At 45.1% G+C, this 55,784-nt stretch carries 60 protein-coding genes, 1 tRNA gene, 1 pseudogene and 1 riboswitch (1 of these 63 only partly in view); of the genes and pseudogenes, 29 read left to right on the forward strand and 33 right to left on the reverse strand.

The window, feature by feature from the left end; translation table 11 throughout:
• The first annotated feature begins 89 nt into the window (after window positions 1–89).
• Window positions 90–1,238 (forward strand): tRNA pseudouridine(54/55) synthase Pus10, encoded by a 1,149-nt coding sequence (locus ACIM339_RS01880; RefSeq protein ID WP_015282904.1) that lies wholly within the window; start codon window positions 90–92, stop codon window positions 1,236–1,238.
• Here ACIM339_RS01880 and ACIM339_RS01885 read toward each other — a convergent pair.
• Window positions 1,230–1,574 (reverse strand): FlaD/FlaE family flagellar protein, encoded by a 345-nt coding sequence (locus ACIM339_RS01885; protein ID WP_015282905.1) that lies wholly within the window; start codon window positions 1,572–1,574, stop codon window positions 1,230–1,232. The two genes, ACIM339_RS01880 and ACIM339_RS01885, sit on opposite strands and share 9 nt — an antisense overlap.
• Before the next feature lie 11 nt (window positions 1,575–1,585).
• The gene (locus ACIM339_RS01890; RefSeq protein WP_015282906.1) at window positions 1,586–2,455 is read right to left on the reverse strand and encodes an archaellin/type IV pilin N-terminal domain-containing protein; all 870 of its coding nucleotides are present in this window, start codon (window positions 2,453–2,455) and stop codon (window positions 1,586–1,588) included.
• 172 nt (window positions 2,456–2,627) lie between these two features.
• Here ACIM339_RS01890 and ACIM339_RS01895 point away from each other — a divergent pair, with 172 nt between their 5' ends.
• Complete coding sequence (locus ACIM339_RS01895) at window positions 2,628–3,737, forward strand: CPBP family intramembrane glutamic endopeptidase (protein ID WP_015282907.1); 1,110 nt, start codon at window positions 2,628–2,630, stop codon at window positions 3,735–3,737.
• Here ACIM339_RS01895 and ACIM339_RS01900 read toward each other — a convergent pair.
• Genes ACIM339_RS01900 through ACIM339_RS01915 form a run of 4 tightly spaced genes read right to left on the reverse strand, consistent with a single transcriptional unit; the run spans window position 3,730 to window position 7,311 of the window.
• Window positions 3,730–4,110, reverse strand: coding sequence for an RNA-binding domain-containing protein (locus ACIM339_RS01900; protein ID WP_015282908.1), 381 nt, complete (start codon window positions 4,108–4,110; stop codon window positions 3,730–3,732). The two genes, ACIM339_RS01895 and ACIM339_RS01900, sit on opposite strands and share 8 nt — an antisense overlap.
• Window positions 4,101–4,637 carry an SIS domain-containing protein gene (locus ACIM339_RS01905; protein WP_048103964.1) on the reverse strand — a complete coding sequence of 179 codons (537 nt, stop codon included), beginning with the start codon at window positions 4,635–4,637 and terminating at the stop codon, window positions 4,101–4,103. Before ACIM339_RS01905 ends, ACIM339_RS01900 begins: the two co-directional genes overlap by 10 nt.
• A gap of 5 nt (window positions 4,638–4,642) precedes the next feature.
• A complete protein-coding gene (locus ACIM339_RS01910; RefSeq protein ID WP_015282910.1) occupies window positions 4,643–5,647 on the reverse strand; it encodes a TIM barrel protein in 1,005 nt (334 codons plus the stop codon).
• Between the two features lie 53 nt (window positions 5,648–5,700).
• Window positions 5,701–7,311 carry a formate--tetrahydrofolate ligase gene (locus tag ACIM339_RS01915; RefSeq protein WP_015282911.1) on the reverse strand — a complete coding sequence of 537 codons (1,611 nt, stop codon included), beginning with the start codon at window positions 7,309–7,311 and terminating at the stop codon, window positions 5,701–5,703.
• Window positions 7,312–7,405: 94 nt separating this feature from the next.
• Between ACIM339_RS01915 and ACIM339_RS01920 the strand changes: the two genes are divergently transcribed.
• Window positions 7,406–8,137: an isopentenyl phosphate kinase gene (locus ACIM339_RS01920; RefSeq protein WP_015282912.1), complete on the forward strand. Its 732-nt coding sequence runs from the start codon at window positions 7,406–7,408 to the stop codon at window positions 8,135–8,137.
• On the opposite strand, the gene ACIM339_RS01925 is transcribed toward ACIM339_RS01920, so the two are convergent.
• From ACIM339_RS01925 to ACIM339_RS01935, 3 genes are read right to left on the reverse strand one after another with little or no spacing between them, the layout of a single operon-like run.
• Window positions 8,124–9,314 (reverse strand): glycine/serine hydroxymethyltransferase, encoded by a 1,191-nt coding sequence (locus ACIM339_RS01925; protein WP_015282913.1) that lies wholly within the window; start codon window positions 9,312–9,314, stop codon window positions 8,124–8,126. The two genes, ACIM339_RS01920 and ACIM339_RS01925, sit on opposite strands and share 14 nt — an antisense overlap.
• Window positions 9,304–10,479 carry a threonine synthase gene (locus ACIM339_RS01930; RefSeq protein WP_015282914.1) on the reverse strand — a complete coding sequence of 392 codons (1,176 nt, stop codon included), beginning with the start codon at window positions 10,477–10,479 and terminating at the stop codon, window positions 9,304–9,306. The genes ACIM339_RS01925 and ACIM339_RS01930 overlap by 11 nt, the downstream gene beginning before the upstream one ends.
• A 12-nt stretch (window positions 10,480–10,491) precedes the next feature.
• Window positions 10,492–11,100, reverse strand: coding sequence for a hypothetical protein (locus tag ACIM339_RS01935; RefSeq protein WP_015282915.1), 609 nt, complete (start codon window positions 11,098–11,100; stop codon window positions 10,492–10,494).
• Window positions 11,101–11,185: 85 nt separating this feature from the next.
• Here ACIM339_RS01935 and ACIM339_RS01940 point away from each other — a divergent pair, with 85 nt between their 5' ends.
• Window positions 11,186–11,887, forward strand: a complete 702-nt coding sequence (locus tag ACIM339_RS01940) for a 30S ribosomal protein S3ae (protein WP_015282916.1) — start codon at window positions 11,186–11,188, stop codon at window positions 11,885–11,887.
• 2 nt (window positions 11,888–11,889) lie between these two features.
• Window positions 11,890–11,995, forward strand: a tRNA-Met gene (locus ACIM339_RS01945).
• Window position 11,996: 1 nt separating this feature from the next.
• Here ACIM339_RS01945 and ACIM339_RS01950 read toward each other — a convergent pair.
• From ACIM339_RS01950 to ACIM339_RS01970, 5 genes are read right to left on the reverse strand one after another with little or no spacing between them, the layout of a single operon-like run.
• Complete coding sequence (locus tag ACIM339_RS01950; RefSeq protein WP_015282917.1) at window positions 11,997–12,332, reverse strand: hypothetical protein; 336 nt, start codon at window positions 12,330–12,332, stop codon at window positions 11,997–11,999.
• Between the two features lie 47 nt (window positions 12,333–12,379).
• Window positions 12,380–13,528, reverse strand: a complete 1,149-nt coding sequence (locus ACIM339_RS01955) for a cation diffusion facilitator family transporter (protein ID WP_015282918.1) — start codon at window positions 13,526–13,528, stop codon at window positions 12,380–12,382.
• 47 nt (window positions 13,529–13,575) lie between these two features.
• A complete protein-coding gene (locus ACIM339_RS01960) occupies window positions 13,576–14,808 on the reverse strand; it encodes an MFS transporter (protein WP_052309850.1) in 1,233 nt (410 codons plus the stop codon).
• Between the two features lie 37 nt (window positions 14,809–14,845).
• Complete coding sequence (locus ACIM339_RS01965; RefSeq protein ID WP_015282920.1) at window positions 14,846–15,244, reverse strand: hypothetical protein; 399 nt, start codon at window positions 15,242–15,244, stop codon at window positions 14,846–14,848.
• Window positions 15,192–15,542 (reverse strand): hypothetical protein, encoded by a 351-nt coding sequence (locus ACIM339_RS01970; RefSeq protein ID WP_015282921.1) that lies wholly within the window; start codon window positions 15,540–15,542, stop codon window positions 15,192–15,194. The genes ACIM339_RS01965 and ACIM339_RS01970 overlap by 53 nt, the downstream gene beginning before the upstream one ends.
• Before the next feature lie 9 nt (window positions 15,543–15,551).
• Window positions 15,552–15,613, reverse strand: a riboswitch (Fluoride riboswitch).
• A 70-nt stretch (window positions 15,614–15,683) separates the two neighbouring features.
• On the opposite strand from ACIM339_RS01970, the gene ppa reads away from it, so the two are divergent.
• From ppa to ACIM339_RS01990, 4 genes are read left to right on the forward strand one after another with little or no spacing between them, the layout of a single operon-like run.
• Window positions 15,684–16,196: an inorganic diphosphatase gene (ppa, locus tag ACIM339_RS01975; RefSeq protein WP_015282922.1), complete on the forward strand. Its 513-nt coding sequence runs from the start codon at window positions 15,684–15,686 to the stop codon at window positions 16,194–16,196.
• A 24-nt stretch (window positions 16,197–16,220) separates the two neighbouring features.
• Entirely contained in the window at window positions 16,221–16,418 is a 198-nt protein-coding gene (locus ACIM339_RS01980; RefSeq protein ID WP_015282923.1) for a hypothetical protein, read from the forward strand.
• The gene (gene cyaB, locus ACIM339_RS01985) at window positions 16,390–16,896 is read left to right on the forward strand and encodes a class IV adenylate cyclase (RefSeq protein ID WP_048103699.1); all 507 of its coding nucleotides are present in this window, start codon (window positions 16,390–16,392) and stop codon (window positions 16,894–16,896) included. The genes ACIM339_RS01980 and cyaB overlap by 29 nt, the downstream gene beginning before the upstream one ends.
• Before the next feature lie 10 nt (window positions 16,897–16,906).
• On the forward strand, window positions 16,907–18,019 hold the full coding sequence (locus tag ACIM339_RS01990; protein WP_015282925.1) for a hypothetical protein: 1,113 nt from the start codon (window positions 16,907–16,909) through the stop codon (window positions 18,017–18,019).
• Here the strand turns inward: ACIM339_RS01990 and ACIM339_RS01995 are convergent.
• Window positions 18,001–19,794 (reverse strand): PINc/VapC family ATPase, encoded by a 1,794-nt coding sequence (locus tag ACIM339_RS01995; RefSeq protein ID WP_015282926.1) that lies wholly within the window; start codon window positions 19,792–19,794, stop codon window positions 18,001–18,003. The two genes, ACIM339_RS01990 and ACIM339_RS01995, sit on opposite strands and share 19 nt — an antisense overlap.
• A gap of 76 nt (window positions 19,795–19,870) precedes the next feature.
• On the opposite strand from ACIM339_RS01995, the gene ACIM339_RS02000 reads away from it, so the two are divergent.
• From ACIM339_RS02000 to lysS, 3 genes are read left to right on the forward strand one after another with little or no spacing between them, the layout of a single operon-like run.
• Entirely contained in the window at window positions 19,871–21,454 is a 1,584-nt protein-coding gene (locus tag ACIM339_RS02000; RefSeq protein WP_015282927.1) for an ABC transporter permease, read from the forward strand.
• On the forward strand, window positions 21,451–23,307 hold the full coding sequence (locus ACIM339_RS02005; protein WP_015282928.1) for an ABC transporter permease: 1,857 nt from the start codon (window positions 21,451–21,453) through the stop codon (window positions 23,305–23,307). The genes ACIM339_RS02000 and ACIM339_RS02005 overlap by 4 nt, the downstream gene beginning before the upstream one ends.
• 33 nt (window positions 23,308–23,340) lie before the next feature.
• Complete coding sequence (lysS, locus tag ACIM339_RS02010) at window positions 23,341–24,786, forward strand: lysine--tRNA ligase (protein ID WP_015282929.1); 1,446 nt, start codon at window positions 23,341–23,343, stop codon at window positions 24,784–24,786.
• On the opposite strand, the gene ACIM339_RS02015 is transcribed toward lysS, so the two are convergent.
• Together ACIM339_RS02015 and ACIM339_RS02020 are read right to left on the reverse strand one after the other, a co-directional pair.
• Complete coding sequence (locus tag ACIM339_RS02015; RefSeq protein WP_015282930.1) at window positions 24,783–25,625, reverse strand: alpha/beta hydrolase; 843 nt, start codon at window positions 25,623–25,625, stop codon at window positions 24,783–24,785. The two genes, lysS and ACIM339_RS02015, sit on opposite strands and share 4 nt — an antisense overlap.
• A gap of 3 nt (window positions 25,626–25,628) precedes the next feature.
• Entirely contained in the window at window positions 25,629–26,960 is a 1,332-nt protein-coding gene (locus ACIM339_RS02020) for an MFS transporter (RefSeq protein WP_015282931.1), read from the reverse strand.
• Between the two features lie 81 nt (window positions 26,961–27,041).
• Here ACIM339_RS02020 and ACIM339_RS02025 point away from each other — a divergent pair, with 81 nt between their 5' ends.
• From ACIM339_RS02025 to ACIM339_RS02040, 4 genes are all read left to right on the forward strand, one after another.
• Window positions 27,042–27,533: a hypothetical protein gene (locus tag ACIM339_RS02025; protein ID WP_015282932.1), complete on the forward strand. Its 492-nt coding sequence runs from the start codon at window positions 27,042–27,044 to the stop codon at window positions 27,531–27,533.
• Window positions 27,534–27,568: 35 nt separating this feature from the next.
• Window positions 27,569–28,738: a bifunctional phosphopantothenoylcysteine decarboxylase/phosphopantothenate--cysteine ligase CoaBC gene (gene coaBC / locus ACIM339_RS02030; RefSeq protein ID WP_048103968.1), complete on the forward strand. Its 1,170-nt coding sequence runs from the start codon at window positions 27,569–27,571 to the stop codon at window positions 28,736–28,738.
• Entirely contained in the window at window positions 28,735–29,574 is an 840-nt protein-coding gene (locus tag ACIM339_RS02035; RefSeq protein WP_015282934.1) for a kinase sugar kinase superfamily, read from the forward strand. The genes coaBC and ACIM339_RS02035 overlap by 4 nt, the downstream gene beginning before the upstream one ends.
• Window positions 29,575–29,679: 105 nt before the next feature.
• A complete protein-coding gene (locus ACIM339_RS02040) occupies window positions 29,680–31,116 on the forward strand; it encodes a DNA-directed DNA polymerase II small subunit (protein WP_015282935.1) in 1,437 nt (478 codons plus the stop codon).
• Here the strand turns inward: ACIM339_RS02040 and ACIM339_RS02045 are convergent.
• The 3 genes from ACIM339_RS02045 to ACIM339_RS02055 are packed head-to-tail and all read right to left on the reverse strand — an operon-like array spanning window position 31,097 to window position 34,196.
• Window positions 31,097–32,077 carry an amidohydrolase family protein gene (locus tag ACIM339_RS02045; RefSeq protein ID WP_048103707.1) on the reverse strand — a complete coding sequence of 327 codons (981 nt, stop codon included), beginning with the start codon at window positions 32,075–32,077 and terminating at the stop codon, window positions 31,097–31,099. The genes ACIM339_RS02040 and ACIM339_RS02045 overlap by 20 nt on opposite strands.
• Before the next feature lie 35 nt (window positions 32,078–32,112).
• Window positions 32,113–33,384, reverse strand: a complete 1,272-nt coding sequence (locus tag ACIM339_RS02050) for an SLC13 family permease (protein WP_015282937.1) — start codon at window positions 33,382–33,384, stop codon at window positions 32,113–32,115.
• Window positions 33,384–34,196: a universal stress protein gene (locus ACIM339_RS02055; RefSeq protein ID WP_083872023.1), complete on the reverse strand. Its 813-nt coding sequence runs from the start codon at window positions 34,194–34,196 to the stop codon at window positions 33,384–33,386. Before ACIM339_RS02055 ends, ACIM339_RS02050 begins: the two co-directional genes overlap by 1 nt.
• A 77-nt stretch (window positions 34,197–34,273) precedes the next feature.
• Here ACIM339_RS02055 and ACIM339_RS02060 point away from each other — a divergent pair, with 77 nt between their 5' ends.
• Window positions 34,274–35,500 carry a phosphoglycerate kinase gene (locus ACIM339_RS02060; protein WP_015282939.1) on the forward strand — a complete coding sequence of 409 codons (1,227 nt, stop codon included), beginning with the start codon at window positions 34,274–34,276 and terminating at the stop codon, window positions 35,498–35,500.
• Here the strand turns inward: ACIM339_RS02060 and ACIM339_RS02065 are convergent.
• The 6 genes from ACIM339_RS02065 to ACIM339_RS02090 form a co-directional block, all read right to left on the reverse strand.
• Window positions 35,492–36,235 (reverse strand): CorA family divalent cation transporter, encoded by a 744-nt coding sequence (locus tag ACIM339_RS02065; RefSeq protein WP_015282940.1) that lies wholly within the window; start codon window positions 36,233–36,235, stop codon window positions 35,492–35,494. The two genes, ACIM339_RS02060 and ACIM339_RS02065, sit on opposite strands and share 9 nt — an antisense overlap.
• 31 nt (window positions 36,236–36,266) lie before the next feature.
• Complete coding sequence (locus tag ACIM339_RS02070; protein WP_015282941.1) at window positions 36,267–36,833, reverse strand: GMP synthase subunit A; 567 nt, start codon at window positions 36,831–36,833, stop codon at window positions 36,267–36,269.
• 5 nt (window positions 36,834–36,838) lie between these two features.
• Entirely contained in the window at window positions 36,839–37,780 is a 942-nt protein-coding gene (locus tag ACIM339_RS02075; protein WP_015282942.1) for a transcription initiation factor IIB, read from the reverse strand.
• A 221-nt stretch (window positions 37,781–38,001) separates the two neighbouring features.
• Entirely contained in the window at window positions 38,002–39,387 is a 1,386-nt protein-coding gene (locus tag ACIM339_RS02080) for a B12-binding domain-containing radical SAM protein (protein WP_015282943.1), read from the reverse strand.
• A gap of 10 nt (window positions 39,388–39,397) precedes the next feature.
• Window positions 39,398–40,897, reverse strand: a complete 1,500-nt coding sequence (locus tag ACIM339_RS02085; RefSeq protein WP_015282944.1) for a radical SAM/SPASM domain-containing protein — start codon at window positions 40,895–40,897, stop codon at window positions 39,398–39,400.
• A gap of 2 nt (window positions 40,898–40,899) precedes the next feature.
• Window positions 40,900–41,313: a helix-turn-helix domain-containing protein gene (locus tag ACIM339_RS02090; RefSeq protein ID WP_048103969.1), complete on the reverse strand. Its 414-nt coding sequence runs from the start codon at window positions 41,311–41,313 to the stop codon at window positions 40,900–40,902.
• A 129-nt stretch (window positions 41,314–41,442) separates the two neighbouring features.
• Between ACIM339_RS02090 and ACIM339_RS02095 the strand changes: the two genes are divergently transcribed.
• The 5 genes and pseudogenes from ACIM339_RS02095 (at window position 41,443) to ACIM339_RS02110 (ending at window position 44,545) form a co-directional block, all read left to right on the forward strand.
• Window positions 41,443–41,895: a universal stress protein gene (locus ACIM339_RS02095; protein WP_015282946.1), complete on the forward strand. Its 453-nt coding sequence runs from the start codon at window positions 41,443–41,445 to the stop codon at window positions 41,893–41,895.
• Window positions 41,896–41,899: 4 nt separating this feature from the next.
• Entirely contained in the window at window positions 41,900–42,712 is an 813-nt protein-coding gene (locus ACIM339_RS02100) for an arsenic resistance protein (protein WP_015282947.1), read from the forward strand.
• Window positions 42,678–42,911: a hypothetical protein gene (locus ACIM339_RS07905; protein WP_394295534.1), complete on the forward strand. Its 234-nt coding sequence runs from the start codon at window positions 42,678–42,680 to the stop codon at window positions 42,909–42,911. Before ACIM339_RS02100 ends, ACIM339_RS07905 begins: the two co-directional genes overlap by 35 nt.
• A complete protein-coding gene (locus ACIM339_RS02105; protein ID WP_015282948.1) occupies window positions 42,908–43,912 on the forward strand; it encodes an arsenic resistance protein in 1,005 nt (334 codons plus the stop codon). Before ACIM339_RS07905 ends, ACIM339_RS02105 begins: the two co-directional genes overlap by 4 nt.
• 269 nt (window positions 43,913–44,181) lie before the next feature.
• Window positions 44,182–44,545, forward strand: a pseudogene (locus ACIM339_RS02110) (NifB/NifX family molybdenum-iron cluster-binding protein).
• A gap of 9 nt (window positions 44,546–44,554) precedes the next feature.
• Here ACIM339_RS02110 and ACIM339_RS02115 read toward each other — a convergent pair.
• Window positions 44,555–46,369, reverse strand: coding sequence for an FAD-dependent oxidoreductase (locus ACIM339_RS02115; RefSeq protein WP_015282950.1), 1,815 nt, complete (start codon window positions 46,367–46,369; stop codon window positions 44,555–44,557).
• 104 nt (window positions 46,370–46,473) lie between these two features.
• On the opposite strand from ACIM339_RS02115, the gene ACIM339_RS02120 reads away from it, so the two are divergent.
• On the forward strand, window positions 46,474–46,824 hold the full coding sequence (locus tag ACIM339_RS02120; protein ID WP_015282951.1) for a helix-turn-helix transcriptional regulator: 351 nt from the start codon (window positions 46,474–46,476) through the stop codon (window positions 46,822–46,824).
• Here the strand turns inward: ACIM339_RS02120 and ACIM339_RS02125 are convergent.
• The gene (locus ACIM339_RS02125; RefSeq protein WP_015282952.1) at window positions 46,819–47,220 is read right to left on the reverse strand and encodes a ferredoxin family protein; all 402 of its coding nucleotides are present in this window, start codon (window positions 47,218–47,220) and stop codon (window positions 46,819–46,821) included. The genes ACIM339_RS02120 and ACIM339_RS02125 overlap by 6 nt on opposite strands.
• Before the next feature lie 158 nt (window positions 47,221–47,378).
• Between ACIM339_RS02125 and ACIM339_RS02130 the strand changes: the two genes are divergently transcribed.
• Complete coding sequence (locus ACIM339_RS02130) at window positions 47,379–48,476, forward strand: DUF4147 domain-containing protein (RefSeq protein WP_337954355.1); 1,098 nt, start codon at window positions 47,379–47,381, stop codon at window positions 48,474–48,476.
• Between the two features lie 113 nt (window positions 48,477–48,589).
• On the opposite strand, the gene ACIM339_RS02135 is transcribed toward ACIM339_RS02130, so the two are convergent.
• On the reverse strand, window positions 48,590–48,946 hold the full coding sequence (locus ACIM339_RS02135; protein ID WP_015282955.1) for a cupin domain-containing protein: 357 nt from the start codon (window positions 48,944–48,946) through the stop codon (window positions 48,590–48,592).
• Window positions 48,947–49,028: 82 nt separating this feature from the next.
• Between ACIM339_RS02135 and ACIM339_RS02140 the strand changes: the two genes are divergently transcribed.
• Window positions 49,029–50,063 carry a tellurite resistance protein-like permease gene (locus ACIM339_RS02140; protein WP_015282956.1) on the forward strand — a complete coding sequence of 345 codons (1,035 nt, stop codon included), beginning with the start codon at window positions 49,029–49,031 and terminating at the stop codon, window positions 50,061–50,063.
• A 34-nt stretch (window positions 50,064–50,097) separates the two neighbouring features.
• On the forward strand, window positions 50,098–50,505 hold the full coding sequence (gene queF, locus ACIM339_RS02145; protein WP_015282957.1) for a preQ(1) synthase: 408 nt from the start codon (window positions 50,098–50,100) through the stop codon (window positions 50,503–50,505).
• Window positions 50,506–50,516: 11 nt separating this feature from the next.
• Here queF and ACIM339_RS02150 read toward each other — a convergent pair whose 3' ends face one another.
• Genes ACIM339_RS02150 through udp form a run of 3 tightly spaced genes read right to left on the reverse strand, consistent with a single transcriptional unit; the run spans window position 50,517 to window position 52,931 of the window.
• Window positions 50,517–51,611 (reverse strand): Ldh family oxidoreductase, encoded by a 1,095-nt coding sequence (locus ACIM339_RS02150; RefSeq protein ID WP_015282958.1) that lies wholly within the window; start codon window positions 51,609–51,611, stop codon window positions 50,517–50,519.
• A gap of 40 nt (window positions 51,612–51,651) precedes the next feature.
• Window positions 51,652–52,104, reverse strand: coding sequence for a small multi-drug export protein (locus ACIM339_RS02155; RefSeq protein ID WP_015282959.1), 453 nt, complete (start codon window positions 52,102–52,104; stop codon window positions 51,652–51,654).
• Entirely contained in the window at window positions 52,101–52,931 is an 831-nt protein-coding gene (gene udp / locus ACIM339_RS02160) for a uridine phosphorylase (RefSeq protein ID WP_015282960.1), read from the reverse strand. The genes ACIM339_RS02155 and udp overlap by 4 nt, the downstream gene beginning before the upstream one ends.
• Window positions 52,932–53,004: 73 nt before the next feature.
• Here udp and ACIM339_RS02165 point away from each other — a divergent pair, with 73 nt between their 5' ends.
• From ACIM339_RS02165 to ACIM339_RS02175, 3 genes are all read left to right on the forward strand, one after another.
• A complete protein-coding gene (locus tag ACIM339_RS02165; protein ID WP_015282961.1) occupies window positions 53,005–53,409 on the forward strand; it encodes an OsmC family protein in 405 nt (134 codons plus the stop codon).
• Between the two features lie 355 nt (window positions 53,410–53,764).
• Window positions 53,765–54,109, forward strand: a complete 345-nt coding sequence (locus ACIM339_RS02170) for a PadR family transcriptional regulator (RefSeq protein ID WP_015282963.1) — start codon at window positions 53,765–53,767, stop codon at window positions 54,107–54,109.
• Window positions 54,102–54,620, forward strand: a complete 519-nt coding sequence (locus ACIM339_RS02175) for an HAAS signaling domain-containing protein (protein ID WP_015282964.1) — start codon at window positions 54,102–54,104, stop codon at window positions 54,618–54,620. Before ACIM339_RS02170 ends, ACIM339_RS02175 begins: the two co-directional genes overlap by 8 nt.
• Window positions 54,621–54,623: 3 nt before the next feature.
• Here the strand turns inward: ACIM339_RS02175 and ACIM339_RS02180 are convergent, their stop codons facing one another.
• On the reverse strand, window positions 54,624–55,784 hold the 3' portion of the coding sequence (locus tag ACIM339_RS02180; protein WP_015282965.1) for a hypothetical protein. 78 nt of this gene lie beyond the right edge of the window; only the last 1,161 of its 1,239 coding nucleotides appear in the window; the start codon falls outside the window, past its right edge; it ends in the stop codon at window positions 54,624–54,626.

Raw genomic sequence — 55,784 nt, forward strand, 5'->3', positions numbered from 1 at the left:
CGATGGACTCTCATTTTTCGAGCCCACCGGTTTCCTGGGCATGTACAATATGAGAAAAAATAATTTATCATTTGCGCTATGAGGTGCCTATGGATAAGGTGAATATTGAAACTGCAAAACTCCCCATATGCGACCATTGCCTAGGAAGGATATACGCCTTGCTTGGGCACGGATTGAGCAACGAAGAGAGGGGAAAGGCCATCAGGGTTATGTTTGCAATGGAAAACAATGTGAATGTTGAGACCTTAATTCCCGAAAACTGTGAGGTTTGCGATAACATATTTTCACGGCTTGAAGATTATGCTCACTACATTTCTCAAATACTCAAGGACTATGAATATGACACCTTTATGATAGGTTCCAGATTTTCAAAAGAGACCATGGCCAAGGATGAGGAATACAGGATGGAATTCGGGAACATGGGAGAACCCATAAACAGGGAATTCAATAGGGAACTTGGAAAAATGGTTATGTCCTTGACAGGTAAGGAGGCCACCACCAAAGATCCAGATATAACTGTCATCGTGGACACGAAATACGATGATGTGCGCCTTGAAATAAAACCAATCCTCATCTACGGAAGGTACAGAAAACTGGTGCGTGGAATACCGCAGACAAAATGGCCCTCCGGGAAGTACATGGAGAGTGTTGAGGAGATAATAGCAGCACCAATTATGAAAATCACCGGAGGTTCTGGTCATGCTCTCCATGGAATGGGCAGAGAGGACATTGATGCGAGAATGCTGGGAAATGGCAGACCTTTCATAGTTGAAATAAAGGCACCCAGAAGAAGAAGAGTGGATCTGCAAAAAATACAGGAGGAGATCAACTCCAGCGGAAAGGTGGAAGTTATGGATTTGAGATTTGCCACAAAGGATGAAATTCAGAAAATAAAGAGTGCCGAACCCAGAAAAAGGTACAGGGTTGGGATTAGGGTGGATGCTGATGAGGAGGATATAAGAAGGGCACTCTCATCTCTGGTGGGTAAAATATCACAGAGAACACCAACAAGGGTAAAGCATCGCAGGGCTGATAGGGTTAGAATTAGAGAGGTTTACGAGATAAAACTCGTGGAAAGGAAAAAAGATACATGGGTTGTGGAAGTGCTTGCACAGAGTGGTACCTACATAAAGGAACTTATGCACGGCGATGGAGGAAGGACCACCCCAAGCCTAGCAGAGAAACTTGACAAAAGGGTTGAGGTTCTGTGGCTAGATGTGATAGAAATCCTAGATTGAGAGGATTTCCTCCGGACTGTTTATCCAATTCTCAATGTAGGTATTGATGCCTGTGAGTTCTCTCTCAATAGGTATATCTGCCAGTTTGGATATGAAGAGCAGGGAGGTGAGGTGAACCCTGAACGGCAGGGTCCACTCCCCCTTTCCCGTGGATTTAAGACCCGAGGCGATGGAGCTTAATTCTTCCTTGGCACGAGTGCCTATCCATCCTATTTTTTCGTAGTACTCCAGTACCCTCTCCAGACCCTGGTGATCCACATGCTGCATCATATACGCGAGCCATTTCATCGCCAACACATGCTTACTTGGGTCTTCTCCTATCCTCTCAAGTATCATTTTTCACCTCCTCACCAGAGATTTATGTACTTGGTTGTGTACGTAGATGGGGTTTCAAATTCCACCAGATTCGGCACTCCGTGCTTTGGTATGAGCTTTATCATCACGTTGGTCTGGGGAGCGAGATAAAGTCCAACGGCCGATGCGTTTATTAATATCTTTATCACATCTCCGGAGGTTATCACCCTATCCCTTTCCCAGTTGGATGGTGGCATGTCCCTTGCTATCTGCACCCCAAATGTTCTGTTTGTGAGATCAGTGAAATTCTGAGCATTTGGATTATAGGTCAGGGTCGCATCTGTGTAGCCATCGCTTATTTCCACAAGCACGCTGTAGAGCGAGATAGGAGGACTTCCGGCCATGAGACCAACCTTGATTTCCAGATAGGTTATTGTTGGACTGTATCCAGAGCCATAGGTGGCATTTACCTCACTACTTGCTGTGGCTGCCTGTGGGAGTATCAACTTAACCTCTCCAGTGTTGTAGTTTATTGTCCCACTCACATTGCCTATTACCGGCACAAGGTTTCCTGTACCATCGTCCTTAACAACAAAGGTTCCATTTGTTATGGTAACACTGTGAGGATTCACCGGCACATGTTTGAGGGTTCCTGTGAATACGGTGTCTCCGGAGGATATGTTACCCAGAGTTTCGTTTGTGTAGATCACATCACTTCTTATGCCCTGAATTGTAATCACCTTGAAGCCTGTAGCAACATCCTGTATGGCTACGTCCCCTGTTTCCATGGCCTGTTGCTGGAGCATATATGCAGTCTGTATTAGCACTGTTGCCGCCACTGCGGCGACTATGATCATAGCGATGAATATTATGAGTGTGCCCACGCCCATTTCGCCCTTTTCTCTCCTATACACCTTCTTCATTTTGACATTCTCCTAAGAGGGCCCTGTGCCCGCAGGTGATAGCATGGAGACATTCTCATTTTTGAGAACGATTAATGATAATTTGACCTGATTTTAAATACCTTTTCTCATGATTATCTATTATGGAACAAAATCACGAAAAAACTTTATCAAACAAGCCATTCTCCTCTGTATGAAATCACCCCTTCACACCCTGAAGGAAATATCATCCTTCATAGCATCGCTGATAGCACTGACAATAATAATCACAATTTTCGCCTACATGCTCTACAGTTTGTTTTACCTTGTTCCACACATATCCGATACCTATTTTGCAATTCCCATTTATGTGGTCATACCCTTCCCAATCTGGCCCACCCCCGTATTGATTTTCTATCTAACGGGCTCATTTGGGTATGCCTGGTACGTTTTTCTGGCATCTGCAATCTCAGCATCGGTCATACTCATGCTCTTCTACGGGATAATCCCGTATTACAGAAGTTTTGTGAAAAATCCATCGGCCTACAGAAGAAATCCATTCCAGGAACTTTCTGAACTTTACGCATTGAACATATTCTTCAGCATACTCGTTGTTTACATATTTCTGCTGTTCGGATACACGCCCCACACACCGGGAATCGGGAAGATGCCCATATGGCAGCAAATGCTGAGTTTGCTCCATGCCTCCGTGTATGAAGAACTTATTGTAAGAACAGTGTTCCTCGGCATACCTGTGTACCTCTTTTACATTCTCAAGGGAAAAAGGGTGTCTCCAATACGCATATTAGGAGGGTACGGAAAAATCACCTCTGTTGAAGCCATATTTATAGTGCTCTCAGCCATAGTGTTTGCAGCGGCACACGTGTCAGCATGGGGTTTTTGGAAGATGATTCCAACCTTTGTGGGTGGACTCCTCCTGGGTTATCTCTACATTCGCTATGGCATATACGCATCCATAATGCTGCACTTCATGACCGATTTCATAAGCATACCAATGGGGATGGAAAAGGGATTATCCTACCTTTTCGGATTCCTCATGCTGGCCATGGCAATTCTGGGTTTGATTTTCTTCATATCATACACCATCAGAACAATAAACTATTTCTCAAAGAAAAAACCTGTAAAGCGTAGGCCGCAGGAAAATAAAAGGGTACCCAACGTGGCATGGACCAACCTGGTATGCCCAAACTGCGGAGGTACAATATTCCAGTACGTTGATAAAAACACAGTAAGATGCATCAGGTGCGGCACTGAAATAAAGGTGGGAGAAGACAATTCATATTACCAAAACTACTTCAACTGAGCTTTCTCGTATCGGGGGCAATCATATCCACTATCTCCCTTAAATTCTCGCCCCTCATGATTATCTTTATATCTCCAAGGGGCACGTTGCCCACGGAAAAATTCACCTTTCCAACTGTGGCCGCCTGCTTGCTTATTGAAAAAACGATCTCATCATCGTATAGATTGCTCAGAAAAACACTGCGAGCCGCGTCCCTTATTCTCATCTCCTTCAGAATCTTGCCCAAGGTATCAACACTGTGGGATATGCCCCTAATTTCCCCCGCAAGAATTTCCAACCTGGCATCGGGGAATATATTCAATATGGCATTTTTAACCTTTTCCACATCCTCTGTTGGGTGGAGTTCCGCCTCAATCACTATCTCTAAACCCATATGGCATGGCGCCTCCTCATATCCTCTTCCCTCTGACCCAGTTTCTTCATAAGCGCTGCTATGAGTGAATCAAAAAATATAACCGATGCATCTTCAAAGAGAGTGCCCAATGGGGCAAGTTCACCCCTTGTTTTACTGTATTTGATTATGAATGTGAGATCCGCATTCTCCGCAAGCGGAGAGGAACCATCGGATGTTACAGCAATAACCCTCGCATTAATCCTCTTCACAATACTTTCCACGAGAAGAGTTGACTGCGTGCGTCCGGTATTGGATACGAGCACCACCACATCTCCCGGATTAACCACAGGAGTTATAGTCTCACCGATGAAATAAGCAACAAGCCCCAGCTGCACCAAGCGCATGGCGAAGAACTTACCCACAAGACCGGAGCGCCCGGAGCCGTAAACAAAAATCTGCTTTGCGGAGGATATCATCTCCACGGCCCTGTTTACCAGGGAAGTATCAACGGCATCCAATGATTCACCTATGCTCTCAATTATGTACCTGTAAGCCTCATGGAACATGCGCATCACTTCTTCTTTGCAAGCCTTCTGGCAAGAACACGCTCCATAATAACCCGCATGTATGCAGCATCATGCTCAAGAAGCGGAGTGGAGGATATAACCGTGATATTGTACTCATTGTTGAGCAGGACATTTGCAAGGGTTTCGAATTTCAGGTCTCCTTTTTTTATGGGAACTATGGCAGTCTCGTTGCCGTTCTCATAAAACACGCCTGCAAAATGCACATAATACTCATCCTTCCAGAATGGCGCGAGTTTATCAAATACTTCCTCGAATTTTTTCTGATCCTTTAGAGATCCATTTGTTCTGGCATGTATGTGGGCAAAATTGGCAACCGGCAAAACTCCCTTGACCTTCTTTGAAAGTGAAATTACCTCCTCTAGACTTCCAAAAACCACCTGCTTGCCAGAGGTTTCGAATCCCAGTTTCGGCTTGAGTTTGAGTTCCCTGTACCTTGTCTTTATCTTCTTCACATTCGCCACAACGTTCTTCATTGCCTGCGCCTTGCTGAGATCCCCATACAGACCGATGTGATTGACAACGTATTTTGCTCCCATCTCGTTGGCAAGCAATCCTCCCCAAATTATGTAATCAATTGATTTCTCAGTCAGTTCCGTATTCGAAATCAAATCCATATAATAGGGCGTATGCAAACTCAACTGCACATCAAGTTCCTTGGCCAACTCGCCAAGTTTTTTCAATTCACCGTAACTTGTGGCAAGGTTCCAGAAGAGTTCAAGAAGAATATCGTCCTCCTCCAGTTGCGTATCTATACCGATGGGCTGATAATTACCCTCCTCGTCAGGGCGCAGAACCTCTACAATCAGGGCATTTTCAATCTCTCTGGGCTTCAAACCCACCTCATCGTAAACGCTTCTTTCCTGAACGTTGACACGCAAAAATTGAATCTCCATGGCATGTAGTCCCATTCTGTGGGTATCCTCTATGGCATCCTTTAACGTGCGTCCCTTGCACGATAACGGTATTCCGGCAAGACCAAAACGATACATCTGCGCATATATTACATTGAAACTAATAATCTTTTCGCAAAATGAATAAAAAATTAGTGCAGACCGACTATGCGGCCATCATCCGTCAGGTCTATGTTTTCCGCAGCAGGTTTTGTGGGAAGTCCAGGCATGGTGTTTATATCACCCAAAAGAGGTACAACGAACCTTGCACCAGAGGAGATCTTCAAAGCGCGAACATGCACCTCAAAGTTTTCAGGCGCTCCAAGCAATTTTGGATTGTCACTGAGGGAATACTGGGTCTTTGCCATGCACACGTAGAAATCGTTGAATCCCAGTTTATCCACCAATTTGAGATCCTTCTTCGCCTGCTGCTCCCATACCACACCGCTCGCACCGTATATCTCGGTGGCTATGGCCTCAACCTTTTCCCTTATGGGCTCATCGAGTTTGTAGGTGAACCGTGGCTTCCTGGGTTGTATGCTCTCAAGGTGCTTGGCAATATCAATTCCCCCCCCTCCACCCCTGGCAAATACCTCGCTCACTGCAAATTTGACATCCATATCTTCCACTATTTCCTGCAACCTGCTCAACTCTCGTTCCGTATCCTGAGGGAAGTGATTTATGGCAACGACGGGTTCAAATCCGAGTTTGCGCACGATATCTATGTGCCTCTGAAGGTTGGATGCCCCACTCTCCAATGCCTCCACATTCTCCTCCTCAAGGTGCTTCTTTTTCACACCTCCATGGTACTTCAGTGCCTTAACCGTGGTCACAAGCACGGCACCACTGATATCAAAATCACCCATCCGAGCAACAATGTTCACGAATTTCTCGGCACCAAGGTCTGAGCCAAAACCTGCCTCCGTTACAAGGTAATCTGAATAGCGCATACCTATCTCATCGGCCAGGAGCGAATTGTGCCCGTGGGCTATGTTTGCAAATGGACCTGCATGAACCACCGCAGGTGTGCCCTCTGAGGTCTGCACGAGATTAGGAAGCAGTGCATCTCGGAGCACGGCAGCCATTGCACCCACCACATTGAAATCCCTTGCAAATACGGGGGTTTTATCGTTTTTAAATCCCACAAGGATGTTGGACAATCTCTCCTTCAAATCTCTGTAATCCTTGGAGATTGCTATTATGGCGGATATCTCACTTGCAGAGGTTATCTCGAAATGGTTCTCCATAACTGCCCCACCGTTGGGACCAAGGCCCTCAACTATGCCTCGCAATTCCCTGGCATTGAGGTCCATAACCTTGCTCCAGAGAATTTTCTTCCTGTCAAGGCAGGGCTCAACATTGTGAAATATTGCATTGTTGATCACCGTGGAAAGAAGATTATGGGCTATCTGAATGGCATGAAAATCACCGGTGAAGTGCAAATTTATATCTTCGCTGGGTTCAACGGTACTTTTTCCACCTCCTGTGCCACCTCCCTTTATCCCGAAAACAGGTCCAAGTGAGGGTTCTCTAAGGGTCACAATGCTCCTCTTTCCCATTCTCCAGAATGCCATACTGGTGCCTATGGAAGTTGTTGTTTTCCCCTCCCCATGGGGAGTGGGATTTGTGGCAGTTACCAGAACCACCTTGGCTCTCCTTTCCCTCCTCCAGATCTCCTCAAGGGGGATCTTTGCCTTGTAATTTCCGTAACGAATAATGTTCTCTATCCCTACCTTTGAGGCAACTTCATCTATGGGCAACATGGTTGAGAAAGATTATTCCTCTTATTTAAATCCTGTGCCACAATTCTGTGGATTTCCAAAACATATTTTAAAGTGCAATCCCTTAAGGAGGACAATGAAAATAATCAAAATAGGAGGCTCTGCACTTACAGATAAGAGAAATGGAGATGACCATGTCGCGGAGGTAGCAGATAGGGTGGCTAGGGAACTCATTCCCAATGAAAGGTACGTGATTGTGCACGGTGTGGGCTATGTAGGCCATAAACTGGCCAAGGAGTACAAACTTTTCAAAGGATTGCAAAGCAACCATATTCAGTGGGCCTACCTGCGCTCTGAGGTGGCAAAAATCACAAAGGTCATCGTGGAGGCTCTCGTTGAGCATGGGCATCCGGCTGTGGAAGTATCCATTACCGATGTGGCAAGAGCCAGAAATGGAGAGTTTATCCATTTTAATTTAAATTGCCTTAAAAGATTTGTGGATATGGGGTTCATCCCCGTGCTGAGGGGAGATGGGGTCATTGACGAATCATCGGGCTTAACAGTGATTTCTGGAGATAAAATCGCAACGGAGCTTGCACTGCGTCTTGGGGCGGATGAAATAATATACGGTACGGACGTGGATGGTTTACTTGACAAGAAGGGAATGGTTATTGGAAGAATAGGGAAGGATGAGGCACGCTCCCTCCCTCTCTGGGATACAGGCGATTTCTCTGGTGGAATGAAAAACAAACTTCTTGAGGCACTGAGGTTGAAGAATGCAAAAATAAGGATAATAAACCTCAGAAAGGATGGAAATCTGAAACTCGCCCTTGAAGGCAGGGATGTGGGCACCCTCATACTCCCATAGCCCTCTCACCCATGGTTTTTCCATCCCATTTTTCCACGAGAGCACGTACCTCTTCTGCCACACTCTCACCCTTCAATGCGCTGATAATGAGTTTAGCAATACTCTCCATATCCTCCTTGCCATAACCCTTCCACGTGAGTTCTGCAGTTCCAATTCTTCCAACAGCATCCACTATGATACCATTTTTCTCCAAGACTCTGCTCATATCGGGGGGAGTTAAATTGAATTTATTAAGAGCGCCCTCCTCAAGAAGTATCTGGTGAGAATCTGTGAAATCCGGAGGAAAGCGTATTTCAAGCCCTAGGGAATGCAGAGTTCTTGCCAGAACCTTTGAATTCTCTCTCACCCTATCACCATACTCCTTGGCAACCGGCTTGAATTCCTCAAGTGCAAGGGCCAGTGCCGCAACACGATTGGTATGAAAATTGTCCTGCGTGCGCCATGTCATATTTTTCTCAATCTTGTTGCCAAGATCTGAATCATTGGTCAGAATTATCCCACCCTGTGGTCCTGGAAATGATTTGTGGGTTGAACCGTAAACCACATCGCACCTCTCTATGTCTTTTTGAAAACCGCTGGGTAGGAGTCCAAGAACGTGGGAGGCATCGTAAACCACCCTTGCTCCCACATCTTCAGCCACATCAAGAACCTCGTCCAGATTATAGGGAAAGAGAATGTAACTCGCACCCAAAATGATAAGTTGGGGCTTTTCTTTTCTTATATCCTCCGTATCCACATATCTCAAATCCTTCAATTTCAACTGCACAAATTTCAGGTCGAACATATCTGGCATGTACTGCTGAGAGTACCCATCGTAACCCCCGACCTCGGGAGGTATTGCCATTATCTTATCTCCTCTCCTCGCGATGGATATGAGCACACTCATGGCGGCTATGTGCCCAGAAATGGGTTTTACACTGGCGTATTGGAACGCAAATACATTTTTTGCCATATCAGATGCATAATTCACTATATCCTCCTGATACCTCGTTCCGCCGTAGGCGTTGTGCACCACGCTGCCATGCACTTCCATATCAAACACCATGGAATACCTGGATGCCATGTCGGATGCCAGAGCCCTGCGCACCCTGTATGAAAGGTAATTTTCAGATGCTTGCATGTTCAGCACATTTTTCCTGTACTCGTCATGCAGATGCACCAGTTCTTCAGGATTCATTTTCTATCACCTCCAAAAGTCTCTCAAGATCTTTGAGTTCGCATTGGTATATGCGTCCATGATATTCCATTTTTGCCTTTAGCCCGGAACCGGTGAGTACAAGCACAATCTTTTTGTCCCTTACTTTCAGATGCGTGGCAGCAGCCAGGACTGTGGCGGATGCTGGCTGCACGAATATTCCCTCATGGGCAAGGTCCATTTGAGCATTAATTATATCCTCATCTGAAACAGATATGCAGGTACCTCCGTACCTTTTGAGCAACCTCAATACCTCGTTTCCACTGGGAGGATACGGATTTGAAATGGCATGTGCGATTGTTCTTGGCCCATCAAATCTTTCAACCTGAGTACCGTTGTGGAATGCCCTGCAAATGGGGGCACACCCCTCTGCCTGAACGGCCACGGGCACTGGAATCCTATCTATAATACCGCTGTTTCTCAACTCTTCAAAGCCCTTCATTATTCCCCTAAGTAAGCCGCCAGAACTCGTGGGAATCACCACATAATCGGCCTCAACGGTCTCTCCAATTTCAAAGGCTATGCTCTTGTACCCCTCAACCCTGAAAGGATCGTCCGAGTTCATAAAATAAATGCCCTCTCGGGTTCCAATCCCTATGGATTCATAGTAGAGGGTTCCATAGTCACCCTCAACCAGAATTACCTTGGATCCGTACACTGATATCTGGGCCACCCTATCTATGGACGTGCCGGAATGAAGGAGAACGTAGGTTTCAAGTCCCGCTCTGGCACCGTAGGCGGATACGCTTGCAGCCATGTTCCCCGTTGAAACAACCCCTATTTTTTCAAATCCGAGGGAGATTGCACGATTTAGTGCCACGAAAGTTCCCCTGTCCTTGAAACTCCAGGTGGGGTTCTGCGATTCATTTTTCAAATAAATATCGTTCCCAAGTTTTCGGGATATCCTTCTGGAAAATAGGAGAGGAGTATCTCCCTCTCCCATGCTGTAATCCATGTTCAGATGCACATCTGGATAGAAATCACCAAACCTGCTCCATACACTCCTGCCTTCCCGAACATATCCCCGTGCAAAATCCAGTTGAAGCGGCTCACCACACCTGGAGCATCTTTGAATTGGAGAGGAGAGGTCGTATCTCTCGCCACATTTTGTACAAACAAGCATGGGCCCGTATCTCATCCAGAGCATATAAATATGCCTTCAAATCTCAATATCCACCTCACTTGTTATCAAGTTTTTAAATCCGTATAGGCGAACCGTTATACGAATGATGCCCCCTTGGCCCGGATTTTTGATGATCCACAGCAATTCAGTCACGGCAACGAAATGGGAGGCTTGCGGCTTGAATCCATCATAAATGCTCTTGGGACTCCAAGCATCGGGACTGCCCAAGGATGCTTCCTGGGGCCAGGGAGTTGCATTGAACCCAGAATTGTTTTTCATAAGGAAAGAATAGTACATGGTCCGATTTCCGGAGCCTCTAACTGCAAATACCACGTCCTCGGGAACGAGTCCATGGGGCATGTGCCCGGTGGCATTTAGGGACATTATGATTCCAAGGGCCGATGAATTACCACAAGGAATTTTGGTGATTCTACCAACAGACACTCTCAAACTCAGATACCCAGAACCATTGTTCAGAATCGTTGTGGCACTAAAACTCTCCGTGCTGTTTCCAGGAGTGAGGTTATAAAGAGCATGACCCTTCTCTGTGATATAAACCTGGCCTCCCAAACTAGGATGGTAGATGAGGGCAATTATCAGAACGATGAGGAGAAAAACAATAATGCTTTTTATGCGTTTTTGCATAACACCCCCATGACCCAAATGTATTTAGAAATTTACAAAAATTATTTAAAGGAAAGGCCATTTACCTTCGCAAAGGTGATTACCCATGGCAAGCAGAAGAGCGGAAAGGGCCGCTGCCAGGAGAATTCGTGATAAATGGAGATCAAAGGTATGGTACACCATAATAGCACCGGAGACATTTAGTTCAAAGGAGATCGGTATGACTCCAGCGAACGATCCGGAAAAGGTAATTGGCAGAATTGCAGAATCAACCCTATACGATCTCACGGGCGATTTTAAGAAGATGCACGTTAAACTCTATTTCAAGATCAACAGAATTCAGGGCACAAACGCATATACAAGATTCATAGGCCACGACATGACCAACGATTACATACGCCGCATGGTGAGGAGGAGACGCAGCAGGATAGATGCCATATTCCCCGTTCTCACTGCAGATGGTTACAAGATAAGGGTCAAGGTAATCGCCGTTCCAGATAGGAGAATTAAGAGTTCAATAAAGAGTGAGTTGAGGAAGAAAATTTCTGAGTATCTTTTTGCAAAGGCCACAGAACTGACATTTTCCGAATATGTGAAGTATCTCCTCAGTGATGAGGTCAAAAGGGACCTTTCCAAGGCCCTGAAACCCATTTACCCCGTCCGCAGAATTGAGGTCCGCAAAACGGAAGTTCTGCACTTCCCGGAAGAGAAGGTCATTGAACTGGAGCGTGAGGAGGAAAAGAAGGAAATTGAAGTTGAAGCCCCTGAAGAAGTTTCGGAAGAGGTTGCAGAAGAAGAGGTTTCTTAAACGCCGGGGTGGCTCAGCCTGGTGGAGCGTCGGACTCATAGGGTATTTAATCTCCACCTCCAAGCCTGAGAAATCCGAAGGTCCCGGGTTCAAACCCCGGCCCCGGCACTCAGAGCATGTATATTATACCTCTCCATCCAAAACTGGCAACCATTAGGGCTATGAAAAACATAAGGAATCCCGTGAGAAGGATGAAAAGACTCTCTCTCCAGGATACGTTGTAAATTTTGTCAGGATCCTCAATATCTTCAACATCAACCTCGGCGGATTTGAATATCCTCTTTGTTCTGAACCTGAGAAGGTTTATGGTAGGGCTCGTTGAAAAGGCCCCAATAAGCATTACTGCCAGTCCAACAATCATAACGAGGTATGGTGTGATTATCAGGCCTATTACCGTGAGAATCGAATACTTCACGAGGGATTTCACAAACTCGTTCCAGTTCATCGTTTCATCATGCTCCTATGAAATTTAATTCTTTGGAAGTTGGGAAATCAACCGCGGATTATCCTGACATCCACCCCTGCATCTTCAAGTATTTTCCGTGAATCATCACCGATATTCTTAACCTCAACAACGTCCACACCACGGTCTATCAGGGATAGGGCCGCCTTAACCCCGCGCTTCTTTGAAAGCCCAAACCCGGGATTCTTCATACGCTCAATTTTCTCCCTTCTTCCTTCCAAAATAAGGAATATATCAAAATAGGGAGCTGAGCCAAAAACCCTTGCAAGTGAACCATCCTCATTAACGGGTCTCGCCATAAGCATCTCGGATTTCTCTGGCTCGATGTGCACCATCACATGGTCCACAATCTCCAGGGCTCTTACCCTTATTTCCACATCATCTGCAATTTTGTGGGCCCTATCCACATCAAGCCCCTCCGGAACGAGGATCACCAGTTCAACCATCAAAAACGGGCCAGAGCGCCTGGCCTTTACCTCCTTCACCCCCTTCACCCTGGGAACTGAGAGCACAGCATTTTTTATTCTCTCAATGTCCTTCTCACTCACCCCCGCATCCATCAGGGCCAGGGCAGAATCACGAAAATTCTCGTATCCTGCGTAAAACACGAATAGGGAAAGGATTATTCCAACAGCACCTTCCACGTAGGGAATGTGGAAGATTGAAGACACGAATCCAAATAGAACGAGAAATGCAGAGAGAATATCCATTTTTGTCTCGGTGGCATTGGCCATAAGGGCCTGAGATCTCGTTCTCTCTGCAGCCCTGAACTGGTACCTGTAAAGAAAATAGGATGTGATTATGGCAACCGCAATCATGGAAATTCCAAGCCAATCGTTGGTCACATTTGAAACTTCTGAGAGTAGTCGGTTTAAACTCTCAGATAATATCTCAAATCCCAGGAAGAAGATGAACAAACTTGCAAATAGAGCCGCAAGATTTTCCGCCTTGTAATAGCCAAATGGAAACTTCTCACTCTCCGGCTTTTGGGCTATTTTGAGCCCAAACCACGCAGCCATTATGGGAACTATGTCTGAAAAGCTGTGAAAAGAATCTGCAAGTATAACAACGGAGTTGGTGAGCATGGCCACGGCAAGCTTTCCCAGAGCGAGAAAAAAGGTAACTACAGTCACATTCCGTGCTACCCTCTCACCATCAACAAGCTCGTTCAATAACATCACCTGATTCTAAGCATAGGATACGGGTACTTATAACTTTTCAAAACTCAGTCCCCAACGAACACCAGAGGGGCCAAGAGAAGAACTAAGAATCCAACCAGGGCAAGGGCTGAGCCCACACCAAATAGGTCTGCAAAAAACCCCATAAACACGGACAGGGATGCAGCTATTATGGTCTTTGTCTGTGATTCAACACTAAGGCCAGAAGCCATAACCCTGCTCTTTATACGTTCTGCAATGTATCCAACGTTCATGGGCCTGCGCAGGTTTTGAAGCACATATATAAGCAAAAACAGGAGTATGGAGAGTACAAGCAGGTTCCAGTGATAAAATGCTCCTGCAAGAAGTATGGTCACCGCACCAAGTATCAGAGTTACATTTATGGCCCTTGCCAGATTTCCAACGCGCTTTACTATTCTGTAGGCATTGCGGGAAGCGTATGAATTCATAAGATAGATGAAGAAATAAACCACTCCGATCACCACTGCTGTTCTCTTATCCTGTCCGAGGTACATAAAAATGGGGAGGGACAGGGCAAATACCTTCAAAACAGCCTGCAGATAATCCTTTACAGCCTCATAGGAACCGGAGAACAGTGAAGAATTTAAAATGGCCCTAAGAGCAACCTTATCTTTCAACATATTCTTGAAATCTGATATTGTTCCCCTGAACTGCCTCATAACCCTTCCCCTGCCGAGTTCCCTCATTATCTCGCCATCCAAAATCCTCGGATACGTGGCCAGATTTATAAAGTTGAGAATGTAGGGGATTATTGTTATTATGAATATGTCCCTGTAATTTCCTGTGTAAAATACAATTAATCCCGCCAGCAGAGCATTTAGAGCCGACCCAAGCTGAGAGAACGAACGGGTGGCACCATAGTACTCAACCTTTCTATCAGATATACCCTTTATTTTCAGATACTCCAAAATCATTGCCTTGTGTGTGCCTGTCCTGTAAGCATCACCGAGGGCGTAGAGAACCATTGCAAGGGCGAATAGCCAGAAACTGGAGAAGAGGAAGAATATGGAAAAGGATACCATGTAGGAGAGCATACTCATAAGCATTGACCTGCGACGACCCATGGCATCTGCATACACCCCCGTGGGGATTTCGAGAATATACACAGATACCTGCTTTATTGCTATCAAAACACCTATTTCTGTGAAATCAAGCCCCGCACCAAGAAAAAACAGGAGGATGAAGGGTTCAAATAATCTCAGATTCTTCAAAAACCCGTAGGCGGCAAACTTGTGGAACATCCTGTCCTTGGGTATCAATGCATGACAATGCAAAGGCAATTATTTAATCTTTACCTCAGAGCCAGAGATAAAAATCAACCACCTTCCGTATATCCTCATGGGCTCTTTTCTTTTTCAGTAAATTTCTCAAACTCTTGTTCTCTCCAAGTTTTCCCGCAAGCACAATCGCCAGACCTCTGTTCTCCTTCACGTATGTATGGGACCTGTACCTCACTGATGCCCATTTCCCCTCAAGTTCAAACATCTCGGCAAGTAGAGCATCAATTTCATTTCTCAGAGTTTCAACCCTCTCATTCTTGGATTCTTTTTCCCACCGCTCTGTAAGGGCCTTAAGTACCACTTCCTCCTCTGGAAGGTTGTAAATGGAGGATACCTCTCTTATTATCGCAGAGGTCCTTTTATCAATCCTGAACTTTTTCCTTTTTAATTTTCCCGCCCTGAAGGTAATCTCCATTTCCTCTCATCTCCTCAAGAAGGCTTCTGTTCTCCATATCAAGTTCATCTATCCAGATGGACATTCTCTCCTGATCCATTCGGGCCCTCTCACAAAACTCTGTGAGTTCTGCTATCTCATTCTTCATTTTCCTTATTCTATCCTCAATCTCCATTTTCCTCCTCAAAAGCGCTTCCTCGTCGTTCATTTCAAGATACCTCTTGAGAGATACCACCCTCTCATAGATAAACCTGTTCAAATCATCCTCCCTCATATTACGAATCCTCTCAAACACATCCTTTGGAACCTCTACCTCCATAGGGACCACCTTTTAAAAGGAGCCATCAGCCCGATCGGGCGATTGTGGTGGGCCCCATCACCTAGTTTCACCAATAAATTATGGTATAAATAATTAACCCAAAAACGTGAAAATAAAATACGATGAGAGCATTGAGAGCCCATGAAACCTGGAGAGAACCCGCCGGAAGATATTTACGTTTTCATAGAGGTGCCCAAGGGGAGCAATATAAAGTGTGAGTATGATTTTGAAATGAATGTGATAAAGGTGGATAGGGTACTCCACACAGCATCATTTTACCCCTTCAACTACGGGTTCATACCCGAAACCCTTGAGGAGGACAACGACCCCATTGATTGCCTTATCATATCCTACGATTCATTTCCCCACGGAGTGATCGTCAAAGCCGTACCCATAGGAATGCTTGTGACAGAGGACGAGCACGGGCCAGACAGAAAGATTCTGGCCGTACCTCACCCAGACGTGGATCCAAGGAGTGCCGAGGTTAGGAGCATAGAGGACCTATCCCCGAGCATACTTGATCAGATTCAGCACTTTTTTGAACATTACAAGGAACTTGAGAAGAACAAGTGGGTCCGCATAATAGGATTTGAAGGGGTTGACGAGGCAAAGAGGGCCATAACGAGAGCCATTGAGAGAAGAGGGAAAAAATAAATATTCAAACACCCCTATCCCACCGTGGTCAAGATAAAAATATGCCCCGTGTGTGGAAGCACGAGAATTCACTACGTGGCCGGGATGGTCACGGGGGAGAAATTTAAATGTGAAAATTGTGGGTATATTGGCTCTCTTGTTGTGGAGATAGAGGAGGATGAATATGAAGATTGGCTTCGGGAGAGGAAGAGAGATGGAAGTGGAGATAAAGGCAAAGATTGATGACTCTGGCGAATTTGAAAAAATATTGAACTACCTGGGGGCCAGGTTTCTGAGAGAGGTCGTGGAGGAGGACCTGTACTTCAACCATCCATGCAGGGATTTCGCCCAGACGGATGAGGCCCTTCGCATAAGAAGTGATGGAACGCTCACCTACAAGGGACCAAAAGTGGATAGGGATACAAAGAGCCGAGAGGAGATCAACCTGAGAATAGGAGGGGTGCAGGACGCCCGATCTCTGCTTGAAAAACTTGGATTCAGATTTGTTGCCTCCGTGAGGAAGAGAAGAAAATATTATTCTCTGGGAGAGGTTACAATATGCGTTGATGATGTGGAGAATCTGGGAAATTTTGTGGAGATTGAATGCATAGGAGAGTATGACCCGTGCAGGGATAGAGTTCTTTCCCTTGCTAAACAACTGGAAATAGAGAGGTTCATCACTAAATCCTATCTGGAAATGCTTCTTGAAAAAGAGAAATGAGGTGGTGTGAATGAAAGAAAGAATTTTTGCAATTTTCCTGCTGCTGATCCTGATGCTCTCCTTAGTTACCGATGCTGGGGCTTCGTCCCCTGGGCATGGATACCTCTGGTCCCTCAACATTGAAAAGGATCTAAAAGATGAAAATTTCACTGGAGTGGCGAGGGGAACAAGGGTTATGGGCCTATACCTGGAGCATCCAAAGATGCAGGGGGATATGTACAACTGCTCATTCTCCGGGATACTTTATTCAAACACCTACCTGAACGGAAAATTGAACATGGTTCGGTTATCACAAAATATGGTATGGAAAAATTTAATCGTTCAAAGATGGATAAATTACGAGGGATACTTTCTCCTTGTCAGATACAATACAACGCACAACGGCAAAACTCAGAATTTTTACGGGATAAAGGCAATTGGCATACGCATTTACACAAAGCAACCTGAGAGGGCCCGCGGCGAGATTATTTATACCATGCCCATCGCAGGTAGAGTTGTAGAGAGAAATGACTATTCCTTGAAGTACGATATATATCTGGGGATAAACTACTCAAAGCCCGTTCCATACATACCCGTTGGGCAGGATGAGAACGTGAGTTATTATACCAACGCAAATTTCTATGGAAATATAGTTGCAGGCGGTGTTGGGTATTCGAAAATTAACAATATAACCTCAAACTTGAATAGGACCATAAGTAAAAAAATATCCGGGAGCGTCCAGATGAAGGTTCAGATGGAGACAAGGGATAATATCATAAGAAGGTCCGGAATAATAGAACTCCTTCCCATGGAGATTGGAATGATGAGCGCAGGCATTATCTATCACCCTAATGATACATTCTACGGTGCAATACTCTTTGCAACAATGCTCCAAGATAAGGGCATAATGGATAACGGTTCATATAAAAAAATAACCCTCTCAAAATACACGTTCGGAATGAGAGAGTATCCATCCAAGAGTGTGTCCAGGGAGGAAATCCTGAATTTGAGGGAAATAGGCCCTGAAAGAGGGAATTTGAACACCTTTGAAATTTATATCGCCACAGGCATACCTCTTTTCCTATCCCTATTGCTCATAGCATCCGGGTTCAAGGCCAGGAGGGATCATAGAGGGACCACATAGATAATTTCTCCCTTCCTCAGGGCCTCCATCACCTTCTTTCCGTTGGCCGTGCTCTTTCGCAGATTTATGTAACCCTCACGGGACACGGTGACATCAAAGAGCCTATGAGTGTCCGCGAATACAGAGACCTTGGAGTGAGCCAGGTGCTCTCCCACATGCAGCCGGATTGTCTTTTTCTTCATCTCCACCTCAACCTCAATCCTCTCCACACTTGCTCTCTCACTTCCAAGGGGCTCCACATCAAGGGATATGCCGAGAAGTTCCTCAATATCCGCGATTCTCTTGCCCCTCTTTCCTATGACGGAGGATATGGCTGGGGAGGGCACATATATCTTAGCCCGATTATCGCTCACCACCCTTGCCTTCACCCTAAGCCCTGGGAAGAGTTTGCGCATCTCCTCCTCTATGCCCCTGGCTGCAAGTTTGTATATTCCCTTTTCCTCCTCCTTCACGGGCACGACGACTATCTGCTCACCAAAGGAATAAACCTCGTAAAGTAGTTTTTCCTCCTCAATATCCCTCACCTCTATGACCGGTCTGGCAAGGTCCTCCTCGTGCATGCCGCTGGGCACCTTGACGGTGTAGCGGAGGGTGAGAACCTGGGCAATTGAACCCTTTTCTATGTGTATTATGGTATCCACTATCTGGGGAATGACACCAAGCTCAACCCGTCCTATGAAGCGCTGCAAGGCGTCTATCGCACGGGTTGCATGCACCACCCCCACCATTCCCACTCCTGCCAGGCGAAGATCCGTGAACACCTTGAAATCTGATGTTGTGCGCATCTCGTCAAATATGGTATAATCCGGGCGAACGAGGAGAAGTATATCTCCAGTTTTCTCCATACTTCCCTCCAGGGCCGTGTACTGCGTTATTTCATCTTTCAGAATCAAATCTCGTGGCTTCTCCATGGTCTTGACTATCTTGTTGAGGGAGGCGTAATATTCCGCAATGGCCTGAACGAATGTGCTCTTTCCAGCGCCGGGAGAGCCGGAAACCAGTATGCCCTCTGCCCGCTCCTCAATTCTCCTCCTCAGCTTCTCGCTTATATTGTAATCCTCAAGTGCCAATTTCACAATCGGACGAACTGCCGTTATCTCCATGGCATCCGAGAATGGAGCACGGGTTATGGCTATGCGATATTCCCTCAACTGCACCACGGTAGCCCCCTTCATATCCATCTCAATGAAGGACCTCTCATCTCTCCTGGCCCTCTCAACAATGTCGTAGGCGATCTCCTCAACCTCCTCCGGGCTTATGCTCTCCCTTATCCTCACCAGTTTGAATTCCCCAGGTTTCCCACGCTTGGCAAAGGCACCCACATCTGCCTTTATGTGCACGCTCATCGTCTCCGAGGTGAAGAAATCCTCAATCCTCATTTTTACAATCTTCTTCTGTTCCAAATAAATAACGGGTATGCCCTTGATCTCCGCAATGTGCCTCTGCACGGAATCTCCAGTAACAAGAGTCGCACCACTTTGCGAGGCGCATTCCCTTATGATGTTGTCTATTTCACCTTCTCTTGCACGGCGGATCTGCCACTCCTCAGGCCGGGAGCCACAGAATACAAGATTTATACCCCTCTGCTCGCAGACCTCACGGATTTTCTTCAAATCGCTCAGAGCAGAAAAGCCGATGCTCATACCCCGATTGGCTTGGTGTTCAACCTCTGAAATTATGGCTTCGGGAATGATTATTTCCTCCACTTCCTCACTCTGCAGGAACTCAAGGAATCTCCCATCAACTATAACGCTCGTGTCTGGAACCAGCTTCATATATTTGAAAAGTTGTGCTATTATTTAAACCATTTCTAAGAAAATAATTTATATCTGCGGGAACATCACGGGGAGAATGCAAAGATCCGTTGTTATCCTAGCTTTGCTCCTGCTTCTCTCGACGCCCCTGGCCCAGGCCCATAACGTTTCTGTAGATGCAAAGATAAAAGATAGGTACAACGGAACAATAGAGATCGTGGAGTACTTAGATGAGAACACGAAGAAAAAATATGATCTGGATTCCTCGGGAAACTTGAGTGGTATTGAACTGAGCAACCTCTTGAAGGATAATCTTCTGAAACTAAACCTCACACCTGCCGGAGATTACTATTACCTCGTAGGAAACCTGACTCTGGACGGCAGACACCCCCTGGCCAATGTTCATAAAATAGTGGTGAACTACTCAAAACCAATGCCCGTAAACGGAACATCCAAGGTGATCACGAGCATAACCTTCCACTTCTACCTTAACGGAACAAGCGACCATAAATTTGTTTTGAAACTGCCCTACTGCCAGGGATACTTCAAAATGAGCCTGCCCAAAAACGATACTGTTCTGAAAAGCAATCTTATTGATGCCCATATAAGGAACAACATTATTTCCGGGAAATTCAAGGATAGTGTAATTATTGAATTCAGAGAAATGAAATATTTCTGGATGGGAATATTTGCAAATTCCCTGGTAGTTATTGGCGTTGTGATTTTCATCCTGGCTGCATACAAGTTCAGGGGTGGAAGGAGCAAGGGCATAAAGCTCCTGATAAGAAGCACGCTTAGAAATATGGTATCTCTTTTCATAGTTCTCACCATACTTTTTTACATCCTCTGGGTAGCTGGTCCGCCCCTATCGGTTAGGGTTGGAGGTATATCAACCATAGTTATGAGATTCCAAATCATACAATACTACCATCTCGATCGCCCGTGGTACGATCAGTACCTAAACTGGTGGCACCTTCTACTAACTGGAGGGATAACCAAGGGTGTTGAATGGGGACTGAAGGGTCTATCCCTCCAAAAGGCCCTTGTGATATCACTTAGCATATTCATTCTCACGGCCCTCTTCTCCTACCTGATTTCAATATATTTGGCAGTGAGGAAAAAGGGTTCGAGAAGTTTGGATCTCTACGCTGCTCTGTTTCTGGCCCTTTACTCCATACCAACCTTTTATGCAACCTACCAGTTCCTTCACCTTTTTGAGAATTACCCTCTGATCTACACCACCCTGGTTGCGCCCAGGGGAGGGATTGAGGAGTTCTTCCAGATTCTCTTCGCATCCTCCATCCTCACCCTGCTCACACTCGCGAGGCCCTATCTGATAGCAAGAGCACTTGCAGTAAAGGAGTACAGGGAGCCCTATGTGAACACATTCAGGGCAGTGGGATTCAATCCAAAGAAGATAAGAAAATTTGTTAGAAGAAGCACAGAGATTCCAACAATTACCGACTCAGTGCTGAATTTCGGGTGGGTTCTCACCGCACAGGTGTTTCTTGAGGTCATATTCAAGATCAAGGGAATGGGGTATCTTCTGTTCAAGGGCACTGTCAACGGAAATCCATTTCAACTTCAAATTTCAGTTATTTACTTTTCCCTAGTTATGATTGCAGCATCAATATTCTCAGACATCGTCATCTACTATCTCGATCCGAGGGTGAGAAGATGAGGAGGAAAGAATTAAAAATGAGCAGAACGGGTAAGATCGCCCTTGGAATACTCACAGTTTACATAATAATTGCACTTGTGGTACCCGCCTTACCGCTTCGCAATCCAACGGGATTCCACGCACCACCCCAGGACATATTTGTACCACAGATAGTTGGTCAATTCAACTTCTCGGTGCCCATAGACAACTTCGCGGTATACGGATACGACATATTTGCAGTGAGTAACAATGGAATTTTCATACATTACGATATGATTCAGCACAAAACAGTGAAAACCTTTAACATCAATTCTTCCCATATCTCGGGGATAAAAATACTCCGTGCAGGAGCATACGGAATGCCCATCTTTCACACGGAGAGTGCAGTTTACCTATACTCACCAACGCAGGAAAGATTGTACAGAATGGATGTGAGGAACACCTACGCCATTTACCCAATTCAGATTCCATTCTCACAGTACACGGGATTCATCGCGGTGAACTCCACGGGAGTGTACGCCTATTCATACAGCCCATACACAGATGAAAGACCATCATTCATGTGGAATTTCTCGCTTGAAAAAAATATTCTTGGGATACATTATTCTTACACAAATTTCTACATATCCACTCCAGATCGGTTGATAGCCCTCAACGACCAAGGAAGGATGATTTGGAGCATTAATGGAAATTTCACTTCAAACCCCATATACATACCAGTTTATGGAAACAACATAATATACGTGGCATCGGGAACAAGTATAATGGGAATTTTCATGACCAACGGAAGTTATGCCACAAACATAAGCATGGCAGTAAAGATAACACACCTTCACTATTACGGACAATCCCTATACGCCTACTCTCCACAGGGCATAGTTGGAAAGGTTAACACCCTGAGCAATAGGGGTTTTCTGTGGAAAATAGGCAATATAAAGGAGTACTCACTCTCATCCTCCGTGGATGGCATGGGGGCAATTCTAAAAGATGGAAGGTTAATATTTGTTCTTACCGGGGACGGGACTGTGCAATGGGGCACTAAGGGAAATTTTACAAAAATAGCACTTGGAGAGCAGGACCTGGTACCATACCTATTTGCATTGCTGAACAACGAAAAATCCATCGTGCAGTACAGTTATTCTGGAAAACTGATAACACCACTTCCTCCGAGCAAAAAGTATCTACTGGGCACAGACTCAGCCGGAAGGGACGTGCTTTCCCAGTTACTCTGGGGATTCAGAAATGAGATTTACATAGCATTTGTGAGTGGATTCGCTGTCCTGATTCTGGGAACACTCTGGGGACTCACAGCGGGTTATTTCTCCGGGCTCCCTGACGATCTGCTTCTTCTTCTATCAGACTCTTTCCTGTTCATACCTGCAATAGGATACGCTGCACTTATGATTTACCTTTTCGGGATACAGCATCACATAATGGCCACAATCACAGCCTCCATACTCGCCCTGTCTCCCCTTGAGGCCAGGGCAGTGAGAAACTATACCAAGGTGATAAAGGAAAAACCATTTGTGGAAAGTGCCAAGGTTTCAGGAGCCGGATTCTGGAGAATAATGTTTAAACACATACTCCCTGAAATAAAGGGAATCTCCATGGTCTACGCATTGAGCGCAACAACAATGGCACTTTTGCTGGAAGTGGGCATATCGTTTTTGGGATTTGGAAACTACGCTATACCCACATGGGGCTGGATGATAACCAACGCCTACTTCACAGGATACCTAGATAAATGGTGGCTTGTAGCACCACCCCTGATTGCCCTATGGCTCCTGGTGTACTCCCTCTATCTGCTATCCCAAGAGATGTACACCACCGAGTACGTTAGATCCATAGAGAGCAGAACACTAGATGAAGAATGAAAATTATTTATCACCCTTACCATATCCCCAAGCATGGAGAGAAAGGATTACATCAAGCGCCTACAAATCGTGGAGAAATTGAGGAGTATGGGCGTGGAGCCCTATCCTCAGAGCACGCCCATAACCAATTACATTGAAGAGATCGTAAGAGACTCCGATAAATTCATGGGCAAGGAAGTGGCCGTTGAGGGAAGATTGTACGCCCTGAGATTTCATGGCAAACTCGCCTTTGGAGATCTGCGTGACAATGGGGAGAAGATCCAGGGCTTCTTCCGTCAGGATGTTCTGGGAGAGGAGCAGTACATATTCCTGAAGAGATATGTTGATCGAGGCGATTTTCTCTGGATCAGGGGAGAGGTTATGAGAACAAAGAGGGGCGAGTTGAGCATTCTGGCAAAGGAGATAAGAATTGCAGCCAAGGCCCTCTACGATTTGCCCCATGAGTGGTTCGGCATAGGGGATGTGGAGAAGAGGTACAGGCAGAGGTATCTGGACCTTATGTTCAACAGGCAGGCCTTTGAGACATTCAGAAAGAGGAGCGAGATTGTGAAGGAGATTCGCAGGTTCCTCTGGGACAGGGGATTTCTGGAGATGGAGACGCCCATCCTGCAACCCGTTTACGGAGGGGCCAATGCAAAGCCATTCAAGACCCATGTGAATGCCATAGACAGGGATTACTACCTTCGCATCTCAGACGAGTTGTATCTTAAGCGCCTGATAGTTGGAGGGTACAACAGGGTATTTGAGATAGGAAAGGATTTTCGCAATGAGGACATTGATACAACCCATAACCCTGAGTTCACGATGATTGAAATATACCAGGCCTATGTGGACTACAACGATATGATGGATCTCACCGAAGGGATGATAAAGCACGTTGCAAGGCATATGAGCGTGGATAAGATCAATTTTGGGGGGCACGAAATAGACCTGACAAAGCCCTTCCGTCGGGAGAGGATGCTTGATATGCTTGCAAGGAGGGGAATAGATGAGAATACGAGCGATGAGGATATAAAGGCATTGCTTGAAAAATACAAAATAAAGATGCCTCAGTACAACCGCGGTCTCGCCCTGGGCAAGTTGTTTGAGAGGGTGTGCGAGGAAGATCTCATTGAGCCTGTTTTCGTCATAGATCACCCCAAGGAAACCACCCCTCTGTGCAAGCTGCACCGTGGAAACAAAAACCTGATTGAAAGATTTGAACTCTACATTGGTGGGGTGGAACTTGCAAATGGGTACACTGAGCTCAACGATCCACAGCTGCAGGAGCATTTCTTCCGGGATGAGGTTGAGCGCCGCACCCTTGGAGATGAGGAGGCACATCAATACGATGAGGATTTCATAGAGGCTCTTCGCTGGGGCATGCCGCCAATGGGTGGCGTGGGAATAGGCATAGACCGTCTCGCCATGATACTTACAGGAAACACGAGCATAAAGGAGGTCATACTCTTCCCCATACTGGCTCCGAAAAAGGACTAAGAGAGAAATTCCAGTACTCTCCTCACATAACCTTCCCTGTCAAGCTGAATGCTCCTGACGTGGGCAGCATCGGTTACCCATAGTTCAATATTTTTCCCGGACTGCTCCACAAACTCCTTTATCTCCTCAACCCTAACCAGAGGATCTTTTTTCCCAGCCACTATGAGTACCTTCGCCCTGAGATCCTTCACAAACAGAAATGGATTAGTGTTTTTGAAATTCGCTCCAGATATGAGAATGGCGAAGGGCTTTACAAAGGCATACAAAGATTCGGGCAGATTGGCAAAGTACTTGAGTCCCCTAGCACCTGTTTTATCCGTGTAGATGTAGGGACTATCCGCCACAACCTTCTCCACCTGATCCAATGTGGCAGCCTTGAGAGCCAAAAATCCCCCCATGGAGTATCCCACAACATAAACGTGGCTGCATCTCTCCCTTGCATAATTTACGGCGGTGACCACATCTTCGAACTCTCTGTCCCCTATGGTGGTGTGCTTTCCCTGGCTTTCCCCATGGGCGCGAAAGTCAAAGGTGAGCACAGAATATCCACTCTTCCACAACTCTTCCATCATGGGCCTCATGTATACCTTGTCCCACCTGCTGACGCTGTAACCGTGAAGGAGGACCACGCATCTTTCACCTCCCTTTATGAACCATCCTTTCAGTTTTAGCCCATCTGAAGTTCTAAGTTCAACGTCCTCGTACACCGCGCCAAAGTCCTTGGGTGTCCAAGAGTCCCTGAACCTGGCAGGAGTGACCAATTTGTATCCAACAAAGGCAGAGAAAAGCAGGAAAATAAAAACAATAAAAATTAAAATTGAGATTATGAGCCATATCATTTCTCACAACTCCTCGGTGGCCTCTATGGCATCTTCCATTGATGGTTCGCTCTTTTCCCTGTCCAGATGCTTCATAGCCCATATTAGCGGAAGGGCTATTATGACAAATAGGGCCCCCACAGGGAACAGAACCTTGTAATTTCCTCCTGCGAGGTGCACTATGGCGCCACCAACCACACCTGCTATAAGTATGGGAAATGACTTGGTGGCCTCAAAGAATCCATAGTATCTACCGTTGAAGAACTCCTTTTCGTACCTGTTGAGAAGGTCACCAATCACGGGCCATGATGTTGCCATGAGCATACCCCAGCCGATTCCAGCGATGCCTATGGCCTCAGTTATCTCCATACTGGTGGTGACAAACCAGCCCCAGATGAAGGGTAAAAGAAACACAAGCCCGCCAATCACTATGGACTTTCTCCTTCCTATCCTGTCGTAAAGTGGTCCTCCAATAAGGGCACCCACAAGAACCGTTATGTTGAAAAGGGCCATTATTGCCGCTCCCAGAGTGAGAACCTTCTGGGTGTGGAGAATTGATTCAAGAATTCCATATAGAAATACCGCAATGAACTCAAAACTGAGCCACCACAGAATCTGGGCTGAGTAGAACTTCACAAAGTCCCTGTCGGCAAGTATGGCCCTTAAATACTCTCCAAGGCTCTCCTCCGGAGCCTCCTCCGGGTAAGCAGGTTCCTTAACGCGGAAGTATACGATCAATCCAGATACTACCAAGAAAAAGCCAACTATGGCGAAGGGAATCCAGAGGTAATGGGCCATTATCATAGCATCAATGCTGGTATCTGCATTGGGAATCTTGCTGAGGGCAAGTGAGGATATGATTGCAACCAGTCCAAAGAGGAGCAGATTTCCGCCCCACTCAAAGAAAGTTATCACACCACTTGACTTACCGCGCTGGCCACTCGGAACAACATCGGGCATAAGGGAACGGTACTGGGCCACAAAGAAGTACATGAAGAAGTAGAACACGGCAAGAAGGAGGGAGAACAGAATGAGTGGGGATGATGCGATGAATGAGAAGTACACAGCGAAAATCGAGAGCGTGGAGGCTATGGCACCCCACAAAATGAACGTTGTTCTCCTTCCCCTGCCGGAGCGGTAGGTATCGCTGTAATATCCCATAAGGATTGGTACAACTATTCCCATCAATCCCTGCAATGCCAGTATGGAACCTATAACAAAAGGATCCGTGGTATAACTCTGCAAAAGTTTGAAGGATAGCGCCTTGTTTATTGCCCAACCGGTGCTCATACTGAATCCAACGAAGGCAATAGCCAAAATCACTTTAAATGATACACCTCTTTTCTTAGGAGTCATTGTAGAGATAATTTCCTTTGTGCTTAAATATTTTGTTATTATTTGGGAAATTTTAATTAGGTTGTGTAAATTAAGAGAGATATGGCAGCGGAATCCATAGTGTATGAGGAGAAACTGGTATCCAAACTCAACGCGGTTATGTTCCTCATAATAGGTGCCTTTTTCCTGTACCTTATGTATTACTCATTCACTCAACACCTGCTGGGTTCAATAATATTGACCCTCGTTGTTCTTGCAATAATAGGATTCATAGGGGCTAATTTTTCGGTTATGAGCATAAGAATTCTGCCAGAGTACCTCATTGTATCCTTTGGAATCTTCAAAAAGATCTTTGAATGGAGATATATAGAGGATTGCCGGGAGGATGACCGACACGGAATGAGGTACGGGGGATGGGGCATAAGATACGCAAGAATAAACGGTATGCCTGTGGTAGCGTACATAGTGGAAAACAAGCCTCGGGTAGTGATAACCCTGAGGGACTCAAGATACAGGGAGTTCGTATTTTCAACCTCAAATCCGGAGAGAGTCATGACTCTGCTGAGACGGAATATTGAAAACATGGAAAAATGAGCCAACATTTTATATTGAGAATGACATTCACACCCATGCAACCCTGGGAGAGGATCAGGGGTGAGAAAAGCGATCTCCTGTCAAATAAAAAAATCGCACTCTGCATAACAGGTAGCATTGCCGCCGTTGAGACCGTAAAACTTGCAAGAGAACTCATTAGGCACGGGGCTGATGTGTACCCCTACATGACCAGAAACGCCCTCAAATTCGTTGGAGAGGATGCTTTGCTCTTCTCCACAGGGCATCATCCCATCACAGAACTCTCAGGATTGGACGAGCATCTTTACAATTTTGATGCAATTCTCGTGGCTCCGGCCACGGCAGACATAATTTCCAAGACATCCTGTGGTATATCGGATGACGCCGTAAGCACGCTTCTGCTTGCAAATTTGAAGGGAAACACAATATTCGTTCCATCAATGTCCCAGAGCATGTACGAAAATCCAATTTTACAGGCCAATATGGAGAGACTACGAAAGTATGTAACCTTCATAGAGCCAAAATTTGAGGAGGATAAGGCCAAAATGCCAGATGTGGACAGGATAGTCGCAGAGGTTATTCACTCCCTCCACAATGAACTCCGGGGAAAGAGAATTATGGTGATTGGAGGTGCTGGTTACGAAAAGTTTGACAACTTCAGGATAATAACTAATCTGGCCACCGGGAGGATGGGTATTGAAATAGCCAGATATGCGTACTATTACGGAGCGGATGTTACTCTTCTTCTTGGCCTCCATTCAGCCCAAGTACCGTCCTACCTGAAGTTCAGGAGATTTGGAACGGTTTCAGACCTTATGAACAGGATTGAGGAGATGATGAACTACGATGCCATAGTGGTTCCAGCCGCCCTACCAGACTTCAAACCCGAAAGGAGAGAGGGAAAGATAAAAAGCCTTGAAGAATTCAGCAGAGTTTATTTTGAGGAAAATCCAAAGTTCTTAAGAGAACTCAGAAAAAGATTTGAAGGTTTCCTTGTAGGTTTCAAGGCAGAAAGTGGAATAAGCCGTGAAGAACTCATAAAAAGGGCAAGGCGGAGAATGAAGGAATATTCCCTGGATATGATCATCGCAAATCTATTGGAAGACGTTAAGGAGGATAGAACAAAGGCAATTGTGATCTTCAGCGACGAGGAGATGGAAGAATTTGAGGGCCCAAAGGAGAGACTCGCCAATAGGATAGTGGAACTGATGGCGGAATCCATATGATAAGGGCATTTTCCCCGGGAAGCATCACACTTTTTTTCGAGATTAGGGACGAAAAAATTGATCCCCTCAGGAGAGGTTCAAGAGGTGTGGGTGTATGCATTTCAGAGGGTATGGTCACCGAGGTGAGTGCAGGGGATAAACTGGAAATTTATCTGAACAGGAAGAAAATTAAACACTCAATACAGGAAGATATTGCAAAAATTTATGGATTTTCAGGAAAGATAGAGAGTTTCACTGAATTACCCGTGTCCCAGGGATTCGGTATGAGTGCGGCTGCAGCACTTAGCACAGCGCTGGCCTTGGAGAGAATTAATAACGGAACATATATGCACGCAGCCCAGGTGGCCCACAGAATAGAGATTGAGAGAAGAAGTGGGCTGGGGGATGTGGCATCCCAATACGAGGGAGGTTTCACCGTACGCACAAGGGAGGGTATTCAGCCCTACGGCGTTGTGGATAGAATTTTCTTCCCTAATACTCCTATGAGCATAGTTATCCTTGACGAGGCCATAGAGACCAGAAGGGTGATAGGAGATAAGGACTCAAGAAGAAAAATAAAAAAGGAGGGGCATCTGGCCATGGAGAAATTCTTAAGGGCCCCTTCACTAAAAAATGCCATAAAAATTGCAAGAGAATTTGCCCTGAACACGGGTCTCATAAACGAGGAGGGAAAGAACCTCCTGCAGAAGTGTGAGAATGCTGCCATAGCCATGATCGGTAATTCGGCTGTGATATTTGGAGAGTGCGGGAGAGATTTAATTGAGGAATATCCTACATACATCGTAAACTTGGGGAATAGGGCGGGAATTCTCAGTTCTCCACAATCTCCTCGTTGACAAATTTTACAATCCTGTGTGCATCCACACGTTTTTATGCATCTTTATTTATCCACCGTTGCAAAAAGAAAAAATTTATCTTCATTCTCAGATTAGGGTGAACCAATGGATTTAAGGAAGGTTATTGTTGAGGAACTGCTCAAACATGAGATTCTTGTTGAGCCGGAAGTTGTTGAGTACATAATAGAGAATGGTGGAGTTGATTATCTACCCTCATTCCTATCAAAATACGGCAATTCTGCCTTTGTGAGCCTTTCCTCCATATCTCCCTCAAGAGTGGAAATTGTAGATGAGATAAAAACAGAGGAGCAAAAAGAGAGAAGCCCTGCAGAAAAGGGTCCTTTCACGAGGCCCGAAGCCTACGAGCATGACTGGGATTTTAAAATTTTAATAGATCCCGGATACACTCAGAGTTCGGGAAAGGTGGACGATTTCCGCAGCCTGTTCCTGGATAGGTACAAGAGGTTATCCAAATATGTCCGAAGAAATTTTCTTATGCGTGGGGCTACGGACATAGCAAATATAAGTGGGGGTGAGGTAAGAATAATAGGGCTCGTTGACGATTTGAGAACAACATCAAGGGGCTCTCTGAGTTTTTACCTTGAAGATCCCACCGGAAAGGTGAAATGCATATACCAGGGGGAGAATTTTCTACTAAACGATGAAGTTATTGGCGTGGTGGGAACCTACCGTGAGGATGGAAATTTCGTGTATGTAAAGGAAATAGTCAGGCCAGGAGTTAGAAAACCCCAGAAGAACAGAAGAATTGAGGACCCCATAGGGGCTGTCATAATATCAGACGTACACATAGGGAGCAAAATGTTTCTGCGCAAGAACTGGGAAAAATTCATCGCCTGGCTGAAAAGCGGAAGAGATGGGGCGGAGACTGTAAAATACCTAATAATAGGGGGAGACCTGGTGGACGGAATAGGCATATATCCGAATCAGGAGGAGGAACTTGAAATAATTGATATCTACAAGCAATATGAGGCCCTCGCAAATTACCTTGCAGATTTGCCTGATTACATCAAGGTCATTATGATCCCTGGAAACCATGATCTTGTAAGAAACACCGAGCCGCAGCCACCGCTTCCACACGATATCCAGTCTCTTTTCAATGGAAATGCCGAGTTTCTAAGCAACCCATCTGTCTTCTCACTCCATGGATACACTTTTCTGATTTATCACGGGGCAACCATAAATGACCTTGTGGAACTCATACCGGGAGCCAGTTATGAAAATATTGCACCAATAATGAGCCATATATTGGAGATGCGGCACCTTGGCCCAAGTTACGGAGGCAAAGTACCTATTGCCCCACTTCCAAGGGATTTCATGGCAATAGACCTTGTACCCGATGTTTTCATAACTGGGCATGTGCATGCCTTCACGTACAGCAATTACAAGGGAGTGCATATGATAAACGCATCCTGCTGGCAGGCACAGACAAAGTACCAGAAGATGATGAACTTCAACCCCGTGCCGGGAAAGGCCACCCTGATCAATTTCCACACAGATGAGGTCAAAATACTATCCTTTTGATATCCGCTGGAGAGGATTTGTTCACCAATTCGTAGGGAGTTATCAACCTTCTGAAAACTATGAATCTTGCCTTTCCCCCAATCTGATTATCCACCATCCCTAGAATCTTCCTGGGATTTTCAGTCGCCATCTTCAATATTTCCTCGGGGGACACATGGCCGTAAATCATAGATAATTTGTATGCAATTTCCATTTCCCTGAACATTGAGGGCAGAGAGAACATACCATTATCTGTGCCCAATGCAAGGGTTATTCCGTATTTCAAGAGCCTTGGTATATTTGGAATTTTGCCAAAGAAAAGATTTGATCTGGGAGTAATAACAACAGGCACTCCCCTTTTTCCTACCTTCCGCAAATCTTCATCAGTGGCCTCAAGCATGTGCACGATGAAACTTGGATTAAGGGAGAGAACGAAATCTATGTCCTCCCTTACCCTCTCGGAGACATGTATTGCGAATAATTTACCCTCTTTTCTTGCATACCTGACCATTTTGATTATAAAATCCCTATCATAATCGCTTATGCTGCTAAGTCCTACACCCAGAGATTCGGGATTGATATTCCTAGCAAATATTATTGGCTTTATTTTAAATCCACGGGATGCCTTCAAAAGGAGTTCAACACCCTTATCTCCACCCTCACGAAAATCCACAAAATGGGATATGCCCTCCATCTGCATGTATCTCATCGCCCTCCTCATACCCCAATACACCTTCCTTCTGCTCCTCAGAACCCTGTACTTATATCCCCCAGGGCCAACAATTTCCGCAATACCTCCCCGGGGCTCATCCTGGGCGCAGAAATCTCCAATATGAGTGTGCATGTTTATGAAGGTTGGTATAACAGTGCCACGAATATCGTAATCCCTCTCCCTTCTAAAATCCTCAACGTATCCTTCCTTGATCACCAGCGTTCCCTTCTCAAACCTTCCCTGCCAAAGAATATTTCCGTAAATTTTCACAGTTCTAAATCGCCTCGTGATTAAAAAGTTTTTCACTAACCCATATATTGCAAAATGAATAAAAATAAAGTCCCCACAAGCATTGTCACCAAACCCACAACAGTTCCAAACCTGAACCATTCTCTATCGGAAACGGGATGCCCGTACCTCTTCGACAGCGATACGGAAACCACACCCGCAGATGAGCCTATGGGCGTTATGTTTCCACCCAGCCCGACCCCCATAGCAAGGGCCCACCACAGAAGCCCTGTATGGTACGTCTCCGCCATATTTCCAACCACGGGTATAAGAGCTGCTGTGATTGGAATGTTATCCACCACAGAGGATGTCAATCCGGAAACCCAAAGAATGATTATGGATGCAATGAGGTGATTGCTGGAGATGGAAGATAGAGCATCGGCCATTTCTGAAAGTAACCCGGTTTCACTCAACCCACCCACAAGCATAAATAGAGATATGAAAAATATGAGTGTTGGCCATTCAACAGATTCAAAGGCCTTCTTAGGATCTTCCATGGTGATTAGAAGGGACATGGTGCCACCAACCATGGCAACCAAGGCTGGAGATACCAGTATGTAATCCTGAAGACCAAAAAATAGGATCATGAAGCCCAGAAGTATGAGAAGATATTTCATTGTTCTCGGATCCTTAATGTAGCTTTCAGAATCGAGTTTCATAAGGGCTTCTATGTGTTGAGCCTTCGTGTTTATCCATTTAGCGTAAAGATATCGGGAAATTATAAGGGACAGAAGGAGAGCACACAGGATAGGGGGAAAGAGATGTACAAAAAAAGCGTTGAAGGAGTATTTGGACGCGGAGGCTATTAAGATGTTCGGAGGATCTCCTATCATCGTGGCCACACCCCCAACATTTGAGAATATGGCCTCTCCAAGTATTATTGGAACGGGGTTGATTTCGAGCAATTCGGCGACCTCAACTGTGAGAGGAATCATAAGAAGAATTGTGGTCACATTATCTATCACCATTGAAACAAAGGTGGTTATGAGGGTTAAATAGAGAAAAACAAGCCATACCTTACCACGGGATAGCTGTATGGCTTTTATCCCAACGTACTTGAAGAATCCAGTATTGGCCAGTTGCCCCACATAGGTCATCATTCCAAACAGGAGGAGGATCACCCCCCAGTCCACATATTCAAGAGCCTTCTCAAAATTCATAAAATGGAGTGTGTATCCTGCCGTTAGCATCAGGAACACTCCAAAAAGTGCGGCAACTGTCCTGTCAACCTTACCGCTGAATATTAAAATGTAACTAAATATGAAAATCAACAGTGCAACAATCTGCACTATGCCCGTTTAAACCACCTCTTTTTCAGAGCACTGACAAAAATCACTGGAATTGGGGAGTGTGTGGCCACAATCTGAGCCATGTGCCCGATGTGCCTGTGTAAAATTCGTCTGCGACCTATTCCCATCACAACAAGATCGTTGTTGGCAAAATGCTTCATGAGCATGTCCCTGAAACTCTCAATGGAGCGCTTCACATTCACATCAAGATACTTTGCCCTCCACATCACACTATCCAATTTTTTTGATGCATCTTCATCCTCCTCCTTTATGTAGAGGGCTTCAAGCCTTGCCTTGTAAGAGGATGCAAGCAGGATTGCGTAGTTCTCAGCCCTTTTTGAAATGCCCGTGCCATCGGTGAGAAGAAGGATGTTTTTTATCTCGTATCTCTGACATTCTTCCGCGAGAGTCAGAACGGGAATTGTGCTTATTCTAAGCACATTCCTTATTGTTGACCCCATTCTGTGTGCAGAGGCGGTGGATTTTCTGCAGTAAACGCGCATGGCTATTATATCCAAATCATGGATTTTTGAGTATTTCACAATCTCCCTTGAAGGCAGCCCCTCAAGAATATGGGTGTGTATGAGATGTATACCTTCCTCTTCCAGAAGGGCTTCCGCATGCTGGATAGCCTTTCTGGCGCTATCCTTCATCTCCCTGTAAAGGATGTCTGTCATCTGCACGCCCCTCTCATAGGTGTTCACAACACTTATCACATGGAAATCCGCAAATGGAAATGCCCTGGCCACATACCTTATCACGTGGTCCTCAAGCCCGTAACCATCCGTAGGGATGAGAATTTTCTTAATCATCAGGGAAGTTATCTGCATCCCATTATTTATCTTTAAGCCCTCCAAAAAATAATAAATACCCAGGCCAATTACCCATCATGAAGGATTACTTCACCATGGATGACTTCAACTTCAGGGGCAAGGTTGTTCTCGTGAGGGTTGATGTGAACTCTCCCATGGACCCAGCCACAAGCACAATTCTGGATTATTCAAGGTTTGAGGCACACAGACAGACACTGGCAGAACTCAAGGATGCGAAGGTAGTAATTCTGGCCCATCAGAGCAGGCCTGGAAAAATGGATTTTACCCCCCTGAAGGCACATGCAGAAGTGTTCACAAAAATATTGAACAGAAGGGTAAAATTTGTACCAGATCTGTTCGGAGATTACGCCGTGAGAGAGATTGAAAATATGAAAAACGGAGATTACCTTCTCCTTCAAAACACGAGATTTTACTCTGAAGAGTACTGTCTGAAAAGGGGATTTGAACATACCCACATAGTAAAAGAACTATCATCCGTGGCGGATTATTTCATAAACGATGCGTTTGCAGCTGCCCATAGGGCCCAAACAAGTTTGATCGGCTTTACCTCCAAGATGCCCATGATCGCTGGACGTCTGATGGATAGAGAGATAAAGATGCTGAGCAAATTCATTGAATTGAAAGAGCATCCGAAGATTGCGGTACTTGGAGGCGCAAAAGTGGACGACTCAATAAAGGTTGCAAAGAATTTTCTTGAAAAGGATATAGTGGACTTTGTTCTCACGGGTGGTGTCGTGGCATCCGTGTTCCTCATTGCCAGCGGGGTGGATGTCGGTCCGGGAACATGGGATTTCATAAAGAGAGAGTATGAAAATTACGGAGAATTGATAGATCTGGCAAAGAACCTTCTTGATAGATTTCCGGAAAAGATAAAAATTCCCGTGGATGTTGTTGTGAACAAAAACGGAAAGAGAAAGGGCATGCCCATAAGCATGCTTCCCAGTGAGTACCCCATATTTGACATAGGACTGGACACCGCCACAGAGTACGAGAGCATAATAAGGGAGGCGAAAGGAACAGTGCTCAACGGTCCCATGGGGGTATTCGAATTATCCGAGTTCTTTGTGGGCACAGTCATGGTAATGAGGGGTGTGGCGGAAAGTAAGGGATTCAAGGTTGCTGGGGGAGGACACACCATTGCAGCCCTGGAAAAATACGGACTGAAAAATTACTTTGACCACGTGAGCACTGGGGGCGGCTCACTCATAAGTTTCCTATCCGGGGAAAGGATGCCTGTCATAGAGGCCCTGAAGGAGTCCTACTCAAAATTCAAATCAAAGTAATCCCCTCTTTTTAAAATAATAAAGCATGAAAATTGCAACGAGAAACATCAAGACGAGGGAATAAAAATAGCCATACTCCCATTGGATCTCCGGCATATTTCTGAAATTCATTCCATAAATCCCAGTGATCAGGGTGAGGGGCATCATTATGGTGGCTATTATGGTGAGAATCTTCATAACATCATTCATCTTCATGGTCACAGTGTTCTGCATAAGTTGTATGGCCACAGTGGCACCGTCAACCAGGTATTCTATGCCATCTATGAGTTCATTCACGTCCCTCAAAATCTGTGATGCATCTTCATTTCCATTTTCGACAGCCCACTCAAGTACATTTCTCATACGAATGTAATCTTTATGAATGGCAAAAAGGGTTTTCTTCACCTTTAAAATCTCCTGGAGCGTGGATGATGAATACTCATGCAGGGATTTGTTCTGCAACGCTTCAACCTTGTTTTCCAGACGCTCCATGGTCCTGTATTCATACTGTATCAGACTCCACACCACGTCCATAGGAGAGTCCCTCTTCACAAGATAACCTTTTATTTCCTCAAGGGTATCCCTACTGGTCTTCAAAATTAACCGATCTCCACCATTTTCCCAGCTTAAATACACAATATGTGGCATGTATTCATTTTCAAATCCATGAAGTCTCAGAACAAGAACATATTTGCCGGCATCTTCCCTGAACTTTGGTCTCTGTTGAACCCGCTCCTCCACAATGTCTATCCTCATCAAAAAAAGAAGGTTTTAGATGTATTTAACTTTATCTCCTAATGAGATTTAGGAAATTTTTGAAGATCTCCTCTCCGTACTGGGTATGCTGGACCTCTGGATGAAACTGCACCCCGTATATGGGTTTCGTTCTATGCTTTATGGCTTGATACTTGCAGTTCTTTGAATGGGCAAGCCCCACAAGGTATGGACCCAGTTCCTTTATTTCGTCGTTATGACTCTCCCATGCAATGAAACTCTGAGGGATGTTCTGAAACAGATCATCTGGCTCGTCCACTATGATTTCCGTCTTACCGTATTCAGGATACTTAGCTGTTGAACTTTTCCCTCCAAAATGTTCCGCTATTAGCTGAGCACCCACACATATTCCAAGAATTGGAACGTCAAGGTGATCGAGATAGAGGCCCTGATTTCCAAGTTTTTGTTTTTCATAGGCTATGCTCGGAGCACCCCCGGAAAGGACCAGCGCATCTGCGTCCTGCAATTCCTCTAAAGATGTTGTGTTTGGGACTATTACCGCATCAACATCCATATACTTCAGCACTCTCCATTCCCTATGGGTCCACTGACCACCGTTGTCAATGACGTATACCCTCATAAGACTCACTTTGAAATTTCCATATGTAAGGCAGTTGAAATCTCTTTGTAGCGATTCCTTATGGTCACTTCAGTTACACCAGCAACTTCTGCAATTTCCTTCTGTGTCCTGGGCTCGTTGAGCATATTGGCCGCTATGTAGATGGCTGCTGCCGCCACTCCCGTGGGTCCCTTTCCTGAAGTTATACCAACATCCGTGGCCTTCTGCACTATCTCCTCAGCCTTGTTTACTACGTTCTTATCCAAACGCAATTTACTGCAGAATTGCGTGATGTAAGAATTCGCCGTTGTGGGCTTGAGATTCAAATTCAACTCCTTAGTGAGGTGCCTGTACGCTCTGCCAATTTTCTTTTTGTTGAGCTCGCTGGCCTTGGCCACCTCATCAAGGGTGCGAGGCATACCCACCTTCCGACAGGCCGCATATATACTAGCTGCCACTATACTCTCTATACTCCTTCCCCTAATGAGATTCTTTTCAACGGCCTTGCGGTATATTATGGCTGCCGTCTCGCGCACGTCCTTGGGGAGGCCCATTTTGCTTGATACATTATTCAATTCCTGCAATGCCACAGATAGATTCCTCTCGGCTGCATTGCTCACGCGTATTCTCTGGTGCCACTTTCGAACCCTGTAAATTTGGGCCCTGTTTTTGTGAGGTATGCGCTTTCCATAAGAATCCTTGTTGCTCCAAGATATCTCCGTGGCCAAACCCTTGTCATGGGATAAAAATGTAAGTGGAGCACCCGTTCTGGCTCTTTTCTCATCCTGCTCTGCATCAAAAGCCCTCCATTCAGGGCCCTGGTCAATAAAGGAATCCTCAATAACAGCCCCACAGTCACCACAAACAAGTTCACCACGCTCATAATCCCATATCAAATGGGTGGAACCGCACTCTGGACATTGTTTTATATATTCCTCCTTAGGTCTCCTTGCCATCATATCACCCATATAAATACTCTGTGCCTTATGCGTAGCGAGCGTCCTATATAAAACTTTCGAAAGAAATTTTTATCTCTTTTCACATTTTCAACACTTACCTAATTCACACAAATGAAGACTTGTAGTTGAATCCCTCATCTTCTCTCTTAGCCACAATATATTCTGCAATATAGATACGAATATTTTTCCCTCTCTAACTGAAAAACTCATATGATCCACAGCCACGAACACTAAGATCCTGAAAGTAATCCCTGTCTTGCCACTTTTATGGCATTCGGTATTGCCCTCTTGAAGATGAAGCCTTTTTGCAGAATTATGTCCTTAAGCAGATAGACAGGTCTGAGATAAAAGGATATGTAAGCCCACTGAAGCATTCTACTTATCTGTTCTGTGGTAAAGTGTTTCAGTTTCATGATCGGATCAAGGGTTGTGTACTTGCGCCAGTTGAAGGTGAGTATCCATTTGTTAGCCAGCCCAAGGTTCCACAGCTTTGTGCCAGGATATGGTGTTGCAACAGTGAATTGGGCATAGTCCACACCGACCTTTTTTGAGAATTTTATGGTTTTTTTCACATCCTCTTTGGTTTCATAGGGAAATCCTATTATGAAGGCACCCAGGGCATGAAGCTTGTGTTTCTTGGCTTTTTTAACAGCTGATATGGACTGCTCTGGAGTTATTCTCTTTCCTATGAAGTCAAGCGTGCGCTGAGATCCAGACTCTATACCGAAATACACCGTATGGCAGCCCCCACGTTTAAGTGACTCAGCGACTTCATCTGTGAATAAATCAACTCTAGAGGAAGCTGTCCATGATATATCAATACCCTCTTCAACTATTCTCCTGCTTATTCTTATGGCCCTAGGTCTGTTCAGAGTGAAAGTGTCATCCAGAAACTCTATTTCCCTTATTCCGTAATCATCTCTCAAAATTCTTAGTTCTTCTATAACCCTAGTATCACTATGACCACGCCACCTCTTCCCAAACTGCAAGGACGAAGAGCAGAATGCACAGTTGAATGGACAACCTCTGCTTGTCATAACGGTGCCAAATCTCACACCATCAGCTTGGTATTTGTCCATGGGAAGGAGATCATAGGATGGAATTGGTATAGTATCAACATCCTTTATCAGCGGTCTGGGAAGATTGTTTTTTATTTTCCCATTCAAATTCAAACTCAACCCAGTTATATTGGAGACATCCCTTTCCTTTGAAAGGGCATCAACAAGTTCTTTGAATGTGATCTCTCCCTCACCACGCACAATGTAATCTATGCAGGGACACTCTTTAATTGTTCTTTCAGGCACAAAGGTCACATGGGGGCCACCCATAACAACCTTAACATTTTCATTGTACTCCTTCGCCATCTTTGCAGCAATGTAGGCATCTGGAATCATGGAAGTTGTGGCAGTTATCCCTACCACATCTGGATCATAATTCTTCAAAATCCTTTTCACATCATCGTAGCTGTAATCCTCGGCCAGAGAATCAACTATTTTGACATCATGCTCATAGCGCACCATTGAAGCCAAGTACGCCAGTCCAAGTGGGGGACCTGTGGTACCAACGATGGCCTTGATTGCACTGATAGTTGGCGGTGAGATCAGAAGGATCCTCATAAACTTCGCCTCACTTTGCCAGTTCCATGGTTCTCTCTTTATACTCCATTTTTAGATTATCCACCTTCAACTCATACTTTTGGGCAAGTTTATCCCATTCGTCCCTAACCAAGATACAGCCGGGATCCACAGCCTTCAAATCTCCATAGTATGCGTATGCCCTAGCCCTGCATCCACCACACACATATCTGAATGGACACTCATGACATGCGTAATCCGTGGCATCTCGATCCCTAAGAGCATTGAATATTGGGCTATTTTTCCATACATTAACAAAACCGTCCTTCAGAACATTTCCAACCTTAACAGGGATAAACACACAAGGCTGGATGTCACCATTGTGCTCTATTGAGCAGTAAATACGTCCCGCCCCGCATCCTCCTATGAATTCGGTTAGGGCTTTGGTGGCACCTCCGAATTCCTCAGGCAGTTCCATCTCAGCAAAGTGGGTGGGTGAGACCTTTCCACCATGCTCCCCCATTCTAACAATTGAGATCCTAGAATAGGCGGGACATGTTGAGAATATCTGAATATCTCCCTTCTGCCATTCCTCGTAAAGGTAGTTCATCAGATTTTCCCTTTCTTCAGGAGTTAAATCCTCTCTCATTATGTTTTTACCACGCCCAGTGGGTATGAAGTTAAACACTATGAAACGATCCACCTTCAATTCCCTAGCAAGAGCAAGAATTTCAGGTATGGAATCAATATTTTCATGGGTTGCCGTGGTGGCTATGCCCACCTCCAAACCTGCAGCCTTGGCGTTTTTTATCCCTCTGATCGTTGCATTAAAAGCACCCTTGACCCCGCGGAACTCGTCATGTATCTCAGCATTTGGACCATCAAGGCTTATTTCAACATATCTTATTCCAACCTCCTTCAGTCTTTTAGCAACCTTTTCCGTAATGAGGGTGCCGTTGGTAGCTATTGTGAGATAGAATCCCTTTGATTTTGCATATTCAGCAACCTTCCAGAAATACCTGTTTACCAGAGGTTCCCCACCCGAGAAGGATATGGCTGCAACTCCCGCCTCATCAAGCTGATCCACAACGGCAAATCTCTCTTCTAGGGTGAGTTCATCCTTTGCAGGATATGGTGTGGCATTGGCATAGCAGTGCTTGCATTTCAAATTGCACTGCTTTGTGAAATTCCATACAACCATAAAAGGTGCCACCAATCTCTGGGGCCTAGTTATACCGTACTCGGCAATACTTCTTATTATGACAGCAAACCCCTTACGCATATATGGATCCTTTAAAACTTTTTTTATGGCTTCAGGCTCAGCACCAAATCTCTCAGCACCCTTCTCTATAGCCTCGCCAACGACCTTGGCATACATTCTCTCCTTTATACCACTGGGTTTTTCCACACCTGCATATACGGCAAAGGCCCTTTCAAGTTTCTTAACTTCGCTCATCTCTTTAAGTATGAACCTGACAAATTTCTTGTCCATAACCCTGTGGAGATACTCAATTATATCTCCCTCTTCCATATTTTTCATATCCTTTTCCATTTTCACACCTCCTTTTCCAATCTACCCAAATAATCAAGCGCCTCCTCCAGATGATTTATAAGCTCACGATGCACATTTCCATCGATCTCCTTGAGACATTTGCTGATCTCCGAAAGCATGCTGATAAGCCTCTTTCTCTCCATCCTTATTATGCCTATCAAGTCCAGAACTGCTGAATATTCGTAGCATCGTTCGCCTTTGGTGCGCTCCACTAGTCCAGCCCTTATGAGTTTGTTCAGTTCATTTACCACCGAAGAGTATGCTCTGCTTATCATCTCTGCTATCTTCTTAGCTCCAAGCGGTTTCTCAGATAGGGCAAGAAGTGCATATATGGATGCTTCTGTGTTTGAGAATCCCCATTGAAGCATAATGTTGCGAAGATTTTTATATGCCTTTGTTTTCATCAAATCTTTCATAAATATCGTAATTATCATAACAAATATAAACATTTCCGTTAGAAGCAGAAAATTTCTGGATTTGCTCATGAACAAAGTTTAAATACAATCCTGCCATGCTTCAAAAAAAATTGAATTAGGTGAGCCGAAATGTTCCGGAGAATACTCTATCCAACGGATTTCAGCAACGTATCAAAAAAGGCGTTTGAGTACGTGAAAAAGCTGAAAGAGGCGGGAACCGAGGAGGTGATCATCCTGCATGTGATTCCAGAGGAAGTTGTTGAAACGATGACCGAGGGATGCCTGATGCGTGACGAGTCAATGGAGCAGTGCGAGAAGGAAGCGCTGGAGAAAGTGAGGAGCAATGCCATTTTCAAAATCAAGCGCATGGAGGAAGAACTCAGAGATGAGGGCATCGTGGTAAAGATTCTAACTCCTGTGGGCAAGCCTGCAAAGGTCATTGCAGAGATTGCCAGAGAGGAGAAGGTCTCGCTCATCGTCATGGGCACACATGGACACAGTCTGCTAAGAGAGGCTTTCGTGGGAAGCGTTGCAGAGACTGTGGTACACTACGCGCATGTGCCAGTGCTTCTAGTAAGGTGATACCATGGCGTTTCTGGAGCGGTTCATACGGATAACCAGATGGATGGTTAGTCACATCGCCATTCCTGTGGGCATCGCCATGATTTTGGGCATATTAGTGGGCTACTTCACACCCCCCAGCATTGCAAGGAAACTGGAATTCACCATTATAATCGGACTCTTCTGGATGCTCTATCCAATGATGATAGACCTCAAACTTGGAGAGTTGAAGGAGATATTCAAGAGGCCAAAAAGAATGGGTACCTCTCTGCTTCTGAACTTTATAATATCTCCTCTTATCATAGGCGCTCTCGTCCTATCCTTCCTTGGCAACAACCCCCGCGTGGGTGCAGGACTGCTGCTGGTGGGAATAAGCCCCTGCTCCGCAATGAACACCGCTGCAACCGCCTTTGTTGGAGGAAACATTGAGCTCACTCTGGGTATAGTCGCCGTTAGCTATCTTCTAACCATAATTGCGGTGCCTGTATGGGCCACGGCCTTCATGGGAAAAAGCGTGCCGGTGCCCTTTGCATTCATGATGCGTCAGATAGCACTGGTGATTCTGGTGCCCATGTTTCTGGGCTGGATAACCCGCGTGGCGCTGAAGAGAAAGATAGGTGAAGAGAGATATGTGAAAATAGTGCCGTCCTTTGAGGGCTTCTCATTTCTGGGAGTGCTGTTCATGATTTTTTTTCCTCTTCGTGATAAACGGCAGAAACATAGTGATTTACTGGAACGTGCTTGCATTTGTTGTCCTTCTCTCCATAGTGTTCTTTGCGGTTATGCTTCTCATCGCCATCCTGGTGCCCAGAGCGTTCAGGTTCAACTATTCGGATAGTGCATCCATAACCGTAACATCTGTGGCTAAAAATGAATCCATTGCGATGGCACTGGCTTTCATGCTCTACGGCCCCACCGCGGCTATGAGTGTTGCCATTGGTGGGGTTCTGGTGCAGGTACCTTTCATGGTCTCGTACATACAGTTCATCTCAAAGCGCCTGCATGGGTTTTACTCAAATAGGGAGATGGTTGCATGAATTATCTCAAACTGAAAAACCATCTGGATAAGTTTCTACCTATTTACGTTACTGTCTCTATGATTCTCGGCTTCCTGCTGGGCATACACATGAATATAGAAAAATACAAGGGCGTACTGCACTGGCTCAACATAGCAGTGGTAATCTCCATGATTTACCCCATGATGATCAACCTGCGTATTGGAGAGTTGAAGAACTCAATGAAGCAGGGAAAACAACTGACAATCGGGCTGATCATGGGTCTCGTGATTGCCCCACTTCTCATGTGGATTTTTATCTACATAATAAACATTTTTTACCCACTGAACCCTCAGCTGCAGCTGGGATTGATGCTTGCAATGGTCGTGCCCTGCTCCTCCATGAGCATTGCATACACGGGATTTTCGGAGGGAAACATTGAGTTGGCGACAATAATAGTGGCTTTTAGTTTCATACTTGCGATAATAACCGTGCCTGGCTGGCTCGCTGTTTATGCAGCCTCCTCCCATGTTTCTGTTCCAACAATGCTACTCATAATCACAATAATAGAGGTTGTTTTTGTGCCCATGTTCTTTGGCATACTAACCCGCAGTTATCTTATTAAAAAAGAGGGTGCTGAGGGTTTTCTTCGCCTCAAACCCCTGTTTCCAGCCATATCGCTCATTGGAATGTACGCAATTGTGTTTCTCATATTTATGGAGAAGGCAAAGCTAATAGCGAAGAAGCCTGAGATGGTTCTCATAGCTCTCGTTCCTCTCATTCTCTACTATGCATTCTCGTTGGGACTTCTGACCTATATGAACCGTGCGCTGGGAATAAACTACAAAGACCACATGGCAATAACTTTTCCCTCGGTGGGCAAGAACGAGGGAACGGCAATGGCAATTGCAATGAGCGCTGGAATGGGGCTCATGGCCATACCTCCCGCTGTGACGCCATTGATTCAGATTCCGTTTCTAATAGGGTACGTAAAGATGTGGAGGAAAATAGAGAAAATGTGGAAAAGAAAAAATGGGTACTGAGAAGAATATGGCATCGCAAAATCAAGCCAGAGAGAAATATAACCTCACTGGACATAAGTATTATTACAAAATAAAATAATGCCTCCGCAATACCGTGCACCATATCCTTTATACGAATCATAATCTTTTATTAAATCAAGCCCGTTACTCTTATCTCTCCATCCCTTGGCTTCAACATTCAGAGTATTTCAAATTATTTAAAAATATTTCATCCCACAGCCAAATAGAAATTCAAAAAAACTTAAAATATACGCCAAGCATGCTCAAATATGAAAATCGCAGTACCCAGCACAGGTCCAGATGGTCTGGAAAGCGAGATCAGTATGCACTTCGGCCGCGCGCCTTACTACACCTTCGTGAAGATTGAAAACGGAGAGATAAAGAATGTGGAAACCATAGCGGTTCCATTTGCGGAGCATGGTCCTGGAGATCTTCCAAATTTCATAAGAGAGCATGGTGGTGATTGCGTACGGCATGGGGCATCGTGCCGTGGAGTTCTTCCAGAATATGGGAATATCAGTGATAACAGGCGCATATGGGAAGGTGGGTGATGTGGTCCGTGCATTCATCCAGCAATCCCTTGAGACGGATTCCAGATGGAAAGAGAGAATTGAGGGAGATGATAAATCATAAACAAGATAATCATATCCCAATCCCCGCCTCAAAGCCCTCGCTAACCGCCGAGTAGATATTGCGCACGCTCTTTGCATCTCCAATAACCATGGTGGGTATATCCTCCAGAGTGAACGGCACAAACGGGCGAGAGCCAAAGGCTGCGATCATCGCGTCCGCTTCAATTAAGATTTGCTCACCATCTTTTTCCACCACGATCTCTCCACGAGACACATCCACAATTCTTGTTGATGTCATTATCTTCACATTCTTATTCTCTAATTCTTTGAGGAGATGCTTTCTTGAGAGAGTTTCCATGCCCTGCGCAATCTGCGGTAGCATCTCAACTATTACCACTTTATTTTTCTCTGCAAGCATGTTAGCGGTTTCGCAGCCCACGAGTCCTCCGCCGCCCACAACTATTACCTTATCTTCAAACTTAACCTCGCACCGGAGAACATCATCGTAGAGATAAACGAAATTGCGAATGGGCGGGCATGGGAGAAACGGCTTTCCGCCAGTGGCCATGATCACCGCATCAGGTTCCAGAGATATAACATCGCCTTTCAATGCCTTTTTGTTATGCATTTGCACATTCAATTTCTCCATCTGCACTTGATAATATTGAATGAGCCATCTTATCTTCTCCTTGCCCGGTGGAAGTGCAGCGAGGTTTAGCGCACCTCCGAATTCATCGTAAAATAGATGCACCTCATGCCCGCGCATCGCAGCGATGCGTGCTGCCTCAAGGCCAGCAGGACCTCCGCCAACAATAACCACCCTCTTCCTATCCTCTGCCTCTTTTATTTCTATTTCCCTTCCAACAAGCGGATTGGCACCGCACCTTATTCTAGTATCTTCATCGTGCCTAGCTTTTATGCACTCTGAGCAGCCGATGCATTTTCGTATCTCATTCACTCTTCCCTCTTTAACTTTTATGAGCCACTCTGGATCCGCAATCAGCGTTCTGCCCAGAACTATCATATCCGCCTGATTTTTCAGTATTTTCACTGCAATCTCCGGCTCGCGAATCATGCCCACAGCCGCCACAGGCACCTTCAGCGGGCGAATTTTCTCCGCAAGATAAGCTCTCCAGCCCTGCTCAAAGGGCATGGGCTCCAGACGGAGTTCTTTGGGTCCCAATCCAATGTCCGCCTGAATCATGTCGTAGTGCTCCTGCAAAATCCCAGCGATTTTCTTTCCATCCTCCAATGTTATCCCGCCATCTTTGAAATCATTCACTGCGAGGCGAATGCTCACGGGAAAATCCCAGCCACATCTCTCCGCAATTCTCCTGCGAATCTCCACGGCAAATTTTATCCCATCTCCCCATTTATCTTCCCGATGATTCGTAAGCGGCGAGAGAAATTGATTCACAAGCAATCCATGAGCTCCCTGAACCTCAACCATGTGGAAGCCCGCCTTGCACGCAATCTCCGCGGCGGTGGCGTAAGAGTCAATTATCTCCTCTATTTTCTCCTCGGTGAGAAAATCCACGCCTCGCTTTTTCCAGCCCTCATGAGTAAGTTCCACCGAAATTTTAGAGTCGTATTTTTTCAGGCGAGATGCGATTTTGTGCCAGTCATCATAAAACTCCCACGAATCAATGCGCGGCTCGTAAGCGCCATGCTTTCCCCCAGGATAGGAGATGCATGAGTTCTCCACTATGAGCAAACCCACTCCCCCCTTTGCGCGGGTCTCGTAGTGCTTTATGAACAACTCTGAGAGATGCCCGTCGCTCTTTCCGAAATTGGTGGAGATTGGGGGAAATATGGCTCGGTTTTCAACTCTTATTTTTCCTATTTCTATCGGCTCAAATATCTCATCGTACATGCGTTTCGGCATGCCTAAAGAGTATTTCAAAATTTCTTAAAATTTTGTTGAGAGATAAGAATATTTGGAAAATATTGAAGATAAATTTAAAATAAATCCAAACATTTACTTTATCAATGCCAAAAAACATACCACCTTGGCTGGAGAGGGAACTGGATAGGAAAGGAGGTATTGAGACCATAATAAAGGATCTTCCTCCAAATAAGATCCTTACCAAGGAAGCAAAATTGCATTCTGCCCTGGGGGATCCTGTGAGATTGAAAATTCTTTGCTTTCTCGGAAAACAGAGTTCATGCGTGTGCCTTATAAAGGATGTTGTTAAACTCACATATTCAAAACTATCCTATCATCTTTCGGTTCTCAAAAAGGCAAAATTGATACAGGGCAAAAAGGACGGAAATTACATAATATACTCCCTCACAAACCTCGGAAAAAAATATTATAGAGAAATATGTAAAAAATCATGACCCCTCAACCCTATTTATCCCCATCTGCTGTTTAACCTCCTCCCTCTGATACTGCAGGGCTGTATCTATAAGTTCCTTTAAAAACTTCTCCTCAAGCATCTTTTTAACCTTTATGAACACCTTGTATTCCCTAGCCGCCTCCCGAGCTACCTCTGGGGATGGAAATTCTATGGCCCCAACAGGACACAGGTTAGCGCAGATCTGACATCCAACAAGACAATTAAATGGTTTGACAATTATGGGTTTCTTTGTCACAAGATCGTAAGAGTAAACACCCCTACCACATATCACCGCACATAGACCGCATCCTATGCAAACCGCAGGATCCACACGGGGATACCATTTTATTTTCTTTCTGGGCACTCCAAACCAGTAATCGAATTTTTTATCGGCCATATCACCACCGGGTAGGATAATGTCAACATAGTATTTCAAATTTATTTGAAATATTACACCATATTTTTAAGCAGAAAATACATTATGTATCTGTGATAAAGAATATGGATTCCCTGACATCACACGGAAATATCTTAATCAGAAATACATTAATTCCCATGGTGGACTCTCTACTGAGGGAAACAAGAGCCGATAAAATATTGAAAGAAAAGATAAAAATTGAAGATAACATACTTAAGATAAAAGGTAATGATATCCAATTGAATTTTGAGAGGATCTTTGTGGTGGGATTTGGAAAGGCTTCGATACCCATGGCCCGGGCCCTTGAAGAGATCATGGGTAGGAGAATAAATGGAGGAATAATAAGCAGTCCATACAAAGGCTCTCTGAAAAGAATCAAGGTAATGGTTGCTTCACATCCCTTTCCCGATGAGAGAACCCTGGAAGCATCGGAAGAAATAGTAGAACTTGTTAAGATGGCAGAGGAAGATGATCTCGTAATTGTCCTTGTTTCCGGTGGAGCATCATCCCTCTTTGAAATTCCCGTGGATGGAATGAGCATTGAAGAGGAGGCTAGAATGGTAAGGGAGAGAATGTTGAAAGGGGATGATATAATAACCCTGAATAAACTCCGCATAAAATTATCCAAGGTGAAAGGAGGAAAATTTGTAGATTATATCAGACCTGCAAAATGCATATCCCTTATACTCTCCGATGTAATTGGCCCTCCAGAATTTGTGGGCTCAGGCCCAACCTATGGCAAGGGATGCATGAACATCTTAATTGCTGATAATAGATATGCCCTTAAAAAGGCTCAAAAACTGGCACGTGAGAGAGGATTTACCGCCAGAATATCCCCCACCATACTATCAGGAGAGCCAAAAACCATGGCAAAAAAGATAATCGAGAGTTTTCAGGGTCGCATGACGATCTGGGGTGGAGAGACAACGGTACGCGTGGAAAAAGGGGGCATCGGTGGAAGAAACCAAGAACTCTCACTGTACCTTGCCGAGAAATTGGACAGAAATGCGGGTTTCATATGCATTGGTACCGATGGAATAGACGGTCCTACCAACGCCGCAGGTGGTGTGGTGGATGATAGAACGATAATTCGAGCCAGAAATCTCGGAATGGATATAAAAAGCATTTTAAAAGAGCACAACTCATACATAGCATTGAAAAAATTAGAAGATCTGATAATTACGGGATACACTGGAACAAATCTGGCCGATGTGTGCATAGGATTGAGGCTATGATCACCTGTCCTTTATTTTCTCCCAGATTCTCTTTGCTCTTTCATCCAGTATCTCGTTCAACAGAAGTGAGAAGAGTTTCTCTTCGTCAGGTTCTTTTTTCCTTTTGAACGGGTTCATTTTCTTATTGGTATTATGCAGAGAAATTTAAATTCTTCCTCACTCTCGTTTCTGTACCAGTGGGGCACATCGGGCTCTATGTACAGAAAATTCCCAGGATGCACCTTCACCTCTCTCTCTCCTGCACCTATTATGCCTTCCCCCTCAAGAACAAATATTTCGTGCTCCCAAGGATGCTGATGCTTTGGGATGATTCCCCCCGGACCCATGGTAAATAATCTCAACGCGTAATTCTCGGCCCCCTGTTCCTCTCTTATGAGCCACTGGATCCACACATCCTTTGTTTCTGTACCGTCCATTCCAACCATGTGCACTTTCTCCTTTTTCACATCATCTATATGGGAGATGTACATATTCACCACGCAATTGTAAATGCCAGATATATTATAAACATTTTGAGACAATAATCTAAATAATTTATTCGTATTACCCCTCGTGATAGAGGAAAATAGTAAACTCAGATGCTTCTCACCGGCCTGGTTTTCGGCGGTTATGGGAACCGGCGTGTTCGCAACTTCAACCTATTTTCTGGCAGATGGAAACGAAGCAATGGTGCTTCTATCAAAGGTTATAGTAAGCATAAACGTACTTATGTTCATAGCGATACTCATTCCCTGGGTGGCCAGATGGATCGTATATCCCAGGGATGCCCTTGCGGATTTTCAACATCCACTTAGGTCAAATTTCTATGTGACATTTGGGGTAGGAATGCTTGTTCTCTCCACAAATTTCTTCATCGTTGAAAAAATGCCAGAGATAGGACTTGCATTCTGGATTGCGGGAACCATTGAGGTTATTCTGGACAATTTCCTATACATGTTCTTTGTGTTTTTCAACAGGAGCATAAAACTTGAGCACATAAATCCTTCAATATTCATAAAGACAACTGGCCTATTTCTCGTTTTGGGTGCGGGAAGGGCGGCAATACCCTACCTCTCTGATTTGAGTTTGCAGTCCATAAACATAATCTTTGATTTCACATTTGGAGTTGCATTCTTCATGTACATAGGGCTCCAGACAATATGGCTATTAAGATACATAATCTCAGCACCGCTCCAGTCATCCACAATGCCTATGTTCTGGATCAACCTTGGGCCCATTGGGGCGGCCATAACCGCACTTCTATCTCCTCCAATATCAACGGAATTTCAGAGCATAGGTGTTTTCTTTGCCTCCCTGTTCTGGGGTTACGGGGTTTGGTGGTTCGTGCTCTCATTGGTAACTACAATATATTATGTGAAGAGAATTTCACTACCTTATAAGAGCGCGTGGTGGGCCTTCACATTCCCCCTAGGCGCCTTCATAGTGGCATCCTACTACTATCAGCAGTACAAAAATTACTCTCTGCTAATATACTTCAACTGGTTCATGTACATAATACTAGCAGTATTCTGGGTGCTAACATTCATATTCACACTACATCGCATAATCACAGGAAGGATGGATGACTGCGAATCCCTTAAAGTTTAGAAAAACTTAAAATGTAAAAGCCATAACCTCAGCCATGGAGTTCCCCAAAATTGAAACTGCAGAATACGAGTATCCGAATACACGGGAAGCGGTGGAATACGTTTATCCGGAGTTAAGTGCTGTTTGCCCTCAAACGGGATTACCCGATTACTACATTCTTCGCATAGTTTACGAACCGGATAAGAAACTGCCTGAGTTGAAATCCTTGAAAATGTATCTCCTGGCCTACCGTAACTACGGAATATGGCACGAGCATCTTGCAAACAAAATTCTTGAAGATTTCAAAAAAGCTGTGGAACCGAGATGGGTTTATGTGGAACTCTACGTGAACAACCGCGGTGGAATATACACCACAGTGCGAAGATTCTGGACCAGGGAAAATGGGGACGATATATTAGAGGCACTCAAGAGAGGAAAAGAACATCCACATCTGAGATTTTAAAAAATAAAAATTCAGGGAAGTTTGGGAACTCCCAATTCTTCCGCAATTGCGTTCATCTCATCAAGTACCTTCTTGTATATTGGAACACCTATCTTCAACCTCGTTTCGTAGGTCAAGAATCCCTTCTCGCCATGCACCCATATGCGCTCGAATTTTGGATGCTTCTTTGCGTTGCGAAGTTCATCAAGATACTTCTTCATGCTCTTCTTGAACTCATCAGCATCCCCAAAGGCACCAGGATCTATGGCCATAAAGAAGTGCCCCACATCGCTGTGTTTATCACTGGTACCTCCAACATGTTTGCTCCAGGTTGCACCATTGAGAATCCCCGCAAATATATCAACTATGGCTCCCAATCCGTAGCCCTTATGTCCTCCGCTCAACTCACCGAGCCCTCCAAGGGGCAAGATGGTGCCACGGGGACTCAGAATCTCATTTGGATCGTGTATTATCTCCCCCGTCTCGGTGCTTATGGCCCACTCTCCGGGAACGGGCTTGTTCTTCCTGCGATACACCTCAACCTTACCACTTGGCACAACACTGGTGGCCATATCAAGCAGGAAAGGATTTTCACCCTCCACAGGTGCAGCGACGGCTATTGGGCTCGTACCCATAAACTTCTCCATTGCACCCGTGTGCGCCACCAACGGGCGAGAGGTGGTCATGCTTACACCAATGAGTCCCTCTCTTGCTGCCATGAGAGGATAGTATCCCGCTATTCCATAGTGGTTGCTGTTCTTGACACCCACAATGCCCACACCAACCTTCTTGGCCTTCTCAATGGCGAGTTTCATAGCCCTATGGGCCACCACCTGACCAAGGCATTCATCACCGTCAAGCACGGCAAATACGGGGCTCTCCTTCACGATCTTTATATTTGGATGCACGTTCACCGCTCCAACCTTTATACCATCAACGTATCTCTTCAACCTCTGAACACCATGGCTCTCAATGCCACGCATGTCGGCCATTATGAGATTATCCGCCACAATCTTTGCGTCCTCCTCAGGCACATCAAGGCGCTTGAAAATCTCCACAACAAAGTCAAAGAGTTTCTCCCTTGGAACCCTCACATAGTTTTCATCAACAACTGTTTTTTCGAACATAGTGGAGGAATATTAAAACCCCTATATACGGATTTCCATATCAAAGGGAAGCAGAGAGACCCAGCGAGGCGATCAAAACCACAAAACCAGCAATTAGAACTCCCACAAAAATAGCCAGCATTGATTTCTTCACATCAAACTTGAAAAGGTACGCTATGAGGCTTCCTGTCCACGCCCCCGTGCCCGGTAGTGGTATGGCCACAAAAAATATGAGGGCAAGATACTCCCAGCGGCGGACCTTTCTATCCGCTTTTCTGTAAGTTCTCTCAAAGATCCAGTCCAATCCACGGGATATCGTTTCACTCTTTCTCAAATACCTTTCAATTCCCTCCAAAAATAGAAGAATAAATGGCACGGGTATCATATTCCCTATTATGGAAATTGTGAAAACGGAGAGGGGAGAGAGACCCCAGTAAATTCCAAGGGGTATGGCTCCACGAAGTTCCGCAAAGGGTAACATGGATATCAAAAAGATGTACAGGTATGGGCTCATCTACCCACCAGTGATGGATAAAAGTGCTTCTTTCCTCTGCGCTCCTTCAGTTGGTCCCATTCATAGAGTATCCTCACCGCCTCATTTGCCACCTTTGCCACAGGCTCTTGGGGTACAACTTCAAATTCATCGGTTATGCGATTTGCAAATACGATGGCAACGCTTCCTGCTCTAAGGCCATATATGTTTGCCACGGTGAATATGGCGGATGATTCCATCTCAAAGTTCAGAACATTTGCCCTGCGTAGATCATCAATTATGCTCCTTGAGAAAGATTGCTCATATCCATTAAATCCGGGCCTGCTCTGCCCGAGATAAAATGAATCGGTGCTCGCGGTTATTCCCACGTGGTACCTGAAACCAAGGCTCTCTGCCGCCTCTATGAGAGCGAGGAGAACCTCGTAATCTGCACTGGCAGGATACTCCGTACGCACATATTCCTTACTTGTGCCCTCAAGACGTACAGCAGCGGAGGAGATTATTATATCTCCAATACCTATGTGTGGTTGAATTGCCCCCGTGGAGCCAACTCGTATGAATGTATCCGCTCCTATTCTTGCAAGTTCTTCTAGGGCTATGATGGCTGAGGGGGAGCCTATTCCAGTAGAAGTTACCGATATCTCCACCCCCATATACCTTCCCGTGTGGGTTTTGAACTCCCTGTGGTATGCCACTTCCCTCCTCTCATCCCATAGGGAAGAGATTACATCCACGCGCTCTGGATCTCCCGGAAGAAGTACGTACCTTGCAACATCTCCGGGTCTGCATTGAATGTGGTACTGCATACCCCTGCCATCCTGGGGATTGTTGGATGAGGAAAGACGCATAGTAAACCATAAGTTCTGCCAATACAAATATTTTTCAACAAAATTTTTTAGCACGTGCAGCATACGGAATGCCATGGCAAAGATAGTGATGAGACATGTTGAGGGAATGAGATTCGTGGGAGAGACAGATACACACAGCATAGTCCTGGAATCCGGATATCTCGGTAAGCAGAAGGGCCCAGCACCCATGGAGGCATTTCTGATGAGCCTTGGAGGCTGCACGGGCATGGACGTTGTGGCGATTTTGAGAAAGATGAGAAACGAGCCAAGGAGATTTGAGATAGAGATTGAGAGTGAGAGGGCACAGGAGCACCCCAAGGTTTACACGAAGGTGCACATAAAGTACATATTCTGGGGCGTGGAGTACGAGAAGGCTAAGAAGGCTGTGGAGTTATCTCAAAACCGCTACTGCCCCGTGAGCGCGATGCTGAAAAGAAGCGGTTGTGAGGTTACCTACGAAATAATCCTGAAGGATTGATTCATAAAAACCAGCAGAGCACGGGCCAAGGCCACTTTGGTAAATCCACCACTACAGAGGAATGCCCTGCCGAGGAGTGGCACCATATACCCATCCCTCCCATCTTCCTGAATTTCAATGTACGTAGCCTTGGCTATCATACTTCATTCTAATCCACATACATTAAAAAGAATCGCACATAAAAATCCATTTAGATTTTAATTTTTGAAAATGATACCCCTCAGCCCGCCCGTCTTTCATCATCCTCAGCTAAGGCTGAACTCATCATCGGGGCATGGGGGATATGCATCTCAGGATTTATTTAATTTGCCCCCGGTGTGAAATTTTTTATACTTCCCAAGCGATATCATTGTGGATGGAGCAGGATATCAAATTGTCAAGAGAGCTGAAAAAGGGCGTTATTGAACTTGCGATTCTGGGCATTTTGTCCAAGGGCAAGAAATACGGGTGGCAGATAATAAGGGAAATGGACCATCTTTCCAATGGTTTTTTAAAGGTTAAGGAGGGAACGCTATACCCGGCACTTCACCGAATGGAAACAAGGGGGCTTATTGAGAGTGAGTGGATAATTGAGAAAAATGCTCCCCGTAAATACTACAAACTCACCGATGATGGTCTCAAGGCTTTTGAGGAGGGAAAAATCCTTTGGAAAAAGCTTGAAAACTGTATGTCCCGCATAATGGGTGAGGGTGATGAATAAAGAAGAGTATCTAAAAAGTGTTAGAAGAGCACTCTGGAAAATAAACAAAAAGAAGAGAGAGGAAATATTGTTGGAGCTTAGGGGTGAGATTGAAGACAGGCTGGAAAACGGGGAAAAAATTGAATATATATTGAGAGATATGCCCGATCCCAAGAAATTGGGAAGGGAGTACCTGAACATATACGGGGCCTCAATAACATTGAAGATGACACTCGTGCTGATCTCCGCCATCATTTCAGTATTCACATTATCAGTAATACCCCTCACCCAAATTCTATTCTACGAAGCCCCGGGAATCCTCATGATTCTCGCTCTCCTCCTATTTTACATTTCTCAAAATTTCGGATGGAGAACAGGGTTGATTGCAGGAATGGTTGCGGCTATATTGAGATTCACACTTATTTATATTACATCCCTGCAGGTCGCACTTCAGAGTGGTACTCTGCTATCCGAGGGGGTGAATTCCCTAATACTCCTTATAATTCCCCTGCTTGTAAAAAGGAAAAAATAAAATTTATTTTTTGATACGATAAATTACCAGTGCCAGAACAAACACTCCAAGAACCATGACGCTTATGAATGATATCGCTGCAGTGGGCAATGTCAATGGACCAAAATTCAGGTAGTACTGGCTCAGCTCAATGGATGGATCTTGAAATATTCTCTCTCCTGCGGGGTATATCAACGCCCCGTTCAGCACGGTGAGTGCAAATGCTCTATGCTTGTACCAACGCACTATTCTCTCTCCACCCACTATCTGATAATAGGCCTGCCTAGTTTGGTTATCCACGGTGACATTGGATTCCCACCTAAAGCGCCCAATTCTGTCCCACTGACCCAGTTCTGTAAACTCTATAGCGCCTCTATGCTTGAATAACAACCTGTGCCTTGGAAGTGTCTCATTTCCATAGGTGTGATTTCCAATCCTCGCTCTGCAACCACCGTATCTCTTCATAAGTAAGTGGAGTACCTTTTCGTTGCCTGATATTCCCCAGAATATGTTGTTTTGCACTATTATCTTTGAAGAGTCCACATAATCCCAGCCATCAATCTCCTTATCATACTTTATCTGAAAACGCACCACTTCCCCGGTGTAATTCCTTCTACCTATCAGATGTATGCCCTTTCCCGGCTGGTAGGCATACCATGGAAATCCATGCAAGGTTCTCTTCTCCAGACTTGCAGTAATGTGAAAATGAAGGGCAATATAATTCACCACACCATCTCCCACCTCCGAATTATTAAACACTTCCGTGTAGGGAAGATTTTTAACATAAATGGTGAAATCAACGCGAGTTTCATTTGCGGATAGGTTTGTAATCTTGAAACCAGACATCTTCCACTGGGTGCGAAGGGCCACATACTTAACCATTTGCCTAGAATCGTTTAAATTCCTGACCTCCCCAATGTAGTTGAAACTCTGTCCCAGGAAAAACCTGTATCTCAGAATCTTCTGGGTCACAAGAGTACCGTTCCTGCTGTAAATTTTCACACCCCCCGCATACCTTTGCATCTCAGAAACTATCTTTACGGTGTTGTTTTTGCCATCTCCTCCATAAATTATGGATATAGAGGAGTTGTTGGTCTTTATGGCTATGTAATTTCCACCACCAAGCGCATTCGTGGTACCACGCTCAATTGAGATTCTATCCCAGATATTTCCCGTTCCCTCATT

This window comes from Aciduliprofundum sp. MAR08-339, assembly GCF_000327505.1.
In the GTDB taxonomy this organism is placed as follows: domain Archaea; phylum Thermoplasmatota; class Thermoplasmata; order Thermoplasmatales; family Aciduliprofundaceae; genus Aciduliprofundum.

What these genes read in the sequence shown, in the direction of transcription:
- ACIM339_RS01880 (WP_015282904.1), top strand. Translation starts at nt 90, where the DNA reads ATGGATAAGGTGAATATTGAAACTGCAAAACTCCCCATATGCGACCAT.
- ACIM339_RS01885 (WP_015282905.1), bottom strand. Translation starts at nt 1,574, where the DNA reads ATGATACTTGAGAGGATAGGAGAAGACCCAAGTAAGCATGTGTTGGCG.
- ACIM339_RS01890 (WP_015282906.1), bottom strand. Translation starts at nt 2,455, where the DNA reads ATGAAGAAGGTGTATAGGAGAGAAAAGGGCGAAATGGGCGTGGGCACA.
- ACIM339_RS01895 (WP_015282907.1), top strand. Translation starts at nt 2,628, where the DNA reads ATGAAATCACCCCTTCACACCCTGAAGGAAATATCATCCTTCATAGCA.
- ACIM339_RS01900 (WP_015282908.1), bottom strand. Translation starts at nt 4,110, where the DNA reads ATGGGTTTAGAGATAGTGATTGAGGCGGAACTCCACCCAACAGAGGAT.
- ACIM339_RS01905 (WP_048103964.1), bottom strand. Translation starts at nt 4,637, where the DNA reads ATGTTCCATGAGGCTTACAGGTACATAATTGAGAGCATAGGTGAATCA.
- ACIM339_RS01910 (WP_015282910.1), bottom strand. Translation starts at nt 5,647, where the DNA reads ATGTATCGTTTTGGTCTTGCCGGAATACCGTTATCGTGCAAGGGACGC.
- ACIM339_RS01915 (WP_015282911.1), bottom strand. Translation starts at nt 7,311, where the DNA reads ATGTTGCCCATAGATGAAGTTGCCTCAAAGGTAGGGATAGAGAACATT.
- ACIM339_RS01920 (WP_015282912.1), top strand. Translation starts at nt 7,406, where the DNA reads ATGAAAATAATCAAAATAGGAGGCTCTGCACTTACAGATAAGAGAAAT.
- ACIM339_RS01925 (WP_015282913.1), bottom strand. Translation starts at nt 9,314, where the DNA reads ATGAATCCTGAAGAACTGGTGCATCTGCATGACGAGTACAGGAAAAAT.
- ACIM339_RS01930 (WP_015282914.1), bottom strand. Translation starts at nt 10,479, where the DNA reads ATGCTCTGGATGAGATACGGGCCCATGCTTGTTTGTACAAAATGTGGC.
- ACIM339_RS01935 (WP_015282915.1), bottom strand. Translation starts at nt 11,100, where the DNA reads ATGCAAAAACGCATAAAAAGCATTATTGTTTTTCTCCTCATCGTTCTG.
- ACIM339_RS01940 (WP_015282916.1), top strand. Translation starts at nt 11,186, where the DNA reads ATGGCAAGCAGAAGAGCGGAAAGGGCCGCTGCCAGGAGAATTCGTGAT.
- ACIM339_RS01950 (WP_015282917.1), bottom strand. Translation starts at nt 12,332, where the DNA reads ATGAACTGGAACGAGTTTGTGAAATCCCTCGTGAAGTATTCGATTCTC.
- ACIM339_RS01955 (WP_015282918.1), bottom strand. Translation starts at nt 13,528, where the DNA reads ATGTTATTGAACGAGCTTGTTGATGGTGAGAGGGTAGCACGGAATGTG.
- ACIM339_RS01965 (WP_015282920.1), bottom strand. Translation starts at nt 15,244, where the DNA reads ATGGAGATTACCTTCAGGGCGGGAAAATTAAAAAGGAAAAAGTTCAGG.
- ACIM339_RS01970 (WP_015282921.1), bottom strand. Translation starts at nt 15,542, where the DNA reads ATGGAGGTAGAGGTTCCAAAGGATGTGTTTGAGAGGATTCGTAATATG.
- ppa (WP_015282922.1), top strand. Translation starts at nt 15,684, where the DNA reads ATGAAACCTGGAGAGAACCCGCCGGAAGATATTTACGTTTTCATAGAG.
- cyaB (WP_048103699.1), top strand. Translation starts at nt 16,390, where the DNA reads ATGGAAGTGGAGATAAAGGCAAAGATTGATGACTCTGGCGAATTTGAA.
- ACIM339_RS01990 (WP_015282925.1), top strand. Translation starts at nt 16,907, where the DNA reads ATGAAAGAAAGAATTTTTGCAATTTTCCTGCTGCTGATCCTGATGCTC.
- ACIM339_RS01995 (WP_015282926.1), bottom strand. Translation starts at nt 19,794, where the DNA reads ATGAAGCTGGTTCCAGACACGAGCGTTATAGTTGATGGGAGATTCCTT.
- ACIM339_RS02000 (WP_015282927.1), top strand. Translation starts at nt 19,871, where the DNA reads ATGCAAAGATCCGTTGTTATCCTAGCTTTGCTCCTGCTTCTCTCGACG.
- ACIM339_RS02005 (WP_015282928.1), top strand. Translation starts at nt 21,451, where the DNA reads ATGAGGAGGAAAGAATTAAAAATGAGCAGAACGGGTAAGATCGCCCTT.
- lysS (WP_015282929.1), top strand. Translation starts at nt 23,341, where the DNA reads ATGGAGAGAAAGGATTACATCAAGCGCCTACAAATCGTGGAGAAATTG.
- ACIM339_RS02015 (WP_015282930.1), bottom strand. Translation starts at nt 25,625, where the DNA reads ATGATATGGCTCATAATCTCAATTTTAATTTTTATTGTTTTTATTTTC.
- ACIM339_RS02020 (WP_015282931.1), bottom strand. Translation starts at nt 26,960, where the DNA reads ATGACTCCTAAGAAAAGAGGTGTATCATTTAAAGTGATTTTGGCTATT.
- ACIM339_RS02025 (WP_015282932.1), top strand. Translation starts at nt 27,042, where the DNA reads ATGGCAGCGGAATCCATAGTGTATGAGGAGAAACTGGTATCCAAACTC.
- coaBC (WP_048103968.1), top strand. Translation starts at nt 27,569, where the DNA reads ATGCAACCCTGGGAGAGGATCAGGGGTGAGAAAAGCGATCTCCTGTCA.
- ACIM339_RS02035 (WP_015282934.1), top strand. Translation starts at nt 28,735, where the DNA reads ATGATAAGGGCATTTTCCCCGGGAAGCATCACACTTTTTTTCGAGATT.
- ACIM339_RS02040 (WP_015282935.1), top strand. Translation starts at nt 29,680, where the DNA reads ATGGATTTAAGGAAGGTTATTGTTGAGGAACTGCTCAAACATGAGATT.
- ACIM339_RS02055 (WP_083872023.1), bottom strand. Translation starts at nt 34,196, where the DNA reads ATGATTAAGAAAATTCTCATCCCTACGGATGGTTACGGGCTTGAGGAC.
- ACIM339_RS02060 (WP_015282939.1), top strand. Translation starts at nt 34,274, where the DNA reads ATGAAGGATTACTTCACCATGGATGACTTCAACTTCAGGGGCAAGGTT.
- ACIM339_RS02065 (WP_015282940.1), bottom strand. Translation starts at nt 36,235, where the DNA reads ATGAGGATAGACATTGTGGAGGAGCGGGTTCAACAGAGACCAAAGTTC.
- ACIM339_RS02070 (WP_015282941.1), bottom strand. Translation starts at nt 36,833, where the DNA reads ATGAGGGTATACGTCATTGACAACGGTGGTCAGTGGACCCATAGGGAA.
- ACIM339_RS02075 (WP_015282942.1), bottom strand. Translation starts at nt 37,780, where the DNA reads ATGGGTGATATGATGGCAAGGAGACCTAAGGAGGAATATATAAAACAA.
- ACIM339_RS02080 (WP_015282943.1), bottom strand. Translation starts at nt 39,387, where the DNA reads ATGAGGATCCTTCTGATCTCACCGCCAACTATCAGTGCAATCAAGGCC.
- ACIM339_RS02085 (WP_015282944.1), bottom strand. Translation starts at nt 40,897, where the DNA reads ATGGAAAAGGATATGAAAAATATGGAAGAGGGAGATATAATTGAGTAT.
- ACIM339_RS02090 (WP_048103969.1), bottom strand. Translation starts at nt 41,313, where the DNA reads ATGAAAGATTTGATGAAAACAAAGGCATATAAAAATCTTCGCAACATT.
- ACIM339_RS02095 (WP_015282946.1), top strand. Translation starts at nt 41,443, where the DNA reads ATGTTCCGGAGAATACTCTATCCAACGGATTTCAGCAACGTATCAAAA.
- ACIM339_RS02100 (WP_015282947.1), top strand. Translation starts at nt 41,900, where the DNA reads ATGGCGTTTCTGGAGCGGTTCATACGGATAACCAGATGGATGGTTAGT.
- ACIM339_RS02105 (WP_015282948.1), top strand. Translation starts at nt 42,908, where the DNA reads ATGAATTATCTCAAACTGAAAAACCATCTGGATAAGTTTCTACCTATT.
- ACIM339_RS02115 (WP_015282950.1), bottom strand. Translation starts at nt 46,369, where the DNA reads ATGCCGAAACGCATGTACGATGAGATATTTGAGCCGATAGAAATAGGA.
- ACIM339_RS02120 (WP_015282951.1), top strand. Translation starts at nt 46,474, where the DNA reads ATGCCAAAAAACATACCACCTTGGCTGGAGAGGGAACTGGATAGGAAA.
- ACIM339_RS02125 (WP_015282952.1), bottom strand. Translation starts at nt 47,220, where the DNA reads ATGGCCGATAAAAAATTCGATTACTGGTTTGGAGTGCCCAGAAAGAAA.
- ACIM339_RS02130 (WP_337954355.1), top strand. Translation starts at nt 47,379, where the DNA reads ATGGTGGACTCTCTACTGAGGGAAACAAGAGCCGATAAAATATTGAAA.
- ACIM339_RS02135 (WP_015282955.1), bottom strand. Translation starts at nt 48,946, where the DNA reads ATGTACATCTCCCATATAGATGATGTGAAAAAGGAGAAAGTGCACATG.
- queF (WP_015282957.1), top strand. Translation starts at nt 50,098, where the DNA reads ATGGAGTTCCCCAAAATTGAAACTGCAGAATACGAGTATCCGAATACA.
- ACIM339_RS02150 (WP_015282958.1), bottom strand. Translation starts at nt 51,611, where the DNA reads ATGTTCGAAAAAACAGTTGTTGATGAAAACTATGTGAGGGTTCCAAGG.
- ACIM339_RS02155 (WP_015282959.1), bottom strand. Translation starts at nt 52,104, where the DNA reads ATGAGCCCATACCTGTACATCTTTTTGATATCCATGTTACCCTTTGCG.
- udp (WP_015282960.1), bottom strand. Translation starts at nt 52,931, where the DNA reads ATGCGTCTTTCCTCATCCAACAATCCCCAGGATGGCAGGGGTATGCAG.
- ACIM339_RS02165 (WP_015282961.1), top strand. Translation starts at nt 53,005, where the DNA reads ATGGCAAAGATAGTGATGAGACATGTTGAGGGAATGAGATTCGTGGGA.
- ACIM339_RS02170 (WP_015282963.1), top strand. Translation starts at nt 53,765, where the DNA reads ATGGAGCAGGATATCAAATTGTCAAGAGAGCTGAAAAAGGGCGTTATT.
- ACIM339_RS02175 (WP_015282964.1), top strand. Translation starts at nt 54,102, where the DNA reads ATGAATAAAGAAGAGTATCTAAAAAGTGTTAGAAGAGCACTCTGGAAA.